Genomic DNA, 55,520 nt, shown 5'->3' with positions numbered 1-55,520 from the left:
GGCAAGACCGGAGAGCTTCAGCGGATCGTCGAAAAGGTCGGCAGCGTGGCTCTCTTCCAGCTCCAGCGCATAATTGCCGAGCTGCTCCGCCAACCGCGCCCGCCAGACCGCGCGCACCGCGTTTCCCGGTTGCAGCATGCCCTTGTGCCGCGTCGAGGCCCCGCCGCGCATCAATCCAGCATGGCGGCCGTGCGCCTCGGTCATCAACGTGACGATGGCCGCGCTTTCGCCGTGCGGGCGTACCGACAGAACGATGCCCTCGTCAGTCCATTCCACCCTGATGCCTTTCAGCGTCCGGACCTGCGGCCGCATCGTCGTGCCCCCGATGCGCCTTTCGTTCCTGATATGCAGTCGACAGCGCGGAAGCGAGGATGCCGGCCGGCATGGCCACCAGTCCGATGCCCGAAAGCGCCACCAGCCCCGCCAGGAACTTGCCGAGAGTCGTGGCCGGGTAAACATCGCCATAGCCGACCGTAGTCAGCGTTGCGATGGCCCACCACATGGCGCGCGGGATGCTGCCGAACGCGTCCGGCTGGGCGTCCCGTTCCGCAACATAAAGCAGGGTCGCCGCCACGATCATCATGGCGAGTGCAACCAGGCTGCTGAAGGCCAGCTCATACCGCCGGTCGACGATGCCGTGCCAGACTTCCCGCGCCGCCGTGGTAAACGGCCCCGTCCGGGCCAGGGTAAGCACCCTGAAAAGCCGCATCAGCCGCAGGACGTAGAAACCTGCCCCGCCGGCGGACGCAATAAACGGCGCCAGGATGAAGGGGGTGATGGCCAGCAAGTCGATCAGCGCCACCGGGGTCACGATATACTTCAGCCGGCCGATCATGCCGGAATATTCCCGCCGTTCGCCGGCGGACCAGACACGTGCCAGATATTCAATGATGAACAGCCATCCGAAGAATTGTTCCAGGCTGATGAACAGCACCGGCGCCACCGACTGGATGACCGGTTCGGTCTCCAGCACCACGACGGCGACGGAGGCCAGGATCGCGACGACCAGAGCCTTGTTCGCGAAGGACATCTTGTGTCCCGGCCGGGCTTCGATGTCGAGTTGCCGCCAGACGTAATGCCGCAGGTTATCCATGGGGTTCACCTAAGCGCATTGAGAAACAATATTCCCTGAAAATGCCTCCACACACCTGCCCGGCAGGATACAAATCAGGCGTTCGGATCGAGGCCCCAGTCACGATAGCGTTCCGGATCGTCGATCCAGTTCTCGCGCACTTTCACGAACAAGAAGAGGTGAATGCGCTTGTCGAATATTTCCTGCATCTGCCGGCGCGCGGCGGCACCGATGGTTTTGATCATCGACCCGCTCTTGCCGAGCACGATCTTCTTCTGACCGTCGCGCTGCACGAAGATCACCTGGTTGACGACCGCACTGCCATCGTCCTTCTCGACCCATGTTTCGGTTTCCACCGTGGCCGAATAGGGCAGTTCCTGATGCAGCCGGTTGAATACTTCCTCACGGGTGATCTCTGCTGCAAGCAAACGCAACGGCAGGTCTGTCACTTCATCCGGCGGGTAGAGATAGGGGCCAAGCGGCATGCGGCCGGCGAGATAATTCAGCAGATCTTCGCAGCCATCGCCATTTTCGGCCGAGATCATGAAGGTCTCTTCGGCAATGCCGCTTTCGGCAAGGTCCGCGGCGAACGGCAGCAGGGTTTCCCGGACCGTTTCGTCAATCTTGTTAAGCACAAGGATGACCTTGCGTCCCGACTTCTTAAGCCCCTCGATAATGCGCCGGGTATCCTCGTCGACCTTCTTGCGCGAGGCATCCACCATGAGCACGACAAGATCCGCATCGCCGGCGCCTTCCCAGGCGGCATGCACCATGGCCCGGTCGAGCCGGTGCTTCGGCTCGAAAATCCCCGGCGTATCGACAAACACGATCTGGGTCTCGCCATGCATGCAGACGCCCCGGATGCGGGTCCGCGTGGTCTGCACCTTCCGGGTCACAATGGAGACCTTGAAACCGACGAGACGATTGACCAGGGTCGATTTTCCGGCATTGGGCGCACCGACCACGGCGACAAAGCCCGCCCGTGTCCCGATACCGGTGCCGTCTGCCTGTGTATCAGCCATTCAATTTCGCCATCATCTTGCCTGCGGCATCCTGTTCAGCGATGCGCTTTGATTTCCCCACACCCGTCGCCGAGCCATAGCCCTGCACGGTAACCGTGATTGTGAATTCCGGCGCATGGGCCGGGCCGTCCCGGCTGACCGTATCATAGGCCGGGAGCGGGATCTTGCGTGCCTGCACCCATTCCTGCAGCGTTGTCTTGGCATCCTGCGGCGGACGCAGCTCCGCTTCAACCAGCGGGCTCCAGCCTTTCAGAATGAACCGCCGGGCCGCCTCCAGCCCACCATCGAGATAGAGCGCCCCGATCACGGCTTCCATAGCATCGGAAAGAATAGTCTCACTCTCACGGACGCCGGCTTCGGTTTCGCCGCGGGAGACAATCAGAAAGCGGCCGAGGCCTATCTGCTTGGCAATCTCCGACAAGGCCTCACGCCTGACGAGCCCGACATGGCGCTTGGCGATCGCCCCTTCCCGCTCGTGCGGGAAGCGGTCCAGCAGATGTTCGGCCATGACCAGTGCCAGCACCCGGTCCCCGAGAAACTCAAGCCGCTCATAGGCATTCCAGGCCCGGGGCTCCGCGCTCGCATGCGTGACGGCACGGCGCAGAACGTCGATATGCCCAAAACTGTAACCGAGAACTTCCTCAAGTTCCGCCAGATCGCTTTCCATATCGGGATTACTCAATGACTTTGAACAATCTGCTGAATCTCGTCGCAAACGGCCAGTTCCAGACCTCGTACCACCGGGCGCTTCCGTCTGTCGAAAAGAACAGGATTTCCGCACGTCCGACAAAATTATCAACCGGAACAAATCCAACCGAACTGTCCCGGCTATCAAGCGAGTTGTCCCGATTGTCGCCCATCATGAAATAATTATCTTCAGGGATCAGGAATTCTTCCGTGTTGTCGAGCTGAGCCCGGTTGCCCATCGCTTCCAGGATCCGGTGCTCGACTCCATTCGGCAGGGTCTCGATGAATTGCGGAATGGATGCCGCCCGGCCATAGTGGTCCGTCATCACGTAATCTTCGATGCGCCGACGCTCGATCATCTCGCCATTGATATGAAGCCGGCCCTGTTTCATCTGCACCCGGTCACCCGGCATGCCGATCACACGCTTGATGTAGTCGGTCGCCTCATCGGTCGGCTTCTTGAAGACGGCGACGTCACCGCGCTCCGGGGGTGTGAACAGGATACGGCCCTGAAACAACGGTGGAGAAAATGGCAGGGAATGCCGGCTGAAGCCGTAGGACGGCTTGGAAACAAACAGATAATCGCCAACCAGTAATGTCGGGAACATTGATCCCGACGGTATATTGAACGGCTCGTAAGCGATGGTTCGGAAGCCAACTGCAATCAGGATTGCGTAGACAAGCGTCTTAATGAATTCCCGCATGATACTCCCGGGGCGCGGTGGCGATTTCTCAGAACAGGTCCGGACGACGGCGTACCATCGTCAGCTGTCCGCGAATGCGGGCGGCAAGGCGCCATGTATGCCGGATTCCCAAGGCTACGGCAAGCTGGACACCTATCTTCCCTGCGTCTCTCTCAATCCCGGCACTTCTGCGGAAATCACGACGAAAGCCTGCGCCATGGGCGGCTCGTCCGTCAGCGACAGGTCGACGCGTGCAACCAGACCATCGGGTGTGATCTGGAGCAAGCGGGCGGCGGCGATACCGCTGAGTTCGAAAGACGGTTTGCCGGACGCATCATTGACGACCTCGAGTTCACGCCACTGGATGCCCGGCCGGTCTTGCTCGCCAAGCGCTTTCCAGATCGCTTCCTTGGCCGCGAACCGCTTCGCATAGACCGCCGCACGATTGACTTTCGTATCGGCCCGGGCGCGCTCCCGGTCAGTAAAGATGCGGGCGAGAAACCTGTCCCCAAAACGGTCTATCGACCGTTCGATCCGGGTGATGTCCACAAGATCGCTACCAATGCCGAGGATCATGTCGGGACCTTAGGCCCCGATCCGGCCGGTTGCGCCGGCCCTGGCATTGTCCATCAGCGACCGCATGCGCCGGATGGCGCTGTCGAGGCCGCTGAAGATTGCCTCACCGATGAGAAAATGCCCGATATTGAGTTCGTGAAACTCGGGCATCGCGGCAACCGGAGCCACCGTATCGAAGGAGAGTCCGTGGCCCGCATGCATCTCCAGACCGCGCCCGGCACCATAGCGGGCGGCATCCCGAAGACGTTCCAGCTGCATCGTCCGATCCATCTCGGTTTCCGCGTCGCAATAGGCGCCGGTATGCAGCTCGACGACCGGCGCACCGAGCGCCACAGCCGCATCGATCTGCCGCTTGTCCGCTTCGATGAAAAGCGAGACCCGGATACCCGCATCCTTGAGGGCATCACAGTAATGGCTCAGCTGATTGTGCAGACCGGCCGCATCCAGGCCGCCTTCGGTCGTCACTTCCTCACGTTTCTCGGGAACAATACAGGCGGCGTGCGGGCGATGCCGCAGGGCGATGTCCAGCATCTCGTCCGTTGCCGCCATCTCGAAATTCAGCGGCAGATCGATCTCGCGCGTCAGGCGCTCGATATCGGCATCGGAAATATGCCGCCGATCCTCCCGCAGATGCGCCGTAATACCGTCCGCACCGGCCTCTGCCGCGAGACGGGCAGCGCGTACCGGGTCCGGGTGGATGCCGCCGCGTGCATTCCGGATCGTCGCCACGTGATCGATATTGACGCCAAGCCGCAAGTAACTCATTGGCTCCCCGCTCCCTGCTCAGAAACCCTGCCATCGACAGGCATGCTCTCGCCGGCAGCCATCTTCCTGGCCACCGCATCGATCCGGCGTTCCGTCCGCCGTCTCCGATACCCCCCGATCAACCCTAGCAACGGCAGATAGGTGAGAAACCAGATGGCGATCACAGTCGGCACGCTGCCGACAAACATGGTGATCAGCAGGTCGACGCTTTGCCCTATCGATTCTCCGGAAATGATCCCAAGGAAAAAGTCCCAGGTCAATTTCGGAGGCTCCGCGCCTTCGGGAGTACCGACGATCCAGCTCCCGACCTTGAAAATCCAAAGCCAGATAAAGGGGAAGGTCCAAGGGTTGCCGATAACGGTGCCGATCGCAGAGGCCAAGATATTGGCCCGGATGCTCCAGGCGACGACTCCCGCCAGAATGAAATGCAGACCGATCAGCGGCGTGAACGAGGCCGCGGCACCACAGGCGAACCCCGCGGCAATGCTGTAGGGCGTCCCCGGCATGCGCGCAAGCCGGTGGCCCGTATAGCGCCACAACCGGCCGAAGCCCATCCTCGGCCAGATAAAATCCCGTATTCTGGAGGCAGTACCGACTGCCTGCCGGCGTTTAAACATGTACGCCGAACCTTTCCTCTGCTCACGCTCATTGTGCCGTTTGTAATCCCGTGCCACCGGGATATCGGCTCTTTTCATTTATGTGGTTCAGCCACGAGCCCGATCCACCGAATTTATTACCGGTGTCGCGCGCAACGCGGCGATTATTTCCGTCAGGTGCCGGACGTCACCGACCTCGACATCGATATAGAGTTCGAAGAAGTCCGTCGAGCGGTTGACGATCTTAAGATTGATGATGTTGCCCCGGCTCTTGCCGATCACGGTCGAAAGACTGCCGAGACTGCCCGGCTCGTTCGAGAGGACGATGTCCAGCCGACCGACATGCATGCCGGACTCGCTGTCCAGATCCCAGGAAACGTCCAGCCAGCGCTCTGGTGTGGCATGGAAGTTTTCCAGCGTATCACAGTCGATGGTGTGAATCGTGACCCCCTTGCCCGTGGTCACGATTCCGACGATGCGCTCACCGGGAAGCGGATGGCAGCAGCGCGCGTAATGCACCGCCATGCCAGGGATCAGGCCTTTCAGCGGGACCGCATCCACGCTGCCCTTCCGGGCCTTTGTCCGGGCCCGGGTGATCGGCACGACATTCTGCTTGTCCGGCGCCGGCAGAGTTTCCGGAACGGCCGCATGCAGCACTTCCCGGTCGCTCAGCACACCCTCGCCAACACCGGCCAGAAGATCCTCGACAGTTTCCACATGGAATTTGCCGACAACGCCCTCCAACACCTTTTCGGAGTATTTCTGGGCTTCCTGACGAAAGACTTTCTGCATGATGGCGCGGCCAAGATCGGCGAATTGCTGGCGCCGCTGCAGACGCACGAAGCGCCGGATCCGTGCCTTCGCCTTGCCGGTAACGACAAACTGTTCCCATGTCGGCGACGGCGTCGACGTCTTCGATGTCGAAACCGCGACCTGATCGCCATTCTTCAGCGCCGTGGTCAGCGGCATCAGCCGGTCATTGATCCGCGCGCCGACGCAGCGGTCACCAACCTCGGAATGCACTGCATATGCGAAGTCGACCGGCGTGGCCCCGCGTGGCAGCGAGATCAGATCGCCTTTCGGGGTAAAGCAGAAGACCTGATCCTGGTACATCTCGAGTTTGGTATGCTCGAGGAACTCCTCCGGCCCGGACGCATGTTCCAGAATTTCCAGAAGCTCGCGTATCCAGCGGTATTTCCGGCCCTCGCGGGAATGCTCCGGCCCTTCCTTGTAGACCCAGTGCGCGGCCACGCCGAGCTCGGCGACTTCGTGCATCTCCTGGGTCCGGATCTGGATCTCGATACGCTTTTTCAGCGGGCCGATGATACCGGTATGAAGCGACTGATAACCGTTCGGCTTCGGAGTGCTGATGTAATCCTTGAAGCGGCCCGGGATCACCGGATACTTGCCGTGCAGTGCCCCAAGCAGCTGGTAACATTCGCCAACATTCCTGACCACGAGACGGAAGGCCATGATGTCGGAGAGCTGCTCGAATCCGACATCCTTGCGCTGCATCTTCAGCCAGACCGAATAGGGCGATTTCCGGCGTCCTGAAATCTCCGGCTCGGTACCGCCGGTTGCCGCGGTCTCACGCAACTCGTCCATGACCCGTTCAACAGTGTCGCTGCCCTCGGCATAGAGAAAATCGAGGCGGGTCAGGATCGAAGTCCGGGCATCCGGATTAAGCTCGGCAAAGGCCAGGTCTTCCAGCTCGTCCCGCATCGCCTGGATACCGATGCGCTCGGCCAGCGGCGCATAGATATCCATGGTCTCGGCGGCAATCCGCCGGCGCTTGTCCGGGGACTCGATGAAATGCAGGGTCCGCATGTTGTGGACCCGGTCCGCCAGCTTCACCAGCAGGACCCGGATGTCCTCGCTCATGGCCAGGACCAGTTTGCGGAAATTCTCTGCCTGCTTGGTCCGGTCGGACTGCAGTTCGATCCGGGTCAGCTTGGTGACACCGTCGACCAAACGCAGAATATCCTCGCCGAAAAGGCGCTTGATGTCCTCCGGCGTCGCGTCCGTATCCTCGATGGTGTCGTGCAGCAGCGCGGTGATGATCGTGCTGTTATCGAGCCGCATGTCGGTCAGGATGCCGGCGACTTCGAGGGGATGGGAAAAGTAGGGGTCGCCCGATGCCCGCTTCTGGGAGCCGTGCATCTTCATGGCATAGACATAGGCGCGGTTCAGCGCATCCTCGTCCATGCCGGGATCGTAATTCTTGATCCGTTCGACCAGCTCATATTGCCGGATCATGACTGCCCCCGCACGAAAAGCACGGCCGCGGTCAAAGCGTCGTCACTCAGGAAGAAAGGTCCGGGTCCGGACCGTCCGTGCTGGAAAGCGGGAAGCCTTTTCGGCTCACCCCTCGCGACCGAGGACCTCTTCATCAATGTCCTCGAAACCGGCGCCAGCGCCTTCTTCCTTTGCGGATTGGATCTGCATGCCCAACGCGTCGGCAGCTTCCTCGATAGCGACGCCGCCATCGGCCGCGAGCGCGCTCATGTCGTCCTCTTCCGGACCGTCATCTTCGACAACCCTCTGCAGGCCGCGGACAAGCGCTTCCTGGAGGCTGCCGAGATCAACGGTCTTTTCCGCGATTTCACGCAGAGAGACCACCGGGTTCTTGTCATTGTCACGATCGATGGTCAGCTGTCCGCCAGCGGAGATGTCCCGCGCGCGCTGACCGGCGATCATAACAAGATCGAACCGGTTCGGAATTTCCAAAATACAGTCTTCAACCGTGACCCGTGCCATGGGTGTGCGTCCCGTTCCAAAAGATACCGGAAAGAAGAATATATATGGGCTTGCCCTTCCGGGAGCAAGTCAAATAGGTCAGGAAACGCACCCTTGTCCGGCAGAACCGAGCAACCGGACAGTCTGATCCGGGTCAAGTGACGCAATCAGACTGTCGATCGCGGCGCCGCTGGCCGGATGCCGCCAGTCCGGCGCGACATCGCGCAGAGGGAAAAGCACGAAGGCGCGCTCGTGCATGCGCGGGTGCGGCAGGACCGGCCCCGCGGCACCGTCGCGGATCTCCCCGCGGAAATCGAGAAGGTCGAGATCGATGATGCGCGCGGCGTTGACCGCCCCGCGGACCCGGCCGTAATCGGCCTCCACGGCATGCAGGTTTGCCAGCAATGTCGCGGCATCCTGCCCGGTCGAGACCCGACAGACTGCATTGACATACCAGGGCTGGTCCGAAGCCGGGACCGGCGCGCTCTCGTACCAGCGGGACACGGAAACCGGCACGATCCCCCGCCGGTCAAGGTCCGTCATGGCCGCTTCCAGAGTCTCCCGCGGCGTCGAAAAACGCGGACTGGGCAAATTGGCCCCAACCCCCAAATAAATCATGGACACCATTCCATTGATGCTTTAACGACCCTTGGATTAATATCGTTTTGCACTTTCAATGTACCTGACTAGATTTGAAAAAAACCTACAATTATCCGACAATCAAAGATTCAAATCCACAACCGTACATTACTTGCACAATCGCCGCGCCGTTGGTCTATTGACCGCGCCGGGATATAGAAAAAACAAGGGATTTATTTGATGCATTTCTATCCACAAGAAAAAACCGGACTATTCATTGATGGCGCCAACCTGTATTCGGCCGCACGCGGCCTGGGTTTTGACATCGATTACAGAAAACTGCTGACCGTTTTTGCTGATGAATGTCGACTTGTCCGCGCGTTCTACTACACAGCGCTGATCGAGGATCAGGAATATTCGCCGATCCGTCCTCTCGTCGACTGGCTCGACTACAACGGCTACACCATGGTCACGAAGCCGACCAAGGAATTTACCGATGCGTCCGGGCGCCGGAAAATCAAGGGCAACATGGATATCGAGCTCGCCATCGATGTGCTCGAAATGGCGGAGCATCTCGACCATGTCGTGCTGTTCTCCGGCGACGGCGATTTCCGCCGGCTGGTCGAGGCCGTGCAGCGCCGCGGCGTGCGGGTCACTGTTGTCTCTACAGTGAAGTCCCAGCCGCCGATGATCGCGGATGAACTCCGCCGTCAGGCCGACCATTTCCTCGAGCTGAAGGATTTCCAGGAAAAGATCGCACGCGCCCATCAGGGTCCTCGCCCGGTGCGCCCGCAGCAGGATGAATACGCAAACGGTGCCGAGGACGATCTCGACGACGATGACTACGAGGACGATCTCGACGAAGCGGAAGTGACGCCGCGCCGCCCGAGTTACTGAGCCGCGCCGGATCAGCCGGATGACTGCTCAGATGTCAAACTTGGCGGAGCCGGGCCGGGATTGCCCGCTCTGCCCACGGCTCGTGGAGTTCCGCCACGGCAACCGGGAGAAGTTTCCGGACTGGCACAACGGACCCGTGGTCTCTTTTGGACCGAAGGACGCGTCTTTGCTGATCGTCGGATTGGCGCCGGGCCTGCGCGGCGCGAACCGCACGGCACGGCCCTTTACCGGCGATTATGCGGGGGACCTGCTCTATCAGACGCTGGAACGGTTCGGTTTTTCCGAGGGCACGTATGACAGCGAAGGCACCGACAATCTGAAACTCGCCGATTGCCGGATCACCAATGCCGTGCGCTGCGTGCCGCCGGAAAACAAACCCGTCGGGGCCGAAGTCAGGGCCTGCGCGCCGTTTCTGCAGTTGGAACTCGCCGGCCCCCGGCGCGTCGTCCTCGCGCTCGGCGGTCTCGCGCACGGGGCGGTGCTGTCTGGGCTCGGCATTCCGAAGAGCCGCTTCAAGTTCGGCCATAATGTCGTGCACGACCCGGGCGCAGGTTTCGCCCTGGTGAATTCCTACCATTGCTCGCGCTACAACACGAACACCGGCAAGCTGACGGAAAAGATGTTCGAGGATGTCTTCGGGACAATCCGGGGATTGCTGGACGCCGGCTGATGGCTCAGCTCTTCTCGCGCATCAGGCGCGCCTTGTCGCGCTGCCAGTCCCGTTTCTTCTCGGTCTCGCGCTTGTCCATCTTCTTCTTGCCCCGGGCAATCCCGATCGCCACCTTGGCGATGCCGCGATCATTGAAATAGAGCCGCAACGGGACGAGCGTTGCCCCTTCCCGCTGTATCAGGCCGAGCAAACGGTCCCGTTCCTTGCGATGCACAAGCAGACGGCGCGGCCGGCGCGGTTCGTGGTTGAACGGTGCGGCTGCCGGGTATTCCGGGATATGCGCATTGAAAAGCGTCAACTCGCCGCGGTCCTGGCCAGCATAGGACTCTCCTATGCTGGCCTTGCCGTCGCGCAGACTCTTCACTTCGGAGCCGACAAGAATGATGCCGGCTTCGACCGTGTCTTCAATGAAATAGTCGTGCCGTGCACGACGGTTCTGGGCGATCAATCCGTCGCCCTGATTCTTGCCCGCCATGGGAGATTTCCTTCAACCGCCGGGCAGGCCCGGCCCGCCGATCAGTTCAGCAGACCTGCATGCCGCAGGGCGGATTCCACTTTTTGTTTGCTGCTGTCCGCAATCTCGCAAATCGGCAGACGCGCGGTCGGCTCGCAGATCCCGAGCAGGCTCGCCGCATATTTGACCGGACCCGGGCTGCTTTCGCAGAACAAGGCCTGATGCAACGGGGACAGCCGGTCGTTGATGGTCATGACCGTATCGAGATCGCCCTTCCCCCACGCCCGGTGCAGTTCCGACAGCGGTCCCGGCGCGACATTTGCCGTCACCGAGATGCAGCCGTGGCCGCCCTGGGAGAGAAACGGCACAACAGTCCCGTCCTCGCCCGTCAGCTGGGAGAAGTCCGGTCCGATTGCAAGCCGGGTTTCCATCGGACGCGTGCCATTGGCCGTAGCATCCTTCACGCCGACGATGTTCGGCAGTTCGGCGAGCCGCTTCATGGTCTCGACACTCATGTCGACGATGCTGCGCCCCGGGATGTTGTAGATCACGATCGGCAAATCAACCGCGTCGGCGATTGCCTTGAAATGCCGGTAAAGGCCTTCCTGGGTCGGCTTGTTGTAGTAGGGCGTGACGATCAGCGCCGCATCGGCGCCGGCTTCCTTCGCGTGCAGGGTCAGCTCGATGGCTTCCTCGGTCGAGTTCGAGCCTGTACCGGCAATCACCGGGATCCGGCCAGCCACCTGATCAATACAGATTTCGACAACCTGCTTGTGCTCGGCATGGCTGAGAGTCGGGGACTCGCCCGTGGTTCCCGTCGGGATCACACCGTCCGTGCCTTGGGCAATCTGCCAGTCGACAAGTTTTCGGAACGCGGCCTCGTCGACCGCGCCGTTTTTGAACGGCGTGATCAATGCTACCAAGGATCCCTTGAACATTGGATTTCCAGCATTGTAGGCCACGTCTCGTCTCCTGCCATTTTGGCTGTTGCTTCAAAAGACGGGGACCATACGCCTACCTTCGCAGGGGAACAAGAATTTGCGTCACGTGCATGGCCAATGACGCCGGTCTTGCTGATTCGATAGAGCTCCATCAGGCTCATAGCGAGCTGCGACTTAGCGTTGCGCCTATTTGCTGCTACTATATCGACCGGCACGCAGGCTTCGCGACGGGGCAACCCGATGAGCCAAGGCGCGTGCAACGCACGTCGCCCGGGGAGTAGACACTGCGAATGTTTTTCCGCCACGGATCAATGCCATGCGCCGTTCTCGCAGCCGCAGGCATGGTGCTTGTCGGCATCTGTGCCGCTGCGGGCACCCCGAGCCAGGCTGCCGCGCCCATTCCCGAGATCCGACCGGATGTGACCGGTCAACCGGCGCCCGTCCCGCCGATACCACGCATCCGACCCCGGGATATTCTGGTTCCGAAGAACAGTTCGGCAGCCTATCGGCGTGTATTCACGCTGGCCGCTCAGGGAAAATGGGACGCGGTCGCGGAGATACCCCGCAATCCGGCACGGCCCGCACTTGAAAAGGTCCTGCGCTGGCTCCGCCTCCGCGATCCGGCCAGCGGTTCCGGGTTCGCGGAAATTGCGGAATTCCTGAAAGAGAACCCGAGCTGGCCCGACCGCTGGAACATGATCGCCCGCGCCGAACAGCTGATGCCGGATGACCTGCCCGTTTCAGCGCAGAAAATCTGGTTCGCGGACATCACGCCCCGGACGTCCGCCGGACGCCTGAAATATCTGCGCGCACTGGAAAGTGACACGGACCGCACGAGCCTGACCGAAACGGCGCGCGCCTATTGGCATGAAACCCCCTTCGGGTTGTCTGACCATCGCGCCTTCCTGAAACGCTACAGATCCCTGCTCAGCGCCGAGGATCACTGGATTCGCCTGGACCGCATGCTGTGGCGCGGTTTCATTTCATCTGCCCGCCGGGTGTTGCCGCTGGTGGGAAAGGACCAGAGAAACCTGGCCCTCGCCCGGATCCATCTGCGCACCCAATCCCCCGGTGTCGACGGGGCGATCAACCGGGTATCCGACAGCCTGCAGGCCGATCCGGGACTGCAATATGAACGGCTTCTGTGGCGCCACCGCAAGGGCCGCAAGGAAGACGCCCTGGAGTTGCTCTGGTCCGTCCCCGTCGAACAGCAGTTTCCGGCCCTCTGGTGGCAGGAGCGCGCACGTCAGATACGCTATGCCCTGGACGAGAACCGCAAGGAGGACGCCTATCTGCTCTCCGCGGCCCACATTCAGAACCGCGGCCTGAGCTTCGCCGAGGCCGAGTGGCATGCGGGCTGGATCGCCCTCCGTTTCGCGGCCAAGCCGGCCGAGGCACTGGACGCCTTCGAGAAGCTCTATAACGGCGTCAGCACCTCCATCAGCCTGGCACGCGCCGCCTATTGGGCAGGCAGGGCGGCAGAAACGCTTGAACAGAAGAAGCAGGCGCGTCTCTGGTATGGCCGTGCTGCGGAAAATCCCGCCACATTCTACGGCCAGCTTGCCCAGGCGCGCCTCGACGATGGAAATTTCCGGCTTCCTGGCGAGCCTCAACCGACACCGGATGAGCGCACGACCTTCCGCCAGACAGACCTGACGCAGGCAGCGATCGCGCTTGGGCGGATTGGCGAGGACGAGCTGGCACGTGACTTCGTCAGCCATATCATTCGTCTTTCCGACGACGGAGCGCAATCCGTCCTCGTGGCCCAGCTTGCACGCGAGCTTGGCTATCTCGATATCGCGGTGCAGGCGGCTCGCAATGCCGCACGCAAGGGAATCGTCCTGGCCGAAACCGGCTATCCGGTCCGCTACGCCACAGAACACGGGCCGCTGGAGCCGGCCCTGATGCTCTCCATCATCCGGCAGGAAAGCAGCTTCGATGTGAAAGCGCAGAGCCGGGCCGGCGCGCGCGGCCTGATGCAATTGATGCCGGCGACCGCAAGGCAAGTCTCCAGGAGCGTGAAGCAGCGCTACTCGCAAAACCGGCTGACGGCCGATCCGTATTTCAACATCCGGCTCGGCAGTACCTATCTCGCCGGCCTGATCGACCGGTTCGACGGCAATTATGTGCTGGCGATCGCCGCCTATAATGCCGGACCTGGCAACGTTAACCGGTGGCTGCGGGAGCGCGGCGATCCGCGTGGCGAAACGGTCGACGTCATCGACTGGATCGAACGGATTCCGTTCGGGGAAACCCGGAATTATGTCCAGCGCGTGCTCGAGGGACTTGTGGTGTATCGGGCCCGCCTCGGACGTCACAGTCCCGTGATTTCCTGGGATAAGGTCTCCCCGCGCGATGTGTGGTGCGTTACGGCTTGCGGTGTCCTGCTGGATGCCCATCAGGCGTCTTTACCCACGAGGGAGTAACGCTCAATGTCGGGAAACCCGTCATTCGAAGGCATCAAAGCCTGTGTATTCGATGCCTATGGCACCCTGTTTGATGTGCATTCCGCGGTTGCACAATGCCGCGGGCTGTTTCCCGATCCAGACAGTCAAGCCGACAAGACATCGGAAATCTGGCGGACACGACAGCTGCAATATTCCTGGCTCCGGGCGCTACAGAACCGCCATGTCGATTTCTGGCAGGTGACCGGTGACGCGCTCGATTTCGCCTTGGAGTCCGTGCTTGGCAATCAGGGACCGGCGGGTCTGCGCGATGCGCTGATGGGCAGCTACCTGACCCTGGACGCCTATCCGGAAGTATTGCCGGTTCTGACGACCCTGCGGGAGCGCGGCATGAAGACCGCCATATTGTCGAACGGTTCACCGGAAATGCTGGAAAGGGTGTGCGAAAAATCCGGGGTCGGTGCCCTGATGGACGCCGTGCTCTCAGTCGAGGAAGTCGGTATTTTCAAACCGCACCCGTCCGTCTACCAGCTCGCCGCCGACCGGCTGGGCGTGCATGCCGGTGAAATCGCGTTCCAGAGTTCAAACGCCTGGGATGCGACAGCCGCGTCCGCCTTCGGTTTCAAGGTTGCCTGGGTGAACCGCTTCTCCCAGGCACCGGAACGCCTGCCTGGTCAACCGGATGCTGAGCTCCGGACACTGGATGAATTGCCGCCCCTGTTCGGCTGATTGAAACGGTGACAATCACAACGTTGCACCTGCGGCTGTGCACTTCTATCGTCAGGGCAAACCGGCCTGCACCGGAATAACGCGCCGCGGGCCAGTCCCCGAGACAGGAGAGTAACCTGATGAACGAGCTTGCTTCACCGCACCTCGCAGCCCCCGTTTTTGCCGATATTGAAGCTGCCGCCGCGCGCCTGAAAGGCGAAGCGGTGCGGACGCCCCTGCTGGAAGCCCCCTTGCTGAACGCGCAACTCGGCGGCCGCCTGCTGGTCAAGCCCGAGTGCCTGCAGCGCACCGGCTCCTTCAAATATCGCGGCGCCTTCAACCGGCTATCCCTGATTCCCGAGGCCGACCGCGCCCGCGGCGTGCTGGCCTATTCCTCCGGTAACCACGCGCAGGGTGTCGCCCATGCGGCGAGCAGGCTCGGCATCAAGGCCAGCATCATCATGCCGGAAGACGCGCCGGCCATGAAAATCCAGAACACCAAGGACTACGGTGCGGAAGTCATTCTCTATGACCGTTACAATGAAAGTCGCGAGGAGATCGGGCAGCGGATCGCTGCCGAGACCGGCGCGACCCTGGTCCGCCCCTATGACGATCCGGGCGTGATTGCCGGTCAGGGCACCATCGGACTGGAGATCGCGGAGCAGGCGGCTGAAGCCGGCGCCACGCTGGATGCTGTTATTGTCTGCTGCGGCGGTGGCGGTCTCGTCTCCGGCACGGCGCTCGCGATCCGCACGGCCGCGCCAGGCGTTGCGGTCTATTCGGCCGAACCGGAGAATTTCGACGACATGGCGCGGTCGCTCAGAAGCGGCAAGCATGAGAGCAACGATCCCGCCGCCCGGTCCATCTGCGACGCCATCGTAACGCCGACACCGGGAGACATCACTTTCGGCCTGTGCAAGCAGTTGCTGGCCGGCGGCCTTGCGGTCAGCGACGACGAAGCACTCGACGCCATGGCGGCGGCATTCCGTTATCTGAAGATCGTTGTGGAACCCGGCGGGGCGGTGGCGCTTGCCGCGGCCCTCAGCGGCAAGCTCGACATGAAGGGCAAGACCGTCGCGGTGGTCTGTTCAGGCGGTAATTGCGACTCGGAAATGTTTGCCCGGGCGCTGGCCCGCTAAAAACTAGCCGAACAATCGGGAAAGGGGCGACGACAGCGCCGCCCCTGCTCTCACGCCCCGGATCTCATGCCAGTGCGTGGGACTCTTTGTCCTTCGTTTCCGGCGATGCCGACGGCTTGAGACCGCTGACAGCGGCCGGAGATGCCAGTTCGGGTTTCGCTCCGATCCGCTCGATCGCTCTTTTTTCGGTCGGTTTCTGATCCGGGAAATGCCGGCAGTTACCTTCAAAAAACGCACCCGGCTCGATCGTCAGGCGTTCCTGGACAACGTCGGCGATCACGCGCGCGGTCTTGTTCAGCGTCACATGGCGGGCTTTGACCTGGCCGGTTACCGCGCCGGCAATCACAATGGCCTCGGCCTCGATCGACCCGCGGACGACAGCCGTCGCACTGATCGTCAGCTTCTTGCTCGTGATGTCGCCTTCGACCGTACCGTCGACCTGCATGTCACCCTCGCTCACGAGGTTGCCATTCACGACAAGGTCGGCGCTCAGAATAGAAGGTGCAGCCTGCTTCTGCGGCACCTGCTGCGGACCTCGGCTATTCTTTTTTGAAAACATATCGTCCCGCCTTGAGAAAGTTACGCGGATTCATCGGTTTATTCTTGAAGCGGACCTCATAATGCAGATGCGGGGCCGTGCTCCGGCCCGAATTGCCCATGCGACCGACAACTTCGCCAAGGCCAACCTGCTGGCCCGCCTTCACTGCGATACTACTCAGATGAGCGTATCGGGTCGTGATATTATTTCCGTGGTCGATTTCGACGATACGGCCATAGAAAGCTTCGCGATGCGCCCGGATGACTTTCCCCGGGGCCGCCGCCATGACTTCCTGTTTGCGTGGGCCGGACATGTCCATACCGGCATGCAGGGCCCAGCGTTTGTTGATCGGGTCTTTCCGGCGGCCGAAGCCGCTGGTGAAGTAAAAATCCTTCATCGGCGCGATCAACGGCACCGACAGATAGACATCCCGAAGCTGCTCCCAGCGGGAAAGCCGCAGCTCAAGTTGCGTCTCCGGCGTGTCGGCATCCGAACGCTCCGACTGGAGTTCCGGATGGTAGGGAATGAACGGACCGCCCTGCCCCATGATCATGCCTTCCGGCATCGGCGCGATGCGTTCGAGATCGAGTCCCGTCCGCCGCAGCACCGCCTCAACAGCATGGATGTTGCTGAGGGCCCGGTCCGAGATCGCCTCAAGCCTCTGCCTGTGTTCGTCATCAACGTCGGAAAGCCGTGCCTCGAGCGAGGAAATCCGGGACCGCAGCGAGTCGTTCTCGGAAGTCACGGAACTCCGCTCAAGCATCACGGTCCTAAGGTCGGAGCGGATATGGGAGATGGTCTCGGCGAGCTGGTCCCGCTGCGCCACCGACTCGGCAAGCTCGTTGTTCAGGCGCCAGAGCCGGCCATCAAGCTTTTCACGCTCCGCGGCAATCTCGTTCTTCTCGGCTTCGAGCGTTTCGAGATGAGTCCGCAGATTGCTGATGTGAGTCTCGAGGCCGTTATTCTTCCCCGTCATGCGGCGCAATTCGCGGCCGAGAAGGCTGAACTGGTCGTTCAGCGCCTTGCGCCCTGCATTGATGCGATCACGCTCCACCTGGGTGTAACGCAACCGCGACTCGGCCGAGGTGAGATTGCTGCGCAGGCCTTCATTCTGGTCAAAGAGGCGCTGCAGCTGGCCCTGTGTCTCCTTCAGGTCCCGGGTGATGGCGACCACGGAAAGCTGGTAATCGGATACCTGGTCCAGCAGTTGTCGGTAGGAGTCCTGACTGCGCTGGATCGCGACGTCTTTGCCCCGCAGCAGATCGTCCTGCATGTAGACGCCGACGGACGCGAAGCCCACCCAGCCGGCCGCCAGGACCCAGACAAGGGCAATGAAGATCTGCAGACGTGAACTGAGCGAGAAATACCGGATCCGTGAATCGGATCTCAGAATTACCTCGCGTTCGCGAAAAATGTGATGGATCCAGGCTGTTATGCTGCTTGCAAGCGAAGAGCTTGGCGTTTCCATGCGCTTGTAGCCTTGAAGATTGCGTCCGACGTCCTTGGCGAAGGATACCTGTCAGAATGCCTCAAAGCAAGACGGGCAACACGTCGCGACGCTGACATCGGCGCGCTGTCGGACCGAAAGTACATTAACCCTAAGTAGTTTGCGAATTAATGCCGACAGCGACCGGGATCGGGGTAAAATAATCTGCATGGATCGGGCGCAATGGGAAGCAGATCAGATACGCGGAGTCGCACTCGCACTGCGACACTGGTTCGACGTTGCCGATACGGAATCCCGCATGCGGGAGCTCGGCATTCGTCCCCGTGCCGAACGCAAGACCTCAAAGGCCCCGGACAAGCGCCTGCAGGCTTTTGCACTGACGGCTCTGCCGCCGCAAATTGTCCGCCTGAATCCGGATGCGCCGGTCTCAACCCTGCACTTTCTGCAGACCGTCTATGATGACGGGGAAATGCGGGCCGATCCTTGGCGCTGGTGGTTTGCCTGGATCAGCATTGAAATGATTTCCCGTCTGGGCCCGGACCCGAGCGGCCGCCAGGTGAAGAATTTCATCCGCACCGACGACAGCCTGCAATCCGTCCGGCACACCGCTGCCCGCTGGCTCGCCAGCAGTGAAATCCGGGTCGAATACGTGAACCGGGAGTTCAAGGCACTGCTCCGGCAGGCACTGGAAGATCAGGATGTTTCAGCCGACCGGGACTCCCTGATAGACCGACTCGGCCAACCACTGGTGGTTTTCATCGAAGCCATGGCAAGCGAGGCCGGCCGGATCTCGGCCGGCATCACCGCGCAGCTGGCCGAACGCGTCGAACGCATGTAGCGCTGCGCCTATATGGCGCAAATGCGCGACAGCAGGTCGCAATCTGACTTTTCGTTTTGCCCTGGCCGGTGCTAGGCATAACCGGTCATTTCCTAACGATCCGGCAGGCAATCCGCTCATGGCCGAGTATTCCGTCTTCAGTCTGATCCAGAACGCCCTCACCGGGCACAAGAACTGGCAGCGCGCCTGGCGCGATCCGGAGCCGAAGCCAAGCTACGATGTGGTTATCGTTGGCGGTGGCGGGCACGGGCTGGCAACCGCGTTCTACCTTGCGAAAGTTCACGGCATCCGCAACGTCGCCGTGCTGGAGAAAGGCTGGCTCGGCGGCGGCAATACCGGGCGCAACACCACCATTGTCCGCTCCAACTACATGCTCGACGACAATGCGCTGTTCTATGAGAAATCGCTGAAGCTGTGGGAGAAGCTGAGCCACGAGCTGAATTTCAACGTCATGTTCAGCCAGCGCGGCGTGCTCAACCTCGCCCATTCCGACGGGCAGATGGACCGCTTCGCCCGGCGCGGCAATTCCATGCGGCTGAACGGCATCGACGCGGAGCTGCTGGACCGGAATGAGGTCAAGCGCATGATCCCGTATCTCAACTACTCCGACGAGGCGCGCTTTCCGATCTATGGCGGCTTGCTGCAGCCGCGTGGCGGGACGGCACGGCATGACGCCGTTGCCTGGGGCCTCGCCCGCGGGGCCGACCGGCTCGGCGTCGATATCATCCAGAATTGCGAGGTCACCGGCTTCAAGCGCACCGGCAACCGGATCGAGGCCGTCGAGACATCGCGCGGCACCATCGGCTGCGGCAAGATCGGCTTCGCCGTTGCCGGAAACACCGGCTATCTCGCGTCCAAGCTCGGCATGAAACTGCCCATCGAGAGCCACGTGCTGCAGGCCTTCGTCTCCGAGCCGCTGAAACCGCTGATCGACCATGTGGTGACCTATGGCGCCGGGCACTTCTATCTCAGCCAGTCCGACAAGGGCGGCCTGGTCTTCGGCGGCGATCTCGACATGTACAATTCCTACGCCCAGCGCGGCAACATGGAGACCATCGACCATGTCATGCGCGGCGGCATCGCCATGGTGCCGTCGCTCTCCCGGCTCCGGCTGTTGCGGCACTGGGGCGGTATCATGGACATGTCGATGGATGGCAGCCCGATCATCGGCAAGTCGCCGATCGACAATCTCTATTTGAATTGCGGCTGGTGCTATGGCGGATTCAAGGCCACGCCGGGCTCCGGCTGGGTGTTCGCCCACACCATCGCCGAGGACGCGCCGCATCCGCTGAATGCCGGCCTCAGGCTCGACCGTTTCGAGCGCGGTCATATTCTCGACGAAGAAGCGACCGGCCCCGTGCCGGGGCACCATTAGGAGGCGCCGGACATGCTTTATATCGACTGCCCCTATTGCGGCAAACGCGCCCACGAGGAATTCAGCTATATCGGCGACGCCACCAAGAAACGTCCGGATGGCGCCGAGAAGAACGACCCGGCCTGGGTCGATTATGTCTATGTCCGCGACAACCCGCGCGGCCCGCATCTGGAGCTCTGGCACCACAGCCTTGGCTGTCGGGAAGTGGTGAAGGTGCTGCGAAATATCCTGACGCACGAGATCCTCGGGGCCGGACGGCCGGCGGACGATATTCCCCTGCCGGAGACGGAGACCAAGCCATGATTCGCGGCAAGGAACAGCAGCCCTTCCGGAACTCCGAAGGCGGCGAGATCGAACGTACCCGGCCTCTTTCCTTCAGCTTCGACGGCAAGACCTATACCGGCTATGAAGGCGACACGCTGGCCTCGGCCCTGCTCGCCAACGGCGTCAATCTGGTCGGCCGCAGCTTCAAATACCACCGCCCGCGCGGCATCTATTCGGCCGGACCGGAAGAGCCCAACGCGCTGGTGAACTTGCGCTCCGGCGGACGGCAGGAGCCGAACACAAGGGCCACCCAGATCGAGCTGTTCGCCGGGCTGGAAGCCAAAAGCCAGAACCGCTGGCCGTCGCTCGCCCTCGACGTCATGGGCGTGAACGATCTGGCAGCGCGTTTTCTGGTTGCCGGGTTCTACTACAAGACCTTCATGGGACTGCCGGGCTGGCATTTCTACGAGCACTTCATCCGCAAGGCCGCCGGCATGGGCGAGGCCAAGCATGTCAGCGATCCGGACATCTACGACAAGATGCATGGCCATGCGGACATCGTCGTGGTCGGTGCCGGCCCCGCCGGACTCGCCGCAGCACTGACGGCAGGGCAGAGCGGCGCCCGTGTCTTCCTGATCGACGAGAACGACAAGCCGGGAGGCCGGTTGCGCAGCGAGCGCGAGACCATCGACGGCAAGCCCGCCATGGACTGGGCCGCGCAAACCCTTGCCGAGCTTGAGGAGATGGAGAACGTCACCCTCCTCCGGCGCGCGACGGCCTTCGGCTATTACGACGGCGACACGATCGCCGCGCTGGAGCGGATCTCCGACCATCTGCCCGTCCCCGCACCCTTCCAGGTGCGCCAGCGCCGCTGGCTGATTCACGCCAGAAAGGTGTTGCTGGCCACCGGGTCAACCGAGCGGCCACTGGTATTCGACGGTAATGACCGCCCCGGCGTGATGCTGGCCGGAGCCGCCCGCACATATGCCAACCGTTTCGCCGTGCGGCCCGGTAAGCACGCCGTGGTATTTGCCAACAACGATGACGGATACCGCACCGCTCTCGACCTTGCGGAAGCGGGCATCGAAGTGCGCGGCGTGATCGATCCGCGCACCGGCGGACAAGGCCCGCTGAAGGAAGATGTCATCGCCCAGGGCATTGATGTCGTCAGCGGGGCCGTCGTGGTCCGCACCCATGGCTATCTCGGCCTTGCCGGTGTCGATATCGCCGATCTCGGCACACTGCAATCCGGCACCACCCCGGAGACCCGCTACATTCCGTGCGACCTTCTGGCGACCGGCGGCGGCTGGAGTCCGAACGTTCATCTCTACAGCCACCAGAGCGGCAAGCCGGTCTACGATCCGGCCATCGCCGCCTTCGTGCCGGGTACATCCCGCATGAACGACCACTCCATCGGCGCCGCGCGGGGCCGGTTCAGCCTCGGGGACTGCCTTGCCGACGGGTATGCGGCAGGTCAGGAGACTGCCGAGGCGCTTGGTTTCACTACCGGAGCCGTGGCGGATATCCCGTCTACCGACGAGCCGGCAACCGGCCCGCTCAAGATCCTCTGGCAGGTTCCGGCATTGCCTGGCCGCAAGGGCCGCCGCTTCGTCGATCTGCAGGACGATGTCACGGCGGATGACGTCAAGCTGGCCCAGAGCGAGGGCTATGTCTCGGTCGAGCATCTGAAGCGCTACACCACGCTCGGCATGGGCACGGACCAGGGCAAGACCTCGAACATCAACGGCCACGGTGTGCTGGCCGAGGCGCGCGGTCTCGACGTGTCCGAAGTCGGCACCACGACGTTCCGCCCGCCTTACACCCCGGTCGCAATCGGCGCCTTTGCCGGGCGGGAGATCGGCCGTCACCAGAACCCGGTCCGGCGCACGCCGATGCACGACTGGCATCTCGCGCACGGCGCACAGATGGTGGAAGCCGGGCTCTGGATGCGGCCGCAATATTATCTCGGCAAAGAGGAGCCCAAGTCCCGCGAGGCGATGTTCAAGGCCATCGAACTGGAAACTCTGGCGGTGCGCAATGCCGCCGGGATCTCGGACGTCTCCACCCTCGGCAAGATCGATATCCAGGGGCCGGACGCGGCCGAACTGCTGAACCGGGTCTATATCAACGGCTGGAAAACCCTGGCTGTCGGCAAGGCGCGCTACGGCGTCATGCTGCGCGAGGACGGTGTCGCCCTTGATGACGGCACCACCTCGCGCATTGGCGAGAACCACTATTACATGACCACGACCACGGCCGAGGCCGGGCCGGTGATGGAACATCTGGAGCTGCATCTGCAGGTTCACTGGCCCGACCTCGACGTGAAGGTCGCCTCCGTCTCCGACGAATGGGCCGCCATGGCCATCGCCGGCCCGAACAGCCGCGCCATCCTGCAGGACCTGTTCCCGCAATTGGATCTCTCCAACGACGGCTTCCCCTTCATGGGCGTGCGCGAATCGAAGCTTGGCGCGATGCCCGCCCGGATCTTCCGCATCAGCTTCTCCGGCGAGCTGGCCTACGAGATCGCGGTGCCCGCCGGGTATGGCGAAGCCGCGTGGGAACGCTGCCTTGCCGTTGGCGAGTCCCACGGCCTTGTGCCCTACGGTCTTGAAGCGCTGAATATCCTGCGCATCGAGAAAGGCCATGTGACCGTGGCCGAGATCGACGGACGCGTCTCCGCAGCCGATCTTGGCTTCGGCCAGATGATGAGCTCGAAGAAGCGCTTTATCGGCGATGCCCTTGCAACCCGTGAATGCATGAACGATCCGGGCCGCCCGACGCTGGTCGGCCTGACACCCGTCGACGGCAAGACCAGGATCCGCGCCGGATCGATCCTGGTGGAGGACCCGAAAACGCCGCCACCGGTGCCGAAGCTCGGCCATGTTTCCTCCACCGCCCCGATCAGCCCGAATGTCGGACACCCAATTTCGCTCGGCTTGCTGAAAGACGGCCCCAACCGGATCGGCGACACGGTCTGGGCCGTGTTCCCGCTGAAGGGCGAAGCAGTCCAGGTGAAAGTGACCAGACCAAATGTCTATGACGTGGAAGGAGCACGCCTCCATGGCTGACACTGTGATTCTCGCCCGCCGCTCGGCCCTCGCCGGAAGCCTGCAACCGGGTGACCATGGCGCCAATCGGTTCGACGGTCCCGGTATTCACCTGACCGAACGCACCCCGTTCTCCGTGGTGCAACTCGAAGCCCGAGCCGATGCGATCCCGGCGCTGTCCGAAGCACTGGAAGCGGCCACCGGCACTGCGCCGTCCCTCACTCCGAACCAGAGCGCCGGAACAGGACGGCCACGTATCCTCGCAACCGGGACCGGCAGATGGCTTGTCGTGGAGCCGGAACATCGCGACCTTGCCGCGCATCTTCGTGGCACGCTGCCGGACACTGTTGCCGTCACCGATCTCGGCCATGCACGCACGGTACTTCGGCTGTCCGGACGGGATGCCCGGACGCTGTTGGCGAAAGGCTGTTCCATCGATATGCATCCGTCAGCGTTCCTGACCGATACAAGCCGGATGACCGGGCTGTTCCATGCGGCATGCCTGATCGATTGCCGCAGTGCGGAGCCCGTGTTCGACATCTATGTGCACCGCTCCTATGCCGTACACCTGTTTGAGGCGTTGCTCGACGGGGCGCTTGAATATGGCTGCCGCGTCTCCTGAGGAAGCGAATTTCACATCAAGCTGTGCATCATGCTTGTCCGATCTGACTGGGAAGGATAGTTTGAGACTGTTGGTTCCGCCGCTGTAAACATGGCGACGGATTAAAAGGGAACACGGCGAGGCGTACCCATCAGGGACCGAATCCGTGGCTGCCCCCGCAACTGTGAGCGACGAGCGACATCCGGACTGTGCCACTGGCCCCGCATGAGCGGACTGGGAAGGCAGGATGAAGCAATGACCCGCGAGCCAGGAGACCTGCCGACACCGATGCCGGCGCCCGTGCGGCGGCATCAACGACAACGTCGGGGTGAGCGTCTTGCCATTTCGTCGGCCCAGGCCGCCGCATGGTTCTCTCGCCTCTGAACAAACCCGGAAACCGGCCCGATGGGTGCTGTCCGGATCGTTTTTGATCGGAGGAACACATGACTTCTGCAGTTCAGCAATCCACATCCCTCAGCGCCAGCCAATCGGCAAAGATGATCGCCGTCTTTGCGCTTCTGGCCGGCCTCGGCATCGTCTATCTGACCGGCTTTGCCAATGCCACAGCCCTGCATAATGCAGCGCATGACACCCGTCACAGCATGGCCTTCCCCTGCCACTAACGCCCCTGGCACGAAGGAACTGCGATGCTTATGAAGTTCATAAAGTCGGCGCTCGCCGCCGGCTTTGTCGCTGGGATTCTGGTCGCGGCACTTCAGGCCGTGACCACAACCCCGCTGATTCTTGAAGCCGAACGCTACGAAGGCCAGACAGCAAGTGCCGGCGAAATCCTCGTCGCGCATTTCGCCAGGAGCCAAGCGGACGCTTTCGTGCATCTCGCGCATGGAACCGAACCGCACGGCGCCGGGGAAACCTGGGCTCCGGAAGACGGCCTGGAGCGGACGATCTCGACCTCGCTTGCCACGATTGGAACCACCTTCGGGTTTGCCATGATCCTGCTGGCCGCGATGGTGCTCAGCAATGCAAAGATCACGGCCCGGACAGGGCTGATCTGGGGCACTGCCGCCTTTGCCGCCACCGGCCTTGCACCGGCCCTCGGCCTCAGCCCGGAACTTCCGGGGTCGGCCGCTGCCGTCCTGGAAGACCGGCAGGTCTGGTGGATCGGCACGGCCCTTGCGACCGCCGCCGGCCTGTTCCTGGCACTGCGCGTCTCCACGCCGCTTGCGATCGTCGCCGGTCTGGCCCTGATCGCCATCCCCCATGTGATCGGCGCTCCGCACGCGGACGGCTATATCAGCGGTGTGCCGTCGGAGCTTTCCGGACACTTCGCCGCCGCCTCGCTGGTGGTGCACGCCGTAACCTGGGCGGCAACCGGCTGCATCGCCGGCTTTGTCTGGGAACGCTCCGGCACCCACGACGCAGCAGCCGCGTGAGCGATACATCAATAGCGGACGACGATCCTCGTCGTCCGCTGCATCCCGTCACCATCGACATCTGCACTGCGTGCCGCCGTTCGGACGATCCGGAAGGCGACGGACGCGTTCTGCTTGAGCAGGTTGAAGCACTTTGCGCCGGGGAGGATGGCATCACCGTCCGCCCGATCGAATGCATGGCCGTATGCGACCGCCAGGTCACCGTCGCGCTCAGGGGACCCGGCCTCTGGAGTTATGTGCTGGGCGACGTCAATGCCATGCGCGACGGCGCGGAACTGGTCGCCGCGGCCCGCGCCGTCGCCGCCTCGCCCCACGGGGTTCCCAAACTGCGCAACAGACCGCCGGTTTTCCGCAAAGGCGTGATCTGCCGGCTTTTGCCATCGCCGCCGGATCAGGACGCAATCAAGACACAAGACAGCAGCACCCCGGACCAGGGTCCGGCGCTAAACCAGTTGAGTTAAGAGGATCGAATGACCGGAATTCTGCTGCTCGGCTTCCTGATCGGAATGCAGCACGCCTTTGAGGCGGACCATGTCGCGGCCGTTTCCAGCATGGTCACCTCGGGGACTTCGGTCCGCCGTGCCGTCAATCACGGCCTGGCCTGGGGCTTGGGTCACTCGCTGATCCTCGGCGCCGTGACCGGGCTGATGATTGGGTTCGGACTCAGCGTCGATGAGAAGTGGAGTTCGGTCTTCGAATTCGGCGTTGGCATCTTGCTTGTGGTCCTCGGTGCCCGTGTCCTGCTCCGGCTCTGGCGCGAAGGCGGCGCCTGGCGTGTCCACAGACACTCCGACGGCAAAGCCCACATCCACTTCGTCACCGGCGAAAGCGAGCGAACGGAACATGGCCCGGCGGAGCACGCGCACCGCCGCGGCCTGCCGCTCGGCACAATCTCCATCGGCATGGTCCATGGCCTGGCTGGTTCCGGCGCGATCCTGATGATGACAGCGGTCGGTCTCGACACCCCGTCCAATGCCATCCTCTACGTCATGCTGTTCGGCATCGGCAGCATGATCGGCATGGGCCTTCTCTCCGCCGTCATCGCCGTGCCCTTGCACTGGACGCACAAGAGCCTGAAAGCCGGTAATCTTGCCATCCAGGGCGTCATCGGACTGATCGCCCTCGTGATCGGGATCACCCTGGCGGCGGAGAATGCCAGCGCGCTGATGTAAATCCCGGAAGCGGTTGAACCAGCGTCGCACTATTTCCGGATTTGCGGCTGGATCAGGCTGTACCGGCGCGGCTAGTCTCTTCCTTCAACATGGGAGATAGCGCCGTGATCGACCAGATACTCGTCATTCTCGGTATCACGCTGCTTGTCATGATCAGTCCCGGTCCGGACATGGTGATCGTGATGCGCAACACATTTGTCGGCGGACGCGCCGGAGGATTGCAGTCCTCGCTCGGCGTGCTGGCCGGGAACATGGTCCACATCACCTATTGCGCCATCGGGATCGGCTGGCTGATCTCCGAAAGCATCCTGGCCTTCAACATCCTGAAATATGCCGGCGCCGCCTACCTCATCTATATCGGCATCATGAGCTTCCGCGCCAGGGACATGGCGCTCTCGGCGGAGACAAAGGCCGGGCTGCAAAAGAACGCCGGCAAGAGCTGGTTCCTGCAGGGCTTCCTGAACAACATCCTCAACCCCAAGGGCACACTGTTCTATCTCGGTGTCTTCACCATGGTCATCACCCCGGAAACCTCGACGGCGACCACTTCGCTGCTGGTCCTGATCATGATGTCGGTGAGCGCGCTGTTCTGGCTGTTCTTCGTCCATACGCTCGACAGCAGCATGGTGCGGAATCTGCTTGAACGCGGGCAGACACTCGTCAACCGGGTGTTCGGCGGCCTGCTGATCTTCCTCGGCATCCGTGTCGCCTTCATGGAGCGCTAGAGCAAATGCGCACGGATCTGGGCCAGTATGGCACTCTGTCGGACTACGCCGTCACGGACGCCCTCAAAGAGCGGTTCCACATCTCGGACGACTGGCATTTCGCCATCCCGAGACTGGTCGAATGGCGCGACTGCGATGCCTTCGCCCATGTGAACCACACAACCTACCTGAGCTGGTACGAGAGTCTCCGGAACCTCTATTTCGAAGTTCTCGGCCATCCCCGTCACGCGATGAACGTCCCAGGCCCGGTGATGAAACATCTTGAGACCGACTATCTGCGCGGCCTCTCCTATCATACGCCGGTCTGCGTGACCGGCCGCGTGGTCTCCATGCGCAATACCAGTCTGGTGATGACCTATGCCACCTGGGATGCCGACGGCTGCTGCAACAGCTCGACCCAGCTCTTCGTCATGGTGGTGAACGAGACCGGCGAGAAAGCGCCTATTCCCGCCGATCTGCGGGCCGCGATCATCGCACTCGATGATCCGGAAACGGCGTGATTCGGACCATGGCGTCAAAAACCGTATCCTACGATTTCACCGGACGGACCCTGTTCCTGACCGGCGCCGCAGGCGGCATACCCGGCGCCATCGCCAAACTTTTCGCCGCCTCCGGCGCCAATCTGTTCCTGACCGATCTGCACCCGGAAAGCCTCGCCGCACTTGCCGGTGAAATCGGCAACGGGGTTCCTCTTGCAACCCATCCACTGGATGTTTCCGATCCGGACGCTGTCAGCCGTGCCGCCGCAGCATGCCGGGACCGGTTCGGGCAGATCGACTTTGTCGTTACCGGCGCCGGGCTCTACGAGGACGGCACCGTGGAGGGCATGGCGGACGACGTCTGGCAGCGGGGCATTTCAGTCAATCTCGACGGTGTGTTTCATGCCGTGCGGGCCTGCCTGCCGCACATGCCGGATGGCGGCGCGGTGGTGAACATCGCTTCGATGGCGGGCCACCGGGGCAGCTTCGGCCACGCGCCGTATGCGGCCGCGAAGGGTGCCGTCCTCGCCCTCACCCGATCACTCGCGCAGGAGGTGGCAAGCCGGGGCATTCGCTGCAATGCCATTTCGCCGGGCCTGATCGACACCCCGATGGTGCGCGGACTGATGCAGGAACGCGGCGGGGACATGCTGAAGATGACACCGCTCGGTCGTCTCGGGACGCCCGAGGACGTGGCCGGAGTCGCGGCGTTCCTGTGCAGCGAGAGCGCCGCGTTTCTCACCGCCGAGAGCATTCATGTGAATGGCGGCCTCTACATCGCCTCCTGAGGCCGTTCCGACCCGGATTTGATGCATCGCACTGAACAAGTGTTTGAGATCGCCGTCGCCAGCGTCTAGGCTGCCCGACACCGATCCTTTCGGATCGTGAAAAGAAACCAATAAAAACGCAACTTCATGAGGCTTCACATGAACGCACTGGCAAAGAGCTTCGCGGTCGCGGCACTGGCCGCTTCCGTGGCGCTGCCCGCAACGTTCGAGCAGTCATTCGCGGCAACGCCCGCAGACACGCTCGTCGTCGCCAACCGGATCGACGACATCGTTTCCCTCGATCCGGCAGAAATCTTCGAGTTCGCCGGCGGCGACCTCGCCAATAACGTCTATGACACGCTGGTCAATTTCAACCCGGCGGATCTGACCAGCGGCTACAAGCCCGGCCTGGCGGAAAGCTGGACGGTGAGCGCGGACGGCAAGACCTATACCTTCAAGATGCGCGCCGGGGTCAAGTTCCACTCCGGCAATCCGGTGACGGCCAATGACGCGGCCTTCTCGCTGCAGCGTGCCGTCATCCTGAACAAGACGCCGTCCTTCATCCTGACCCAGTTCGGCTTCACCGCCGACAACGTCAAGGACAAGATCAAGGCCACCGACGACATGACCCTGGTCATGGAAACGGACAAGAAATACGCGACATCCTTCGTCCTGAACTGCCTCAGCGCCACCATCGGCAGCATTGTCGACATGAAACTGGCGATGGAGCATGAGACAGACGGCGACATGGGCTACGAGTGGCTGAAAACCCACTCCGCCGGCTCCGGTGCTTATTCCCTGCGCGGCTGGAAGCCGAACGAGAACTATGTCCTGGAGGCAAACGGCGATTACTGGCAGGGCGCCCCGGCGATGAAGCGCGTTTTCATGCGCCATATTCCGGAATCCGCCACCCAGCGTCTGCTGCTCGAAAAAGGCGACATTGACGCTGCCCGCAACCTGTCCCCGGACGATATCGCCGGCATCGCCGGCAGTGACGGCGTCAAGGTTGAAGAGGATCTCCGCGGCCGCATCATGTACTTCTCCCTGAACCAGGACGTGCCCGTTCTGGCCAAGCCGAAAGTGCAGGAAGCATTCAAGTATCTGGTCGACTACGAAGGCATGGCCAATACCTTCCTGCGCGGCCAGTACACCGTGCACCAGGCCTTTCTGCCGCTGACCTATCTCGGTGAGCTGAAAGACAAGCCGTACAAGCTCGACGTCGAAAAGGCGAAAGCCCTGCTGGCGGAAGCGGGTGAAGCGGACGGCTTCGAGGTCAAGATCTTCGTGCGCAACGCCCAGGAACGGCTGGAGATCGCCCAGTCCCTGCAGAACATCTTCGCCAAGGTCGGCATCAAGGCGACCCTTGAAGTCGGTACCGGCAAGCAGATCCTCGGCGCCTATCGTGCCCGCAAGCACGAGATCTATCTCGGCGCCTGGGGCCCGGACTATCCGGATCCGCATACCAACGCCGACACCTTCGCGCACAACCCGGACAACGCCTTCGAGGCGAAGAACACTGGCAAGCTGGCCTGGCGGAACGCCTGGGACATCCCGGCGATGACCAAGGAAACCGAAGCCGCCGTTCAGGAAAGCGACCGCGGCACCCGGGCCGAGATGTACCGCAAGATTCAGGCGGAACATCAGAAAACCAGCCCGTTCGTCATCATGCTGCAGAAAATCGAGCAGACGGGCTTGCGCAAGAACGTCACCGGTTTCTATACCGGCAGCGCCGTGTCCAACGTCTATTACTGGACAGTGAAGAAGTAACCTTCCGGGATAAAGCTGCCGTATGGCACTGAACACATCACTGACGACGGGGAGAGGAGCGCTGCTCCTCTCCCCGCGTATCTTCCGGTCCATTTTCCGGACGGCGGCAACCGTCGCCGTCACGTTCCTTGGCCTGTTGTTCATCACCTTCGTCATCGGCCGGGTCATGCCGATCGATCCGGCGCTTTCCGTCGTCGGCGACAAGGCAAGCGAGGAGATCTATCAGGCCGCCCGCAAGGCGATGGGACTGGATCAACCGCTCTATATCCAGTTCTTCTATTACATCCGCGACGTCCTGCAGGGCGATCTCGGCACCTCCCTGCTGACCGCACGACCGGTCGCGGAGGATATCATCCGGGTGTTCCCGGCGACCCTGGAGCTGGCGACCATCGCCACCTTCTTCGGCATCATTTTCGGCGTCCCGATGGGTGTCGTCGCCGCCGTCAACAAGGGCCGCTGGCCGGATCAGGTCGTCCGCCTGCTGGGCCTCTTCGGCTATTCCATGCCGGTCTTCTGGCTCGGCCTGATCGGCCTGCTGGTTTTCTACGGCGTGCTTGGCTGGGTCGGCGGGCCGGGCCGTCTCGACATCTTCTTCGAGGATGTGGTGCCGAACGTCACGGGCGTGATCCTGATCGACAGCCTGCTGGCCGGCGATTTCGAGATCTTCGGCAATGCGCTCTCGCATATCATCCTGCCGGCGGCCGTGCTCGGCTATTACTCCGTCGCCTATATCAGCCGGATGACCCGCAGCTTCATGCTGGAGCAGCTGAGCCAGGAATACATCACCACCGCCCGGGTGAAGGGCATCTCCGAGTTTCAGGTGATCTGGCGCCACGCCCTCGGCAATGTCATGGTGCCGCTGATCACAGTCATCGCCCTGTCCTATGCCCAGCTGCTTGAAGGATCGGTGCTGACGGAAACGGTCTTCGCCTGGCCCGGTCTCGGTTTTTACATTACCGCCGGCCTGCTTTCCGCCGACATGAACGCCGTGCTTGGCGGGACCCTTGTCGTCGGCGGGGTCTTTGTCGGCCTCAACCTGCTTTCCGACCTGCTGTACCGGCTCGTCGATCCACGCGCCCGATAGCCGGACCCAGACATCATGACAGCAAACACACTCATTCCCGCAAAGCCCGGCCTCCGCGCCTGGCTGACCACCGACACGCCGGCATCGCGCGGCCATGCCCGGATGGTACAGGCCTATCTCGGCTGGCTCTCGCTGACCCGGAACCCGCTCGCTTTGCTCGGCCTTGCCATCCTGGTGATGCTGATCGCGGTTTCCGCTCTTGCTCCCTGGATCGCTCCGCACGATCCCCTGGCGCAGGAGCTGACAAACCGCCTGCAGCCGCCCGGCTCGCCCGGCCATCTGCTCGGCACGGACGAACTCGGCCGCGATATCCTGAGCCGGATCATCCACGGCGCCAGCATCACGCTCTATATCGTCACGCTGGTGGCCGCCACCGCGCCGATCGTCGGGCTGGTCGTCGGCACCCTGGCCGGGTATGTCGGCGGCTGGACGGACACCGTATTGATGCGGCTGACAGACATCTTCCTCGCCTTCCCCCGTCTCGTGCTGGCGCTGGCTTTCGTTGCCGCCCTCGGCCCCGGGATCGAGAACGCGGTACTGGCCATCGCCATCACCTCCTGGCCGCCCTATGCGCGGCTCGCAAGGGCGGAAACCCTGACGGTGCGCCATCAGGACTACATCAGCGCCATCAGGCTGCAGGGTGCGTCGCCCGTCCGCATCATCGCCGGGCATGTGATGCCGCTCTGCCTGTCTTCGGTGATCGTCCGGGTCACCCTCGACATGGCCGGCATCATCCTGACCGCCGCCGGCCTCGGCTTCCTCGGCCTCGGCGCGCAGCCGCCGATCCCGGAATGGGGCGCGATGATCTCCGCCGGCCGCAAATTCCTGCTGGATCAGTGGTGGGTCGCCACCATGCCGGGCCTCGCCATCTTCATCGTCAGCCTGGGCTTCAACCTTCTTGGTGACGGGCTGCGCGATATTCTCGATCCCCGGAGCAGCCAATGAGCGGCGCAACCGGCGCCAAGGACGGCGCCCTCTTGACCGTTGAGGATCTCTCGGTCCGCTTCCACACCCGCACAGGCATTGTCGACGCCGTGCGCAATATCAGCTTCTCCGTCGGCCGGGAAAAAGTCGGCATCGTCGGCGAGTCCGGCTCAGGCAAGACCATGACCGGACGTTCCGTTCTGCGGCTGATCCGGCCGCCGGGAGAGATCACCGCAAAGCGCATGGAGTTCGACGGGCACGACCTGCTGACGCTTACCGAGAAGCAGATGCGGGATATCCGGGGCGACCGGGTTTCCATGGTCATGCAGGACCCGAAATATTCCCTGAACCCGGTGATGACCATCGGCGAGCAGATCGCCGAGGCCTACCGGGTGCATACCGGTGCCTCGTTCCGCGACGCCAAGGTGCGGGCGGCCGAGATGCTGGCAGCGGTCAAAATCCGCGATCCGGAGCGCGTGCTGTCGCTCTACCCGCACGAGGTCTCCGGCGGCATGGGCCAGCGTATCATGATCGCCATGATGCTGATCCCCGACCCTGACCTGATGATTGCGGACGAGCCGACCTCGGCGCTCGACGTCACCGTGCAGATGCAGGTGCTGGCGATCATCGACGACCTCGTCACCCAGCGCGGCATGGGGCTGATGTTCATCTCCCACGACCTCAATCTCGTCGCCTCCTTCTGCGACCGGGTGATCATCATGTATGCGGGCCAGATCGTGGAAACCTGCAAGGCGAACGAGCTGGACCAGGCGCAGCATCCCTATACCCGCGGGCTACTCAATTCATTGCCACGGCTTGATCGCAAACCCGGCCCGCTGCCGGTGCTCGAGCGTCAGGAAAGCTGGAAAACGGAGCCCGGTGTCGATGCCTATTTCAAGTGAGGCCGGCACAATGCCGCTGATTTCCGTGACAGATCTCGATGTCCGCTTCGGCGCAGATGACGAGATCGTGCATGCCGTGCGCGGCGTCTCCTTCGACGTCGCCGAGGGAGAGACATTCGGCCTGGTCGGCGAGTCCGGCTCCGGCAAGTCAACGGTCCTGCGCGCCATGAGCGGCCTGAATGCGGACTGGACCGGCAGCATCGAGATTGGCGGCACCCGCCTCGGACGGGTACGCGGAAAACCGTTCTACAAGCGCGTCCAGATGGTGTTCCAGGATCCCTACGGCTCGCTGCATCCCCGCCATACCGTCGACCGCATCCTGAGCGAGCCCTGCCAGATACACGGCATGAGCGATATCGACACCCGGGTGAGCGACGTTCTGGTCGCCGTCGGCCTCGGCCCCACCTTCCGGTTCCGCTATCCGCATCAACTGTCGGGCGGCCAGCGCCAACGCGTCGCCATCGCTCGCGCGCTTATCCTTGAGCCCGAGATCCTGCTGCTGGACGAGCCGACATCGGCGCTCGACGTCTCGGTGCAGGCCGAGATCCTGAACCTGCTGCAACGCCTGAAGCAGGAACGCGGGCTGACCTTTGTGCTGGTCAGTCACGATCTTTCCGTGATCGCCCATATGTGCGACCGGCTCGCGGTCATGAATGCAGGGCGGATCGTTGAGGAACTGACCGTCGCCCAGCTGCGCGCGGCGGAGCCGGCCGAGGCCTACACCCGCCAATTACTGCGGGCCAGCCTAGGCTATGATCGCTCGGCGGCAGCCGACATGGAATCGTTCGATTGAGCGTTCCGTTCATCCCCTGTTCATATTTCACCGGATAGCATCGCGCGATGGAACAATATGGCGCCACGAAAATCCCGGTTCCGGGAACGACAGGAACGCTCATCCTCGGCCCGATGCCCAAGGATGAGGAGACGGTCGGCAGGATCGCACAGTCTGGGATCGATGCCGTTCTGACTCTGGCCACCGGGGAGGAACTCTCCGAACATGGCGTGCCGCACATGCACGATGTGTTTCTGAAACATGCCGTAAGCTGGACGCATTTTCCGATCCGTGATTTCGACATCCCGTCGGACGTCGATACAAGAGCCTGGTCCGCCCTTGAGACGATTTTGGCCGCGCGACTGAAAAACGGCGGCAGCGTCCTGATCCACTGCCGGGCTGGTTTCGGCCGCAGCGGCATGATGGCTGCCAGATTGCTCATGGCATGCGGGTCGACGCCGGATGACGCGGTCGAGACGGTGCGCAATGCCCGTCCGGGGACGATCGAAACGCCGGCGCAGCTGGACTGGGCCAGAAACGCCGGCGACTCGTACTAGATCCGCAAATCAGAGCGCGGCGATCGCCATGATCTCGACGGTATATTTCGGGCTGGCCAGCTTCGGCGACTCGACGCAGGCCCGGCACGGCGTAGATCCGGCCACCACCCAGCCGTCCCAAACAGCATTCATCTCGGCGAAATCGTCCATTGAGTTCAGCCAGATCGTGGCAGTCAGCAGTTTGGACTTGTCGGTCCCGGCCTCGGCCAGCAATGCATCCAGGTTCGCCAGGATATCCTTGGTCTGATCGGCGACACTGGCGCCCGGCGCGTTCTGGGCCACCTGGCCCGCCGTATAGACCGTGTTGCCGTGGACCACGACCTGACTCATCCGCTCGCCCGTGCGATAGCGCTTGATATCCATATCCCGTTCGCTCCAATAGCTTTGAAAGAGGTCGCAGCATAAGCGGGGGCGGCAGCTTCCGCATAGCGTCTTCCGCCGATCTCACCCGTGCCAAAGCGGGAATGCCCCTATTGCGCCGGTCCAGCAATCGGGCATTGCAAAGCAGGTCCCCACTCGGCTTAATCGGCAGCTAAAAAAGGGGCCGGAACGCCCGAGTGACGTTGGGGTGACGCTTGAGTATGGATACGGGAATGCAGGGCGCCGTAGCTGAGTGGCTGCGCGCACAAACAGGGGCCGAAAAGCTCGACATTACCGGAGCGAAACTGCTCTCCGGCGGCGCCATCCAGGAGAACTGGCGGCTGGATCTGGATGTCCGGGGCGGGCATCTGGACGGGCTGGAGCAGGTCGTGCTTCGCACCGACGCTGCCTCCGGGGTGGATGAAAGCCATGGCCGGGTGGAAGAGTTCCGCCTGCTCTCCGCCGGGTTCGAGGCCGGAATGACCGTGCCCGAGCCACTTGCGCTCGAGCCGACAGGCTCGGTCATCGGCAAACCTTACTATGTCATGCGCAAGGCGGCCGGCACGGCCAACCCCCGCCTGCTCACCCGCGATACAGTCCTTGACCCGCACCGCACGGACCTTGCCCGGCAAATCGGCCGGGAAATGGCCCGCCTGCATCGCATCCGGCCGCCCTGCCCGGATCTGGATTTCCTCGGCGACGCTCCGGCCAATCCAGCTGCCCGGCGAATCTCCGAGCTCTACGGCTTTCTCGACAGCCTGCCCAATGCCTATCCGGCACTGGAATGGGGGCTGCGTTGGCTGGAGTTGAACCGTCCCCTACCAAGCCCGGCCGTGCTCTGTCACCGGGATTTCCGGACCGGGAACTACATGGTGTCCGATGGAGCACTGACCGGCGTGCTGGACTGGGAATTCGCCGGGTGGAGCGATCCGCTGGAAGATATCGGCTGGTTTTGCGCGCGCTGCTGGCGCTTCGGTTCGGACGAGCGCGAGGCAGGTGGCATTGGCAGCCGGAGCGATCTCTATGCCGGATACGAGGAAGAGGCCGGATCGCCACTCGACTGGTCTCTGGTGCCGTATTGGGAAGTGCTTGCCACCGTGCGCTGGGGCGCCATCGCCCTGCTTCAGGGCGAGCGGCACAATTCCGGCGCCGAACGTTCGATTGAGCTCGCGCTCACAGGGCGGAAAGCAGCAGAAATGGAGCTCGATATTCTGCAGCAGATCGCCGGCATCGAAAGGACCCGCGCCAATGTTTGAAGCGCCCGGCAGAAAAGCCCTGGTCGAAACAGCCCTGGCTGCCTTCCAGGAAGACATCCTGCCCGCCCTCGACGGGGACAGGAAATATCTTGGCCTGATGATCGCCAGCGCGCTTTCAACCGCGGTCCGTGAACTGGAAGCCGACGCCGACCGCGACGGCATCCAGCGCGTGCTCGATGGATTTGCCGGACTCTATGGCGAGGACAATGTGGAACGGGCCGGACACGACGCCGAAGCCAAGCTCGACATATTGTCGCGCGACCTGACCCGCGAGCTGCGCGAAGGTCTCTACGACAACTCCCTCACCGGACCGGTCCACACATTGCTGACCGTTCTCGCCGAGGAGAAACTGAAACTCTCCAACCCAAAATTTCTGGCCGCGCGCGAATACTCCCAGCCGACGCCGAACTGATGCAGAAACTCCAGACAATCCCGGATAAATCACTGCATCAATAAAAAGACCTACTATTCTGTTTTGGCTGACGGTTCCCCGAGTCACGACAGATTTTAAGCGCATTTCATCGAATGAAACTGATGCAACGCAGACACACCAAAACGGAACCGAAAGTCGAATCCGTGCCGAAATGGCACAGCCATCCCCGTCAGGGAAGCACCCGCTTGAGGTAGCCTTCATTGTCCGGCGTGGCAGCTTCGTACACAGTGTCGAACAACGGGCTGCCGAGCACGAAATCGGCGCTCGCCTGATTGCAGGCAAGCACGACATTGTAGAGCGTGCAAAGCCTCAGCAGCGCCTTCACGTCCACATCATGCGGCATGGATGTCATCGGGTCGGTGAAGAAGATCAGGATGTCGAGCCCGCCTTCCGCGATCAATGCCCCCATCTGCTGATCGCCGCCGAGAGGGCCGCTTTTCAGGCAATGAATGGCAAGACCAGTATCCTCGGAAATCACCTGTCCGGTTGTCCCGGTTGCGTAGAGATCGTGCCTGGCGAACCGGCCCTTGTGAGTGTGCACGAAACTCCTGAGAGCCGGTTTGCGGGCATCATGGGCGATCAGCCCGATGCGCTTGCGTTCCTTCATGAGATACGGTCCCCGGTTTAAGACGATAGTTTCCAAAAGGGCGCTACACTGTCTGGTAGGCCATGACTAAGCTGCAAGAAAACACTCAAGCAATAGCAACTTATATGGGACGGGAGGACATGTCCGAAATCACCTTAGCCGATCTGCGCAAGCTGACGGAGTGGGATACACCCACGATCTGCAACGGCCTTGAGGTCGTCACACCTGAGCGCCGGACCATCGGCTTCACCACCATGCCGCTGGTCGCGCTCGATCCGTCCCTGCCCCCGATCTGCGGCTATGCCCGCACCGCCACGATGCGCGCCGTGACGCCGCCACAAGGCGATGCCAGGGCCACCCGCGCCGCCTATTACACCTATGTCGCGGAGGGCGCGCTGCCCCGCATCGTGGTGTTGCAGGATCTCGACCCGGAGCCCGGTTTCGGTGCTTTCTGGGGTGAGGTGAACACCAACGTCCACAAGGGTCTCGGCTGTCTCGGCTGCGTCACCAACGGATCTTTCCGCGATGTCGATGCCTCGGCACCCGGCTTCCAGATCCTCGGCGGCAAGGTCGGCCCGAGCCATGGCTGGGTTCATCCCGTCGATTTCGGCGTGCCGGTGAATGTCGGCGGCATGGCGGTCAATCACGACGACATCATTCATGCGGACCGGCACGGCGCCGTGGTGGTGCCCGCCGACGCAGTGAAGAAGCTGCCGGACGCCATCGCCCTGCTGGAGCGGAAAGAGAAGGTCATTCTCGATGCCGCCAAATCACCGGATTTCGACATCGACAAGCTGAAGGCCGCCATGGCGGGCTCCGCCGAAATCCACTGATTCACCTGCCTGAGAGAATGACAATGAAGAACAAGTTTCATGTGCTTGTGGTCGACACGCTTCACGATGTCGGCCAGTCGCAGTTCGATGCCCGCGACGATATCGAGACCACCGTCCTTGAGCTGCCGAGCGAAGAGGTATTGCTTGCCCATGTCGGCGCCGCCGATGCGATCGCGGTCCGGACAACGAAGATCCCGCGCAAAGTGATCGAGGCCGCGCCGAACCTGAAAGTCGTGTCGCGTCATGGTGTCGGCTACGATTCCGTGGATGTCGCCTGCCTGACCGAGCGCGGCATTCCGCTGTGTGTCGCGGCCACCTCCAATGCGGTTTCGGTCGCCGAACATGCCATGTTCATGATCCTGGCCCTGGCCAAGCAAAGCGTTGCCTTCGACCATGCGACCCGGTCCGGCAATTTCTGGATCAAGCTCGGAATGGGCGCGCAGGACATCGCCGATAAATCGCTGCTGATCGCCGGTTTCGGCCGGATTGGCAGCCGAACCGCGAAACGGGCGCTGGCCTTTGACATGAAGGTCTCCGTGTATGACCCGTATGTCGATGACGACGTCATAAAGGCAGCCGGCTGCACGCCGGTGGCGAATTTCGATGCGACTCTGCCGGCGATGGATTTCGTCACCCTGCACTGTCCGAAAAGTGCGGACACTGTGAACATGATCGGCAAGGCACAGCTCGCGGCCATGAAGCCCTCCGCCGTGCTGGTCAATACCGCGCGCGGTGGTCTGGTCGACGAGGACGCTCTTTATGACGCACTGACCTCCGGTGCCATCGCCGCAGCCGGTCTCGACGTCTTTGCAGTCGAACCCCCAAAGCCGGAGCATCCTCTGTTTCAGCTCGACAACATCATCGTCAGCCCGCACAGCGCCGGGGTGACGGAACAATCGATCCTGCGGATGGCCAGCCAGACGGCCAAGAATGTTCTCGACGTGCTCGACGGCAAGCCGAACCCGGACGTCATCATCAACAAAGAAGTGCTCTAGGGAGGGCCCGGCCATGAAAACACGCTTGAATGACTGCCTGAAGGACGGTCGGGGGGCGATCAACGCCTGGCTTTCCATCCCGAATACCTTCACAGCGGAAATCACCGCCACGCAGGATTTCGACTCCGTCACCATCGATCTGCAGCACGGCCTCGTCGACTATCAGGCCGCGCTGACCATGCTGCAGGCCATGAGCGGCTCCAATGCCACCCCGATGGCCCGGGTTCCCTGGCTGGAGCCCGGCATTATCATGAAGCTCCTGGATGCAGGAGCTCTCGGCATCATCTGCCCGATGGTCAACAATCGGGCGGACGCGGAGGCCTTCGTCGGAGCCTGCAAATATGTGCCGGACGGATACCGTTCATCCGGCCCGACCCGCGCCGGCATGATCTATGGCAGCAACTATCACGACCAGGCGAACAAGACCGTCGTCACCCTCGCGATGATCGAAACCGAGGAAGCTCTGACGAATGTCGACGAGATCGCGGCGACGCCGGGGCTGACGGGCCTCTATATCGGCCCGAGCGATCTTGCCATATCGCTTGGCCACAAGCCCGGTCTCGACCGCGCCGAGCCGGAAATGCATGAAGCCATCGACAAGATCCTCGCCGCCGCCAAGGGAGCCGGGATCAAGGCCGGTATCCACTGCCTCAATAACGCCTACGCCAAGAACATGCTGGCAAAAGGCTTCAATTTGGTGACGCTGGCCAATGACGTTCGGCTCTATTCCGCGGCAGTCAGCGCTGCCGTGAGCGGCATGCGTGCCTGATGGGGAGACAAAACGAGGTCCGGGTCGCCCCCGATGTCATGATCCGGCTAGTGCGCGCGATGTTCGAGCGCGCCGGCTGCTCCGAAACGGAGGCCGCCTGCATCGCAGAGCGGCTGACCGGAGCCAATCTCCGGGGACATGACAGCCACGGCGTGATCCGGGTGCCACGCTATCTCGAATGGGCCGAGAGCGGACGGCAGAAAATCGGCCAGAGTGTCGAGATCGTCATGGAAAACGACGTGATGGCGATCCTCGACGGCAATTACGGCTTCGGTCAGACCATCGGCGAGCAGACCGTCGATCTTGGTCTGAAGAAGGTGAAGAAACACGGCCTCGCCCTGACCGCGTTACGCAATTCGGGCCATCTCGGCCGGATCGGCGACTGGGCGGAACGGGCGGCGGCGGCAGGTGTCGCCTCCCTGCACATGGTCAATGTCCGCGGCTCCCTGCTCGTCGCCCCGTTCGGCGCCCGGGAGCGGCGCATGGGAACGTCCCCTTTCTGCATCGGCATCCCCGTCGCGGGACAGGACCCGGTGGTGCATGATTTCGCCACCTCCACAGTCGCCGAGGGCAAGGCCCTGGTCGCTCTCAGGGGCGGCAAGAAACTGCCAGAAGGCTCCCTGATCGACGCGGAGGGCGCGCTGACAAGCGATCCCTGGCCGCTCTATGGCGATGTACCCGAAGGCAAGGCACCGATGCCCTATGAAGGGCCCGGAGCGCTCACCGCTTTCGGCGGCCACAAGGGCTCCGGCCTCAACTTTATGATGGAGATGATGGCCGGTGCCCTCACCGGCTCCGGCTGCGCCGGCGGCCCGGACGAACCCGAGCGGCGGCGGTTCTGCAACGGCATGCTGTCGATCTATATCGATACCGAGAAGTTCGACGGCCAGGACAGCATGGCGGAGGAGATCAAGTCCTATATCGCCTTCGTGAAAAGCGCCCGCACGGCCGATGGCCACAGTGAAGTGCTGGTGCCCGGCGAGAATGAACGGCGCGTGATGGCGGAACGCCAGGCCGCAGGTCTGCCGCTGGCGGACGCCGCCTGGTCGGACATCCTCGGCGCCGCCCGGAAGCTGGGGTTCGCGGAGGATGAGTTGAACGCACTCATTGCTGCCTGAGCCCATCTAAAACCGTCATTCCTGCGCACGCAGGGACCCAGGGATGGCGGGGATAGTTCTATGATCACCTGGGTCCCGGCTCTCCGGCCGGGATGACGATTTTGATAAACTTTCCCGCTATCCCCTGGGGAGTTCCCGCTCATGACCGAACAAGCCCGCATCCCCGCCTTCTGTACCCAGTGCCGCTCACGGTGCGGCTGCCTGGCCACTGTCGAGGACGGAAAGCTGCTCGGCATCGATCCGCTGCCGGACCATCCGAGCGGCGCCAAGCTCTGTCCCAAGGGCAAGGCCGCGCCCGAGCTGGTCTATCACCCGGACCGGCTGACCCGGCCGCTGCGGCGGACCTCCCCCAAGGACGCGAAGGTGCCGACATGGGAGCCGATCTCCTGGGACGATGCGCTGGACGAGATCGCCGGCCATATGAGCCGTATCCGGGACGCGCATGGCCCCGAGCAGGTGGCCTTCTCCGTCACCACGCCGAGCGGCACGCATATTTCCGACAGCATCTCCTGGATCGAGCGCTTCATCCGCGCCTATGGCAGCCCCAACACGATCTACGGCACGGAGATCTGCAACTGGCACAAGGACGTGGCCTCCCGCTTCACCTACGGCACCGATATCGGCACGCCGGACTTCGCCCATACGGACTGCGTGCTGCTCTGGGGCCACAATCCGGCCGCGACCTGGCTGGCCCGCTCGACAGAGATCCAGAAAGCCATCCGCAAGGGCGCGAAACTGGTCGTCATCGATCCGCGCCCGACGCTCTTTGCCCGCCGCGCCGATTGCTGGCTGCGCGTCCGCCCCGGAACGGACCAGGCCGTGGCGCTGGGATTGATCCAGCTGATACTGGAAAGCGGCCGGTTCGATCAGGCTTTTGCCCGCGCATGGACCAACGCCGCCTTTCTGGTGCATCCCGAAACGGGCCGCCTCCTGCGGGAAAGCGATCTGACGCCGGAGGGAAACCCGGATATCCTGCTCGCAGCCTCTTCGGCGGGCGGCGCCCCACTGCGTTACGATACGCAACAGGGGTGCTGGCTGGATGCACCGGAAGGTGCAGAGCTGTTCGGCTCACACACCATAGAGGCCAGCACTGGCACCCTGCTCTGCCGAACCGCACTGCAGGCCCTCGCGGACGCCGCCGCGGACTATCCACCCGAACGGGTCGCGGAAATTGCCGGTATCAGCGCAGACGATCTGCACAAGGCCGCCGGCATCCTCTTCGAAAGCCCGTCTCTGGCCTATTACGCCTGGAACGGCGTAGGGCAAAGCCTGACCGCGACCCAGACGGACCGGGCGATCTCCACGCTCTACGGGCTGACCGGTAACTACGGCAGGAAGGGCGGCAATGTTCCGGGCGCCGCCGCCAAATTCAACGACATCGCCGGGCATGATCTGCTGAGCGACAGCCAGAAGGCGAAGGCGCTTGGCCTCACCGAACGCCCCCTCGGCCCCGGCCGGCAGGGCTGGGCCACCGCGCGGGACGTCTACCGCGCCATCACTGACGGCACGCCCTATCCCGTCCGCATGCTGTTCTCCTTCGGCGGCAACCCGCTCGCCTCCCAGCCGGACACGGCCCGTGCCAGGGAGGCCTTCGGCAAGCTCGACTTCCACGTCCATACGGACTTCTTCCTGAACGAGAGCGCCAAGCATGCGGATATCGTGCTGCCGGTCGCAACGTCATGGGAGCGTGAAGGGCTGCGCAACGGCTTCGATGCAAGCCTGGAAGGCATGCGCAAGGTCCAGCTCCGCCCGGCCGTGATCGCGCCTGTCGGCGAGACGAAGAGCGATACCGATATCGTGCTGGAACTGTCCCGCCGGCTCGGTCTCTCGGACGTCATGTTCGATTGCGACGCGGACAAGGGGCATGCCCACATCCTGGCCCCCTCTGGGATTGGCCTCAACGCCCTCAGGGCCGCGCCGGAGGGTGTCACGCTGGATGGAACGGTCGCGCTGGAGGCACATCTCGCAAGCGGCTTCCCGACCCCGTCCGGGCGGCTGGAAATCTATTCCGAGCAGATGCTGGAACATGGCTATGCCCCGGTGCCGAGCCTCGATGGGGCAGAGCTTCCGAAACAGGAGGACAACGCCTTCCCGCTCCGCCTCGGATCGGCCAAGACCGTTGTCTATTGCCACAGCCAGCACCGCAACATCCCGTCGCTCAGACGGCTGCAACCGGATCCGATCCTGGAGATGGCCCCCGCCACGGCGGAAGCACGCGGGATCGCCGATCATGACTGGGTGGAGATCAGCACGAAGGCCGGGACGTTCATCGCCCGCGCGAAACTCGGCAAGGAGCTCGCCCCCGGCGCCGTTTTCGCCCAGCATGGCTGGGCCGTCAGCGACAGCACGGATACGCCGAATACAGGCGGCGACGCCCTTGCGGCCAACATGAACGCCGCCATCCCGACCGAAAGATGCGACCCGGTCAGCGGCTCGATCCCGCTACGCTGTTCCTGGTGCGAGGTGCGGAAGGTTTGAGTCAGTCGCTCCGATAGCGCTCTTCCAGCCCGTAATACCAGTCGAACCCCACCGTCTCGTATAGCTCGTCGAAACTCAGCAGCCGGTCCGGGCCCGGATGATTGCCGTGCGCCATCAGGGCGAGCGCGTCCCGCATGGCCCGGATCGAGACATTCAGAAGGGTGACTCCGAACAGCAGACACTGATAGCCGATCGCCTCCGCCTCTTTCGGACTGAGCAGCGGGCGGCCTTCACGCTCGAGCTGGGCCAGCAGCTTCGGCGCCTGCACGCGGCTGCACAGCGCTTCCATCTCGCGGCGGTTCTGCGGGCCTTCAAAATAGACGATATCGGCGCCCCGGTCGGCAAAGGCCTCGCAGCGCCAGAGCGCTTCCTCCAGCCCCTCCGCGACGCGGCTGTCCGTGCGGGCGAGGATCAGCACATCGCCGCCGCTGGCCCGGATCTCGTCCCGCATGTCGAGCGCGGCCTGCAGCCGGGTCAGGGCCTCGCCGCGCGGCACCACTTCGACGCCCTTGGCGAATCCGCAGCGCTTCGGGAAAACCTGATCTTCCAGCATGATGCAGGCGATTCCGGCATCGGCGAAGCCTTTCACTGTGCGCCGGACATTGACCGGGTTGCCGAATCCGGTATCCGCGTCGCCGATCAGCGGGATGGAGACGGCACCCGCGATATCCCGGGCCTGATCGAGCATTTCCCTGTAGGAAAGCAGCCCCGCGTCCGGCAGGCCAATCTGCGTCGCGCTGACCGCGTAGCCGCTGACATAGGCAGCATCGAAACCGGCCTGCTCCACCAGCTTCGCACTCATCGCGTCGTAGCAGCCCGGAATCGTCAGGATTCGCCCTGTTGCCAGACGCGCCCTCAGCGCCGCCGCATTTCCCGCCATTTTTTCGCCTCCCCCAACGCTTCCTGAGTATTGGGGAAACGATAGCCCTGACGCCAAAATGGAAAAAGGCCCCATTCGGGGCCTTTTCACGTCACATATGCATGCCGGTTCTAGAAGGCGTCTTTGACCTTCAGGACCTGGCGGCCGCGATACATGCCGGTCTTCAGATCGATATGGTGCGGGCGGTGCAGCTCACCGGTATCCGCGCTTTCCACATACGTATCAGACTTTACCCGATCATGGGCACGACGCATGCCGCGCTTTGACGGGGTCGTTTTCCTCTTGGGAACTGCCATGTCACTTATCCTCAGTTCGTCGGTACCGATTGCACCGACGGTGCTATCTCAGGGGCGCTGTATTAGTGGGTTTCCGGAGCAGTTGCAAGGGAAAAACCCTGCAAAATCCCTCCGGCAGGCATGCAATTATTCGAACTCGATGATCTGCTGATCGACGGTGAGACTGGCCCCGGCAGCGGCATGGATTTTCGCCACCGTGCCATCCTTCTCCGCGCGCAGCACATTCTCCATCTTCATGGCCTCGACCACCGCCAACTCTTGCCCGGCCTTGACCGCATCGCCCTCGGCAACGGCAAGAGAGACCAGCAGGCCCGGCATCGGCGACAGCAGGAACTTGCTCAAATCAGCCGCCTCTTTCTTTGGCATCCGGTCCAGCAGGTCGGACGCCCGCCGGCTGATCACCGTGAAGCGGCGCTGGGCACCCGCGATGGACGCCAGATAATCGATCCCCTTGCGCTCGAACTGCACCGGGAACGGCGCGCCGTTGACCGTGCCGCCGAAGACAGCCTCGCCGGCCCGGAGCGCCCCGCGGACGGCGTAGGTGGTACCACCGATGGTCACGTCGAACCCGCCATCGACCAATACCGCGTCCGCGTCTTGCGCCTCATCGTCATGGCGGACCTTCCAGGCCCGCTGCGGCGGGATGCGGTCGGCGACGGGGGTCTGGCCGGAAATCATCCGGTTGCGCTCCGCATAGGCGCATTCCGCCGCCACCGCGACGGCGCGCATGGCGTTCTCGATCTCTTCACTCACCGGCGCGCCATGGAAGCCGTCCGGATATTCCTCGGCAATGAAACCGGTCGACAGGCGCCCCTCGCGGAACCGCTCATGCGCCATCACGGCGGAGAGGAAATCGACATTGTGCCCGATGCCGCGCACCAGGAACCGGTCGAGCGCCTCCGCCATCCGGTCCACCGCCTCGATCCGTGTGTCACCGAAGGTGCAGAGCTTGGCCACCATCGGGTCGTAGAACATGGAAATCTCGGCGCCTTCATAGACGCCGGTATCGACCCGCACCGTTTCGCTCTCCTGCGGCGGCTGATAGCGCACCAGACGGCCCGTGGAGGGCAGGAAGCCGCGATAGGGGTCCTCGGCATAGATCCGGGACTCGACGGCCCAGCCGGTCATCTTGATGTCGTCCTGGGTGAAGGGCAGCTTCTCGCCCGCCGCCGAGCGGATCATGATCTCGACCAGATCGAGGCCGGTGACCAGTTCCGTCACCGGATGCTCCACCTGCAGGCGGGTGTTCATCTCCAGGAAATAGAAATTCCGGTCCGCATCGACGATGAACTCGACGGTACCGGCGGAGGAATAATCCACTGCCTGCGCGAGGGCCACGGCTTCGGCGCCCATCGCGGCCCGGGTCTTCTCGTCCAGGAACGGGCTCGGCGCCTCTTCGATGACCTTCTGGTGGCGGCGCTGGATGGAGCATTCCCGCTCCCCCAGATGCACGACATTGCCATGCTTGTCCGCGATCACCTGAATCTCGATATGGCGCGGCTCCTCGATGAATTTCTCGATGAAGACACGCTCGTCGCCAAAACTGGAGCGGGCCTCGTTCACCGCCGAGCGGAAACCGGACACCACCTCCTCGTCGTTATAGGCGACCCGCATCCCCTTACCGCCGCCGCCGGCAGAGGCCTTGATCATCACCGGATAGCCGATCTCCCGGGCGACCTTGGCCGCTTCTGTGTCGTCGGCCATGATGCCGAGATAGCCCGGCACCGTGCTGACCTTCGCCGCATGCGCCAGCTTCTTCGATTCGATCTTGTCGCCCATCGCCCCGATGGCCTTGATGCCGGGGCCGATGAAGGCGACGCCCTCCTTTTCGAGCGCTTCGGCGAAACCCGCGTTCTCGGACAGGAAACCGTAGCCCGGATGCACCGCCTCGGCGCCGGTCTGCCGGATCGCGTCCATGATCTTGTCGATCACCAGATAGGATTCGGAAGAGGCCGCGGGGCCGATATGCACCGCCTCGTCGGCCGTCCGGACATGCAGGGCGTCGGCATCCGCGTCGGAATAAACGGCGACGGTCTTGATGCCCATGCGCTTTGCGGTCCGCATCACGCGACAGGCGATTTCACCACGGTTGGCGATCAGGATTTTCTTGAACATGGTTGGAAGTTAGCCGAGCCCCTTGAGGGCGGCAATAGGACAACGTGCCCTTATTCCTTCAACCTGTGTTCGCGATAGATTTCACCGATGCGCGCCCTGCGCCGCCAGAGCCGTGCCTTGTTCACCGGAATGTCCCATTTCGGGTTCGTAGGATCGATCTCACCAAGCACCAGGCCTGATGCGGCGCACCCGCATGAGGCCAGAATCTCTCCGTCGGGGCCTATGAAACAGGACGGTTGCTTATCGCTAGCATTTTGGGGAACGGAATAACTCAGCCAGAAGCAATTGCTGGCCGCGTAGCCCTGACATTGAATCCGGAACGTTTTCAAGCCAGGACCGGACGAAAGACAGAGGCAATCCACGCCAAGACGCTCATATTCCATGAACAGTTCCGGGAACTGAACCTCGATACAGATCAGGAAGCCTAGCCGAATCCCCCTGATATCGACCGTGATCGGCTTGTTGCCCGCCGCGTACCAGTCCGTGATCTCCGCATTGGAACAGTACTGCTTGTCGTACCGCGCGACGGCATGGCCATGCCCGTCAATGATGTGCAGGCTGTTCAGGGGGCGCGACAGGTCCGGGTGACGATGGTTACAGCCGACAAACGCCCAGATACCGGTCTCGGCACAGCATGCCCGAACCTCGTTCAGAGAAGCCTCCAGCGCTTCCCAGTCGACGTCTGACCAGCTTTTGATCTCGGATTTCACATAGCCAGACAGAGCCGCTTCGGGGAAATGTGCGCAATCGGCGCCGACCGCCGCCGCTTCCCGAATTAGATCGCATATTCTGGCGGCATTTTTTTTCAGATCAGATGAGATCGAAGGCTGAGCCGTCGCGAGCTTGAGCATGCGCTCTCCCCGCCCCGAGATCCGGCGTCAGATCAGGAAATTGATATAGGAGCCCGCCGGAGCATCCTGATCTATATTGTCATTGGCGAGAAGCGCCATCAGCCGTTTGATCTGCCGCTCAATATCAGCATCCGAGGTAGCTGTGCGCAGCCGGAAACCCGGAGTCGGCGCACTGCTCGGGATCTGCAACGGCTGCTGCTGGGCGACGCGGGCAGGCGTGGCAGCATCAGGACGTCGAACGACCGGGCGCCGGACACGGGCGTTCGGCGCGCCTACGCCGCCGTTTCTCGGTCCACTCGGTGTCAATGCCATATGCGATGCCCTCGGCTCGATGCCAACAATGACGACTATAGCGGAGCGGGAATCGGGCGCAAAGCCTTATGCTTTCGGCCCGCCCAGCATGCCTTCCAGAGCATCCATCGCCGCCGTTAGCCGTTCCGGCGCGGAGGCATAGCAAAGCCGCAGATAGCCTTCGCCTGACGGCCCGAAGGCGCTGCCAGGGGCGAGGCCGACATTGCACGTGTCGATGATCTGCTTGCAGGCGTCGACCGAGTCATCCATGCCGTCGACCGTGAAGAAGGCATAGAAGGCCGCTTTCGGCCGGGCGGAGCTGATCCGGGGCCAGGCGTCGAGCCGGTCGAACACGATGTCCCGGCCCTTCAGGCAGCGGGCGCGCAGGTCAGCGATGACCTGATCGCCGTCGCGCATCGCCGCAATGGCACCGCGATGCAGGAATTGCGGCACGCCGGAGGTGACGATCTGCACCAGCTTGGCGACGGTCGGGCCGAGGGCTGCCGGGTGGGTCAGCCAGCCGAGCCGCCAGCCGGTCATCATCCAGGACTTGGAGAAGCTGTTGATGACGAACAGCCTGTCGTCATCCTCGGCGATCTGCAGGAAGGACGGCGCCACGTCCCGGTCGAAGACGAGCTGGTGATAGACCTCGTCGGCGATGATCCAGATGCCGCGCTCCCGGGCGAAATCAAGGATCTGCTGCTGCTGTTCCTGCTCGATCATCCAGCCCGTCGGGTTCCCCGGCGAGTTGACGAAGATCGCCTTGGTCTTGTCGGTAACGGCGGCGAACAGCGCGTCCATGTCGAGATGCCAGTCATCGTCCCGCAGGCTGAGCGAGACATGGGTGCTGACGCCGCCATTGATCTCCACCGTGGAATAGATGTTCGGCCAGATCGGGCCAACCACCAGCACCTCGTTGCCCGGCGCCAGGATCATCTGCATGGCCATGGCGAGGGAGGACATGCCGCCGGTGGTCAGGCTGACCCGGTCCGTGTCGAGCGCAATGTCGAAGGTCCGGTTCATATAGGCGGCGATCTCCTTGCGAAGATCGAGAATGCCGCGCTGGTCGGTATAGAAGGTCTCACCCCGGCGCATCGCATCGGCGGCCGCCTCGGTGATGAAAGAAGGCGTCGGCAGGTCGCCCTCGCCGAACCAGAGCGGGATCAGCCCCTGCCGGTCCCAGCCATGCTGGGCGACCTCGACAATACCCGTCTCTTTCAGGCTTTCCACGAGTGGGTTCATCGAACCGAAATCGGGCGCGGCGGACATCAGCATCATCTTCATCCTGCAAATGGAAGCGGGCCGCACCCAGGCACGACCAGATGAAAACTTTAGCTCTTTGCCCCACGCTCACAACCCCATAAAACCGATGGCACGGGTTAGCCCCGGTTAACCGAACGAGACTGAACAGAGAGCGCGAGGACGAACATGGGCAGGATCTTCCTGATCCGGCATGGGGAGACGGTCTGGAACCGGCAGGGGCGGCTGCAGGGCCAGCTCGATTCCCCCCTCACGCTGACCGGCGTCCGGCAGGCCGAAGCCCATGGTCGCAAGCTCGGCGAAATGCTCGGGGCAACCGCCCTGCCCGTGCTCGCCAGCCCTCTCGGTCGCACCCGGCAGACCGCCGCCATCATCTGCGACACGGCGGGCCTGCCGTACGAGGCGGTACGGTTCGACGAGCGGTTGATGGAAATCACCCTCGGCGAGCATGACGGCTATCACGGCTGGGGCGCGCTGGACGAGGATTTCCCGGAGCACGCCATCGCCCGGCGGGCCGATCCCTGGCATTACCGGCATCCCGGTGGCGAAAGCACGGAGATGGTCCGCGACCGGCTGATTCCGGTCATGAACGAGCTGCGTGCCGCCGAGATGCCGCACATCGTCATCGCCCATGGCGTGGTGAACAAGATCATGCGCGGGATCTATCTCGGGCTGAGCGAGGAAGACTGCTTCGCCCTTGACCGCCCGCAGCACGGCTTTCACGTGCTGGAGGACGGAGCGGAGCGTTTCATTCCATCTCTGGAATAGACGGCAGCCGGCGGATGGTCCGGATCGGGATATCCATGTCCCGGGTCCGGTGCATGAAATCCGCCAGCCCCTCATAGGCCACGGCCATGTGATGACCGTTGGCGTGCAGCAGCATGCCCGGCTCGGCCAGGAACATGACATGGCCCGCCGTGAACAGCAGGTCTCCCGGCTGGGCTGCATCCAGCCCACCCTCGACGATCTCGCCGATCGCCGCTTCCTGCATGTCGCTGTCCCTCGGCGCCGTGATCCCGGCCCGGGCCAGTGCCAGCTGCACCAGAGCCGAGCAATCCAGCCCGAAGCTGGAGCGCCCACCCCAGCCATAGGGCGCGCCCATGAACAGCTCAGCCGTGGAGAGATAGTCTGGCTCTACCTCGGTCACGTCGCAAAGATGGGGCGTATAGATCCAGCCGCCCGTCTCGCTGAAATCCACTCTGGAATAGTTACCGTCGGTATCCGAAACCCGGACACGGGTGGAGAGATGCAGCATGTCGAGCGGGATGCTCTTCAGGTCCGGCTCCGGGAACACGTAGCTCCGGAGCGCCTGCACTTCGTGACTGTAGGTCGCCTCGGTATCGGGCCCGAGCCCGTCCTCGCGGACATAGCCGACATAACCGTCGCTCTGGTTCTGGCCCCAGGCCCAGCCGTCCTTGCGCTCATAGGCGATGAAGCGCTCGTTAAAGAGCAGTTCGGTCGACTGCCGCGCAGCTGGGTCCGGCGCCTCGCGGACGGACAATGTGCCGGACAGCACCCGGCAGGCCTCGCCCGACACATAGTGCGGCGCGTCGATATCGGCTTCGAGGAAATCGGCCGCGATATCCGCGCGGGCCGGGGTCAGGCGATGGTCGAACGGGTCAATCTTCACGCCATCAGGTCCTTCGTTGCCCGGTCGAGACCGTCCAGGGTGAGCGGGAACATGCGGTCCTCCATCAGGTCGCGGATCATGCTGATCGACTGGGTATAGTGCCAGTATTTCTCGGGCGTCGGGTTGAGCCAGGCCGTGCGCCGGAAATGGCCGGTCAGACGCTGCATCCAGGCGGCGCCCGCCTCCTGGTTCATATGCTCCACACTGCCGCCGGGCATGGCGATCTCGTAGGGGCTCATGGAGGCATCGCCGACGAAGATCGCCTTATATTCCGGCCCGTAGGTATGCAGCACGTCCCAGGTCGATGTCGACGCTGTATGCCGGCGCCAGTTGTCCTTCCACACCTTCTCGTAGGGGCAGTTGTGGAAGTAGAAATATTCCAGATGCTTGAACTCGGACCGGGCAGCAGAGAACAGCTCCTCCGTCACCTTGATAAAGGGGTCCATGGAGCCGCCGACATCGAGGAACAGCAGCACGTTCACGTTGTTATGCCGTTCCGGCACCATCTTCAGATCGAGGTACCCACCATTGCGCGCGGTGGAACGGATGGTGTCGCTCATATCCAGCTCGGTCGGTGTGCCGGAACGGGCGAAACGGCGCAGCTTGCGGAGCGCCATCTTGATGTTCCTGGTGCCGATCTCGACAGAATCGTCGAGATTGCGGAACTCCCGCTTGTCCCAGACCTTCACCGCCCTGTTGTGCCGGTTGCCGTCCTGGCCGATGCGGACGCCTTCGGGATTGTAGCCATAGGCGCCGAACGGGCTGCGGCCGGCCGTGCCGATCCATTTGTTGCCGCCCTGATGGCGCTTTTCCTGCTCTTCCATACGCTGCTTCAGGGTTTCCATGAGCTTTTCCCAGCCACCCATGGCCTCGATCTCGGCCTTCTCCTCCTCGGTCAGATTCAGCTCCGCCATCTTGCGTAGCCATTCCTCCGGGATATCGTCGCCGAACAGATCGGTGAGGTACTCCAGCCCCTTGAAGACATGGCCGAAGACCTGGTCGAACCGGTCCAGATGCCGCTCGTCCTTCACCAGCGTCGCGCGGGAGAGGTAATAGAAATCCGTGACCGCGTAATTCGCGAGCCCGGCCTGCACGGCCTCCAGCAGCAGCAGGTACTCCTTCACGGAGACCGGCACTTCGGCGCGTTTCAGCTCGTAGAAGAAATTTGAAAACATGGGGATTTGTCACAGGAGCAGAGAGGCCGGTCAAGTCCGGATGGAAAGCGCGGCACCCTCTTCACAGATTGCCTCTCCGGACCGTCATTCACATAGCTCCACGCCACATAGCACCGAGATGACCGACGACGCTCCGACCGCCCGCCTCGCCCCCGTCCAACCGGGACCTGCGGATGCTTTCCCGCTGCGGGAGCTGGAGATCGGCACGCCCGACAAGCGCGGCAGAACAGTGATCGACATCCTCTGGGCGGTGCAGGATTTCAAGATCTACAAGACCGACAAGGGCATCAGCCCGCAATTCTCCGACGATCCGCAGCAGGCCCGCCAGCAGCGTCAGGACTATATGGCGCTCGGTCCCGAGCTGGCCGACCTGAACCAGCAGATCAACCTGCTGAACACCGGCTGGGGCCGGATGCTCGCCTGGATCACCCGCAAATTCGGCGCGTCCGACGATCCGCGGCTTGCCTATTATGAACGGGAGACAGCGCGCGGCATCGCACAGGCGCTGAGCGGCCAGCCTGACGAGGGGCGCGCCACACTGGCCGACCTGAATACCCGGATATCAAAACGGCTGAGCAACATCCTGCGCGTGCTCTATTTCAGCATCTGCGTGGTGGCAACGCTGGAAATCGCCGTCGGGCTTGCGATCTACACAAAGACCATGACGGCCCCCGAAACAGAGACGCTGCTCGGCCTCAACGTCTTTGAACTCTGCGTCGCCGCCGTGATGGGTTGTCTCGGCGCCCTGCTCTCGACCGCCATCGGACTGCGCAGACTCGCCATCGATCCCGCCGCCACCCTGACTATCAATATCACCTACGCGATTCAGCGCATGCTGGTCGGCGTGCTCGGCGCCGTGGTCCTGCATATCTCGCTGAAATCGGGGATCGTCAGCAACCTGCTCGGCACGACGGCATCCGCACCGGCTGAGGCGGGAACGATCTATAAGCTGGCCTTCGTCAGCCTGCTTGCCGGATTCAGTGAACGGTTGGTGCCGAACCTGCTCGACCGGGCCGCGGAGACTTACGGCAAGGAAAACACAACCGCGCCGCCCTCTGGCGGCGCCACTCCCACGTCCTGAGTCCGGAGCATGCTGCGCTATTGCAGCGCTGCCTGCAGGGCCTTCTGGCTTTCCAGAAGATCTGTCGCCAGCGCCCGGCCGCCATCTTCTGTGCAATGGTGATTGCCGATCTCTGCGGTGTCGCGGGCTTTCTCCAGCGCCGTCTCGATAATCGACCATTCCACCGGACCGGCGCCGGCTTTCTCGGCGAGCTCCTTCGCCTGCTTCAGGAAATAGGCGAGTTCCTCGTCCGGCCCGCCGCAGAACGGAACCGACGCCGCAATTTTCCCGGCGGCGCTGCCATAGTCGGCTAACGCTGCCTTCGAGTCCTTGCCCGCGTTAATATTGGAGGGCAAAGGATTCTTCGCTTCCTTGTTGGCGCTCTCACTGGAGGGAGAAGCCTTCTTCGTTGCCTCGTCGGCGCCGCCAAAGAAAAAGGCAAGAACAGCCACCACCAATATGGCGCCAAGTATGAAAGCCGCCCGCTTCATGATCCCCGTCCCTCACGGCGGGCCATGAAGGCGAGCCGTTCAAACATATGCACATCCTGCTCGTTCTTCAGCAGAGCGCCATAAAGCGGCGGAATGATGTCCTTCTTGTCCCCGGAGCGCAGCGTCTCCGGCGGGATGTCCTCGACCACCAGCAGCTTGATCCAGTCCAGCAGCTCCGAGGTAGAGGGCTTCTTCTTCAGCCCCGGCACCTCGCGCACCTCATAGAAAGAGGCCAGCGCCTCGCGCAGCAGGTTCTGTTTCAGTTTCGGGAAGTGCACCTCGACGATTTCCGCCATCACCTCCGGCTCGGGGAAGCGGATGTAATGGAAGAAACAGCGGCGCAGAAAGGCGTCCGGCAGTTCCTTCTCGTTGTTCGAGGTGATGATCACGACCGGGCGCTGGGCCGCCTTCACGGTCTGCTGGGTCTCGTAGACGAAGAATTCCATCCGGTCGAGCTCGAGAAGCAGGTCGTTCGGGAACTCGATATCCGCCTTGTCGATCTCGTCGATCAGCAGGATGGACTGCTGCTCCGCCTCAAAGGCGTCCCAGAGCTTGCCGCGCACGATATAGTTCGAAATGTCGTGCACCTTCGCGTCGCCGAGCTGGCTGTCGCGCAGCCGGGAGACCGCGTCATACTCATAGAGGCCCTGCTGCGCCTTGGTGGTGGACTTGATATGCCACTCGATCAGCGGCATGCCGAGCGCCCGGGCCACCTCGTGGGCAAGGACTGTCTTGCCAGTACCAGGCTCCCCCTTGATCAGGAGCGGCCGCTGCAGGGTGATGGCCGCATTCACGGCGACCTTCAGATCCTCCGTCGCGATATATCCGTCGGTTCCGGAAAAGCGTGACGTCTCGGTCATGGAAACTCCCTCGGGCGCGTGATGTAGCCAGGCGGAACCTGATTGCGGGCGGCATGGAAAAGGCGCCCCCGGCGGGCGCCTCCCCGATAAAGTACGGCGATCCGTGACCGCCTGTCGATGACAAAGCCACGCCTAAACAATGGCAAAGCCATGGCCGGTCAGGAGAGCTTTTCCGCCAGCGCCGCTTCGATCGCCGCGATCGCCGCCGGACCGGCCGCCGCATCGGGACCGCCGGCCTGGGCCATGTCCGGCCGGCCGCCGCCGCCCTTGCCGCCGAGCGCCTCGGAGCCGACACGCACCAGGTCGACGGCACTGACCCTGTCCGTCAGATCCGCCGTGACACCGACCACCAGGGAGGCCTTGCCCTCGTCGGAAGAGACCACGGCGACGACACCGCTGCCGATCTGCTGCTTCAGCCCGTCCGCGACGCCCTTCAGCTCGCGCGCGGGCACGCCGTCCAGGGCGCGGCCGGCGAACGTGACGCCTGCCACATCCCTGGACTGGGCTTCGCCCGCCCCGCCGCCTTCAGCCAGCTTGCGGCGCAGATCCTGCACTTCGCGCTCCAGCTTGCGGCGGTCCTCGATCAGTGTGCCGATGCGGTCCGGAAGCTGATCGACGGACACCTTGGCGACAGCCGCCGCCGCGGTGAGCAATCCCTCCCGGCCATCGAGATATTCCAGCGCGCCGGCGCCGGTCACAGCCTCGATCCGCCGCACGCCGGAGGCGACCGCACCTTCGGAGATGATGTGCAGCATGCCGATATCGCCGGTCCGGTTCACATGGATGCCGCCGCACAGCTCAGTCGAATAATGCTGCTTGCCGGGATCGTCCGTCGCCCCGCCCATGCTGACGACCCGGACCTCGTCTCCGTATTTCTCGCCGAACAGCGCCATGGCCCCTGCCTTGATGGCGCTTTCCGGGTCCATCAGGGTCGTGGTCACCCCGCTATTGCCGCGGATGCGCTCGTTCACTTCCGTCTCGACCGCCGTCAGCTCCATGTGGGACATGGCTTTCGGGTGGGCGAAATCGAATCGCAGGCGCCCCGGCGCGACGAGCGAGCCCTTCTGGGTGACATGCTTGCCGAGATGACGGCGCAACGCCTCGTGCAGCAGGTGAGTGGCGGAGTGGTTGGCCCGCGTGCGCCCCCGGCGGGCAGTGTCGACCGCCAGCTCGACGGCATCGCCGACCTCGACGACACCC

Annotated in this window: 60 protein-coding genes and 1 riboswitch (2 of these 61 only partly in view); of the genes, 32 read left to right on the top strand and 28 right to left on the bottom strand. The window is 62.8% G+C overall.

The features are described from left to right. The 11 genes from recO to folK form a co-directional block, all read right to left on the bottom strand. Nucleotides 1-312, bottom strand: the beginning of a protein-coding gene (gene recO / locus RH950_RS07390) for a DNA repair protein RecO (protein ID WP_350055229.1). 474 nt of this gene lie to the left of the window's left edge; the window shows 312 of its 786 coding nt (coding positions 1-312); the start codon lies at nt 310-312; the stop codon falls past the left edge of the window. After that, complete coding sequence (locus RH950_RS07385) at nt 263-1,093, bottom strand: ion transporter (RefSeq protein ID WP_350055227.1); 831 nt, start codon at nt 1,091-1,093, stop codon at nt 263-265. The genes recO and RH950_RS07385 overlap by 50 nt, the downstream gene beginning before the upstream one ends. A gap of 74 nt (nt 1,094-1,167) precedes the next feature. Further along, nucleotides 1,168-2,094, bottom strand: a complete 927-nt coding sequence (gene era / locus RH950_RS07380) for a GTPase Era (protein ID WP_350055225.1) — start codon at nt 2,092-2,094, stop codon at nt 1,168-1,170. Then, on the bottom strand, nt 2,087-2,761 hold the full coding sequence (gene rnc / locus RH950_RS07375) for a ribonuclease III (RefSeq protein WP_350055223.1): 675 nt from the start codon (nt 2,759-2,761) through the stop codon (nt 2,087-2,089). Before rnc ends, era begins: the two co-directional genes overlap by 8 nt. Nucleotides 2,762-2,768: 7 nt before the next feature. After that, on the bottom strand, nt 2,769-3,485 hold the full coding sequence (gene lepB, locus RH950_RS07370; protein WP_350055221.1) for a signal peptidase I: 717 nt from the start codon (nt 3,483-3,485) through the stop codon (nt 2,769-2,771). A gap of 132 nt (nt 3,486-3,617) precedes the next feature. Then, complete coding sequence (acpS, locus tag RH950_RS07365; RefSeq protein ID WP_350055219.1) at nt 3,618-4,040, bottom strand: holo-ACP synthase; 423 nt, start codon at nt 4,038-4,040, stop codon at nt 3,618-3,620. A gap of 9 nt (nt 4,041-4,049) precedes the next feature. Further along, complete coding sequence (locus RH950_RS07360) at nt 4,050-4,805, bottom strand: pyridoxine 5'-phosphate synthase (RefSeq protein WP_350055217.1); 756 nt, start codon at nt 4,803-4,805, stop codon at nt 4,050-4,052. After that, nucleotides 4,802-5,500, bottom strand: a complete 699-nt coding sequence (locus tag RH950_RS07355; RefSeq protein WP_350055215.1) for a DUF2062 domain-containing protein — start codon at nt 5,498-5,500, stop codon at nt 4,802-4,804. Before RH950_RS07355 ends, RH950_RS07360 begins: the two co-directional genes overlap by 4 nt. A 9-nt stretch (nt 5,501-5,509) precedes the next feature. Next, nucleotides 5,510-7,657, bottom strand: a complete 2,148-nt coding sequence (locus RH950_RS07350; protein WP_350055213.1) for a RelA/SpoT family protein — start codon at nt 7,655-7,657, stop codon at nt 5,510-5,512. Nucleotides 7,658-7,762: 105 nt separating this feature from the next. Beyond that, complete coding sequence (gene rpoZ / locus RH950_RS07345) at nt 7,763-8,158, bottom strand: DNA-directed RNA polymerase subunit omega (RefSeq protein ID WP_350055211.1); 396 nt, start codon at nt 8,156-8,158, stop codon at nt 7,763-7,765. 78 nt (nt 8,159-8,236) lie between these two features. Next, entirely contained in the window at nt 8,237-8,755 is a 519-nt protein-coding gene (folK, locus tag RH950_RS07340) for a 2-amino-4-hydroxy-6-hydroxymethyldihydropteridine diphosphokinase (protein WP_350055209.1), read from the bottom strand. Nucleotides 8,756-8,956: 201 nt separating this feature from the next. Here folK and RH950_RS07335 point away from each other — a divergent pair, with 201 nt between their 5' ends. Together RH950_RS07335 and RH950_RS07330 are read left to right on the top strand one after the other, a co-directional pair. Beyond that, the gene (locus RH950_RS07335; RefSeq protein ID WP_350055207.1) at nt 8,957-9,613 is read left to right on the top strand and encodes a LabA-like NYN domain-containing protein; all 657 of its coding nucleotides are present in this window, start codon (nt 8,957-8,959) and stop codon (nt 9,611-9,613) included. A 31-nt stretch (nt 9,614-9,644) separates the two neighbouring features. Next, nucleotides 9,645-10,283, top strand: coding sequence for a uracil-DNA glycosylase (locus RH950_RS07330; protein ID WP_350055205.1), 639 nt, complete (start codon nt 9,645-9,647; stop codon nt 10,281-10,283). Nucleotides 10,284-10,287: 4 nt separating this feature from the next. On the opposite strand, the gene smpB is transcribed toward RH950_RS07330, so the two are convergent. Beyond that, on the bottom strand, nt 10,288-10,758 hold the full coding sequence (gene smpB / locus RH950_RS07325; protein WP_350055203.1) for an SsrA-binding protein SmpB: 471 nt from the start codon (nt 10,756-10,758) through the stop codon (nt 10,288-10,290). 41 nt (nt 10,759-10,799) lie between these two features. After that, entirely contained in the window at nt 10,800-11,675 is an 876-nt protein-coding gene (gene dapA, locus RH950_RS07320; protein ID WP_350055201.1) for a 4-hydroxy-tetrahydrodipicolinate synthase, read from the bottom strand. A gap of 344 nt (nt 11,676-12,019) precedes the next feature. Here dapA and RH950_RS07315 point away from each other — a divergent pair, with 344 nt between their 5' ends. From RH950_RS07315 to RH950_RS07305, 3 genes are all read left to right on the top strand, one after another. Next, the gene (locus RH950_RS07315; RefSeq protein ID WP_350055199.1) at nt 12,020-14,104 is read left to right on the top strand and encodes a lytic transglycosylase domain-containing protein; all 2,085 of its coding nucleotides are present in this window, start codon (nt 12,020-12,022) and stop codon (nt 14,102-14,104) included. Between the two features lie 6 nt (nt 14,105-14,110). Then, a complete protein-coding gene (locus RH950_RS07310; RefSeq protein WP_350055197.1) occupies nt 14,111-14,812 on the top strand; it encodes a haloacid dehalogenase type II in 702 nt (233 codons plus the stop codon). 119 nt (nt 14,813-14,931) lie between these two features. Next, nucleotides 14,932-15,930, top strand: coding sequence for a threonine ammonia-lyase (locus RH950_RS07305; protein ID WP_350055195.1), 999 nt, complete (start codon nt 14,932-14,934; stop codon nt 15,928-15,930). A 64-nt stretch (nt 15,931-15,994) separates the two neighbouring features. On the opposite strand, the gene RH950_RS07300 is transcribed toward RH950_RS07305, so the two are convergent. Further along, a complete protein-coding gene (locus RH950_RS07300) occupies nt 15,995-16,489 on the bottom strand; it encodes a bactofilin family protein (RefSeq protein ID WP_350055193.1) in 495 nt (164 codons plus the stop codon). After that, nucleotides 16,470-17,936: a peptidoglycan DD-metalloendopeptidase family protein gene (locus RH950_RS07295; RefSeq protein ID WP_350055191.1), complete on the bottom strand. Its 1,467-nt coding sequence runs from the start codon at nt 17,934-17,936 to the stop codon at nt 16,470-16,472. The genes RH950_RS07300 and RH950_RS07295 overlap by 20 nt, the downstream gene beginning before the upstream one ends. Before the next feature lie 187 nt (nt 17,937-18,123). Here RH950_RS07295 and RH950_RS07290 point away from each other — a divergent pair, with 187 nt between their 5' ends. From RH950_RS07290 to RH950_RS07205, 18 genes are all read left to right on the top strand, one after another. Then, a complete protein-coding gene (locus RH950_RS07290) occupies nt 18,124-18,753 on the top strand; it encodes a hypothetical protein (protein ID WP_350055189.1) in 630 nt (209 codons plus the stop codon). Between the two features lie 118 nt (nt 18,754-18,871). Next, on the top strand, nt 18,872-20,128 hold the full coding sequence (locus RH950_RS07285; protein ID WP_350055187.1) for a sarcosine oxidase subunit beta family protein: 1,257 nt from the start codon (nt 18,872-18,874) through the stop codon (nt 20,126-20,128). A 12-nt stretch (nt 20,129-20,140) separates the two neighbouring features. After that, nucleotides 20,141-20,431, top strand: coding sequence for a sarcosine oxidase subunit delta (locus RH950_RS07280; protein ID WP_350055185.1), 291 nt, complete (start codon nt 20,141-20,143; stop codon nt 20,429-20,431). Next, nucleotides 20,428-23,460: a sarcosine oxidase subunit alpha family protein gene (locus RH950_RS07275; protein ID WP_350055183.1), complete on the top strand. Its 3,033-nt coding sequence runs from the start codon at nt 20,428-20,430 to the stop codon at nt 23,458-23,460. The genes RH950_RS07280 and RH950_RS07275 overlap by 4 nt, the downstream gene beginning before the upstream one ends. Next, on the top strand, nt 23,453-24,061 hold the full coding sequence (locus tag RH950_RS07270) for a sarcosine oxidase subunit gamma (RefSeq protein ID WP_350055181.1): 609 nt from the start codon (nt 23,453-23,455) through the stop codon (nt 24,059-24,061). The genes RH950_RS07275 and RH950_RS07270 overlap by 8 nt, the downstream gene beginning before the upstream one ends. Nucleotides 24,062-24,115: 54 nt before the next feature. Continuing rightward, nucleotides 24,116-24,338: riboswitch (cobalamin riboswitch) on the top strand. 145 nt (nt 24,339-24,483) lie between these two features. Further along, a complete protein-coding gene (locus tag RH950_RS07265) occupies nt 24,484-24,663 on the top strand; it encodes a CbtB domain-containing protein (protein ID WP_350055179.1) in 180 nt (59 codons plus the stop codon). Nucleotides 24,664-24,693: 30 nt separating this feature from the next. Further along, nucleotides 24,694-25,434 (top strand): CbtA family protein, encoded by a 741-nt coding sequence (locus RH950_RS07260; protein WP_350055177.1) that lies wholly within the window; start codon nt 24,694-24,696, stop codon nt 25,432-25,434. Continuing rightward, on the top strand, nt 25,431-25,895 hold the full coding sequence (locus RH950_RS07255; protein WP_350055175.1) for a DUF1636 family protein: 465 nt from the start codon (nt 25,431-25,433) through the stop codon (nt 25,893-25,895). Before RH950_RS07260 ends, RH950_RS07255 begins: the two co-directional genes overlap by 4 nt. Nucleotides 25,896-25,904: 9 nt before the next feature. After that, nucleotides 25,905-26,606, top strand: coding sequence for a HoxN/HupN/NixA family nickel/cobalt transporter (locus RH950_RS07250; protein WP_350055173.1), 702 nt, complete (start codon nt 25,905-25,907; stop codon nt 26,604-26,606). A 104-nt stretch (nt 26,607-26,710) separates the two neighbouring features. After that, nucleotides 26,711-27,331 (top strand): LysE family translocator, encoded by a 621-nt coding sequence (locus RH950_RS07245; RefSeq protein WP_350055171.1) that lies wholly within the window; start codon nt 26,711-26,713, stop codon nt 27,329-27,331. Between the two features lie 5 nt (nt 27,332-27,336). Further along, the gene (locus RH950_RS07240; protein ID WP_350055169.1) at nt 27,337-27,831 is read left to right on the top strand and encodes an acyl-CoA thioesterase; all 495 of its coding nucleotides are present in this window, start codon (nt 27,337-27,339) and stop codon (nt 27,829-27,831) included. An 8-nt stretch (nt 27,832-27,839) separates the two neighbouring features. Then, entirely contained in the window at nt 27,840-28,598 is a 759-nt protein-coding gene (locus RH950_RS07235; RefSeq protein WP_350055167.1) for an SDR family NAD(P)-dependent oxidoreductase, read from the top strand. A gap of 138 nt (nt 28,599-28,736) precedes the next feature. Beyond that, on the top strand, nt 28,737-30,344 hold the full coding sequence (locus RH950_RS07230) for an ABC transporter substrate-binding protein (protein WP_350055165.1): 1,608 nt from the start codon (nt 28,737-28,739) through the stop codon (nt 30,342-30,344). A gap of 22 nt (nt 30,345-30,366) precedes the next feature. Then, nucleotides 30,367-31,428 carry an ABC transporter permease gene (locus RH950_RS07225; RefSeq protein WP_350055163.1) on the top strand — a complete coding sequence of 354 codons (1,062 nt, stop codon included), beginning with the start codon at nt 30,367-30,369 and terminating at the stop codon, nt 31,426-31,428. Between the two features lie 15 nt (nt 31,429-31,443). Then, a complete protein-coding gene (gene nikC, locus RH950_RS07220; RefSeq protein WP_350055161.1) occupies nt 31,444-32,373 on the top strand; it encodes a nickel transporter permease in 930 nt (309 codons plus the stop codon). Beyond that, on the top strand, nt 32,370-33,254 hold the full coding sequence (locus RH950_RS07215; protein WP_350055159.1) for an ABC transporter ATP-binding protein: 885 nt from the start codon (nt 32,370-32,372) through the stop codon (nt 33,252-33,254). The genes nikC and RH950_RS07215 overlap by 4 nt, the downstream gene beginning before the upstream one ends. Next, nucleotides 33,238-34,047 carry an ABC transporter ATP-binding protein gene (locus RH950_RS07210; protein WP_350055157.1) on the top strand — a complete coding sequence of 270 codons (810 nt, stop codon included), beginning with the start codon at nt 33,238-33,240 and terminating at the stop codon, nt 34,045-34,047. Before RH950_RS07215 ends, RH950_RS07210 begins: the two co-directional genes overlap by 17 nt. A gap of 47 nt (nt 34,048-34,094) precedes the next feature. Next, nucleotides 34,095-34,583 carry a phosphatase domain-containing protein gene (locus RH950_RS07205; RefSeq protein ID WP_350055155.1) on the top strand — a complete coding sequence of 163 codons (489 nt, stop codon included), beginning with the start codon at nt 34,095-34,097 and terminating at the stop codon, nt 34,581-34,583. A gap of 9 nt (nt 34,584-34,592) precedes the next feature. On the opposite strand, the gene RH950_RS07200 is transcribed toward RH950_RS07205, so the two are convergent. After that, on the bottom strand, nt 34,593-34,946 hold the full coding sequence (locus RH950_RS07200; RefSeq protein ID WP_323795905.1) for a RidA family protein: 354 nt from the start codon (nt 34,944-34,946) through the stop codon (nt 34,593-34,595). Between the two features lie 230 nt (nt 34,947-35,176). On the opposite strand from RH950_RS07200, the gene RH950_RS07195 reads away from it, so the two are divergent. Then, a complete protein-coding gene (locus tag RH950_RS07195; RefSeq protein WP_350055153.1) occupies nt 35,177-36,199 on the top strand; it encodes a phosphotransferase family protein in 1,023 nt (340 codons plus the stop codon). Further along, complete coding sequence (locus RH950_RS07190) at nt 36,192-36,611, top strand: DUF6285 domain-containing protein (protein WP_350055151.1); 420 nt, start codon at nt 36,192-36,194, stop codon at nt 36,609-36,611. Before RH950_RS07195 ends, RH950_RS07190 begins: the two co-directional genes overlap by 8 nt. A gap of 190 nt (nt 36,612-36,801) precedes the next feature. Here the strand turns inward: RH950_RS07190 and RH950_RS07185 are convergent, their stop codons facing one another. Then, nucleotides 36,802-37,239 carry a methylglyoxal synthase gene (locus RH950_RS07185; protein ID WP_350055149.1) on the bottom strand — a complete coding sequence of 146 codons (438 nt, stop codon included), beginning with the start codon at nt 37,237-37,239 and terminating at the stop codon, nt 36,802-36,804. 119 nt (nt 37,240-37,358) lie between these two features. On the opposite strand from RH950_RS07185, the gene RH950_RS07180 reads away from it, so the two are divergent. From RH950_RS07180 to RH950_RS07160, 5 genes are all read left to right on the top strand, one after another. Beyond that, nucleotides 37,359-38,051: an RraA family protein gene (locus RH950_RS07180; protein ID WP_350055147.1), complete on the top strand. Its 693-nt coding sequence runs from the start codon at nt 37,359-37,361 to the stop codon at nt 38,049-38,051. 23 nt (nt 38,052-38,074) lie between these two features. Further along, nucleotides 38,075-39,046 (top strand): hydroxyacid dehydrogenase, encoded by a 972-nt coding sequence (locus RH950_RS07175; RefSeq protein ID WP_350055145.1) that lies wholly within the window; start codon nt 38,075-38,077, stop codon nt 39,044-39,046. 13 nt (nt 39,047-39,059) lie between these two features. Then, nucleotides 39,060-39,815 (top strand): HpcH/HpaI aldolase family protein, encoded by a 756-nt coding sequence (locus RH950_RS07170; protein WP_350055143.1) that lies wholly within the window; start codon nt 39,060-39,062, stop codon nt 39,813-39,815. After that, nucleotides 39,815-40,933 carry a malate/lactate/ureidoglycolate dehydrogenase gene (locus RH950_RS07165; protein ID WP_350055141.1) on the top strand — a complete coding sequence of 373 codons (1,119 nt, stop codon included), beginning with the start codon at nt 39,815-39,817 and terminating at the stop codon, nt 40,931-40,933. Before RH950_RS07170 ends, RH950_RS07165 begins: the two co-directional genes overlap by 1 nt. Nucleotides 40,934-41,074: 141 nt before the next feature. Next, nucleotides 41,075-43,411, top strand: a complete 2,337-nt coding sequence (locus RH950_RS07160; RefSeq protein ID WP_350055139.1) for a molybdopterin-containing oxidoreductase family protein — start codon at nt 41,075-41,077, stop codon at nt 43,409-43,411. A 1-nt stretch (nt 43,412) separates the two neighbouring features. Here RH950_RS07160 and RH950_RS07155 read toward each other — a convergent pair whose 3' ends face one another. The 6 genes from RH950_RS07155 to RH950_RS07130 all read right to left on the bottom strand — a co-directional run bounded on the left by RH950_RS07155 (nt 43,413) and on the right by RH950_RS07130 (nt 49,122). Further along, nucleotides 43,413-44,291, bottom strand: a complete 879-nt coding sequence (locus tag RH950_RS07155) for an isocitrate lyase/PEP mutase family protein (RefSeq protein ID WP_350055137.1) — start codon at nt 44,289-44,291, stop codon at nt 43,413-43,415. Between the two features lie 110 nt (nt 44,292-44,401). Beyond that, the gene (gene rpmF, locus RH950_RS07150) at nt 44,402-44,587 is read right to left on the bottom strand and encodes a 50S ribosomal protein L32 (protein WP_350055135.1); all 186 of its coding nucleotides are present in this window, start codon (nt 44,585-44,587) and stop codon (nt 44,402-44,404) included. Nucleotides 44,588-44,713: 126 nt separating this feature from the next. Continuing rightward, nucleotides 44,714-46,702 (bottom strand): acetyl-CoA carboxylase biotin carboxylase subunit, encoded by a 1,989-nt coding sequence (locus RH950_RS07145; RefSeq protein ID WP_350055133.1) that lies wholly within the window; start codon nt 46,700-46,702, stop codon nt 44,714-44,716. Between the two features lie 50 nt (nt 46,703-46,752). Beyond that, a complete protein-coding gene (locus tag RH950_RS07140; RefSeq protein ID WP_350055131.1) occupies nt 46,753-47,553 on the bottom strand; it encodes a carbon-nitrogen hydrolase family protein in 801 nt (266 codons plus the stop codon). A 27-nt stretch (nt 47,554-47,580) separates the two neighbouring features. Then, nucleotides 47,581-47,865 (bottom strand): hypothetical protein, encoded by a 285-nt coding sequence (locus RH950_RS07135; RefSeq protein ID WP_350055129.1) that lies wholly within the window; start codon nt 47,863-47,865, stop codon nt 47,581-47,583. Between the two features lie 66 nt (nt 47,866-47,931). Next, nucleotides 47,932-49,122 (bottom strand): pyridoxal phosphate-dependent aminotransferase, encoded by a 1,191-nt coding sequence (locus tag RH950_RS07130; RefSeq protein WP_350055127.1) that lies wholly within the window; start codon nt 49,120-49,122, stop codon nt 47,932-47,934. A gap of 150 nt (nt 49,123-49,272) precedes the next feature. Here RH950_RS07130 and RH950_RS07125 point away from each other — a divergent pair, with 150 nt between their 5' ends. Further along, nucleotides 49,273-49,872, top strand: a complete 600-nt coding sequence (locus RH950_RS07125; protein WP_350055125.1) for a histidine phosphatase family protein — start codon at nt 49,273-49,275, stop codon at nt 49,870-49,872. On the opposite strand, the gene RH950_RS07120 is transcribed toward RH950_RS07125, so the two are convergent. Beyond that, nucleotides 49,853-50,734, bottom strand: coding sequence for a C40 family peptidase (locus RH950_RS07120; protein WP_350055123.1), 882 nt, complete (start codon nt 50,732-50,734; stop codon nt 49,853-49,855). The two genes, RH950_RS07125 and RH950_RS07120, sit on opposite strands and share 20 nt — an antisense overlap. Further along, nucleotides 50,731-51,909, bottom strand: coding sequence for a vWA domain-containing protein (locus RH950_RS07115; RefSeq protein WP_350055121.1), 1,179 nt, complete (start codon nt 51,907-51,909; stop codon nt 50,731-50,733). Before RH950_RS07115 ends, RH950_RS07120 begins: the two co-directional genes overlap by 4 nt. Before the next feature lie 118 nt (nt 51,910-52,027). Between RH950_RS07115 and RH950_RS07110 the strand changes: the two genes are divergently transcribed. Further along, complete coding sequence (locus RH950_RS07110; protein ID WP_350055119.1) at nt 52,028-52,990, top strand: hypothetical protein; 963 nt, start codon at nt 52,028-52,030, stop codon at nt 52,988-52,990. 17 nt (nt 52,991-53,007) lie between these two features. Here the strand turns inward: RH950_RS07110 and RH950_RS07105 are convergent, their stop codons facing one another. The 3 genes from RH950_RS07105 to alaS form a co-directional block, all read right to left on the bottom strand. Next, entirely contained in the window at nt 53,008-53,460 is a 453-nt protein-coding gene (locus RH950_RS07105) for a hypothetical protein (RefSeq protein ID WP_350055117.1), read from the bottom strand. Beyond that, nucleotides 53,457-54,320, bottom strand: coding sequence for an AAA family ATPase (locus RH950_RS07100; protein ID WP_350055115.1), 864 nt, complete (start codon nt 54,318-54,320; stop codon nt 53,457-53,459). The genes RH950_RS07105 and RH950_RS07100 overlap by 4 nt, the downstream gene beginning before the upstream one ends. Nucleotides 54,321-54,478: 158 nt before the next feature. Beyond that, nucleotides 54,479-55,520: the 3' end of an alanine--tRNA ligase gene (gene alaS, locus RH950_RS07095; protein WP_350055113.1), read on the bottom strand. 1,619 nt of this gene lie beyond the right edge of the window; 1,042 of the gene's 2,661 nt are visible here — the last part of the coding sequence; its start codon lies off the right edge, out of view; the stop codon is at nt 54,479-54,481.

This window comes from Nisaea sp., from assembly GCF_040217065.1.
Classification (GTDB): Bacteria; Pseudomonadota; Alphaproteobacteria; order Thalassobaculales; family Thalassobaculaceae; genus Nisaea.
This window is presented reverse-complemented; position numbering and strand designations above follow the sequence as displayed.

Excerpts from the sequence above, each read along its gene's own strand:
- RH950_RS07105 (WP_350055117.1), bottom strand. The coding sequence starts at position 53,460 with ATGAAGCGGGCGGCTTTCATACTTGGCGCCATATTGGTGGTGGCTGTT.
- RH950_RS07165 (WP_350055141.1), top strand. The coding sequence starts at position 39,815 with ATGGGGAGACAAAACGAGGTCCGGGTCGCCCCCGATGTCATGATCCGG.
- RH950_RS07240 (WP_350055169.1), top strand. The coding sequence starts at position 27,337 with ATGCGCACGGATCTGGGCCAGTATGGCACTCTGTCGGACTACGCCGTC.
- RH950_RS07235 (WP_350055167.1), top strand. The coding sequence starts at position 27,840 with ATGGCGTCAAAAACCGTATCCTACGATTTCACCGGACGGACCCTGTTC.
- RH950_RS07300 (WP_350055193.1), bottom strand. The coding sequence starts at position 16,489 with ATGTTTTCAAAAAAGAATAGCCGAGGTCCGCAGCAGGTGCCGCAGAAG.
- RH950_RS07200 (WP_323795905.1), bottom strand. The coding sequence starts at position 34,946 with ATGGATATCAAGCGCTATCGCACGGGCGAGCGGATGAGTCAGGTCGTG.
- RH950_RS07230 (WP_350055165.1), top strand. The coding sequence starts at position 28,737 with ATGAACGCACTGGCAAAGAGCTTCGCGGTCGCGGCACTGGCCGCTTCC.
- RH950_RS07215 (WP_350055159.1), top strand. The coding sequence starts at position 32,370 with ATGAGCGGCGCAACCGGCGCCAAGGACGGCGCCCTCTTGACCGTTGAG.
- RH950_RS07250 (WP_350055173.1), top strand. The coding sequence starts at position 25,905 with ATGACCGGAATTCTGCTGCTCGGCTTCCTGATCGGAATGCAGCACGCC.
- rnc (WP_350055223.1), bottom strand. The coding sequence starts at position 2,761 with ATGGAAAGCGATCTGGCGGAACTTGAGGAAGTTCTCGGTTACAGTTTT.
- RH950_RS07315 (WP_350055199.1), top strand. The coding sequence starts at position 12,020 with ATGGTGCTTGTCGGCATCTGTGCCGCTGCGGGCACCCCGAGCCAGGCT.
- RH950_RS07295 (WP_350055191.1), bottom strand. The coding sequence starts at position 17,936 with ATGGAAACGCCAAGCTCTTCGCTTGCAAGCAGCATAACAGCCTGGATC.
- RH950_RS07305 (WP_350055195.1), top strand. The coding sequence starts at position 14,932 with ATGAACGAGCTTGCTTCACCGCACCTCGCAGCCCCCGTTTTTGCCGAT.
- RH950_RS07330 (WP_350055205.1), top strand. The coding sequence starts at position 9,645 with ATGTCAAACTTGGCGGAGCCGGGCCGGGATTGCCCGCTCTGCCCACGG.
- RH950_RS07290 (WP_350055189.1), top strand. The coding sequence starts at position 18,124 with ATGGATCGGGCGCAATGGGAAGCAGATCAGATACGCGGAGTCGCACTC.
- smpB (WP_350055203.1), bottom strand. The coding sequence starts at position 10,758 with ATGGCGGGCAAGAATCAGGGCGACGGATTGATCGCCCAGAACCGTCGT.
- RH950_RS07355 (WP_350055215.1), bottom strand. The coding sequence starts at position 5,500 with ATGAAAAGAGCCGATATCCCGGTGGCACGGGATTACAAACGGCACAAT.
- RH950_RS07175 (WP_350055145.1), top strand. The coding sequence starts at position 38,075 with ATGAAGAACAAGTTTCATGTGCTTGTGGTCGACACGCTTCACGATGTC.
- RH950_RS07210 (WP_350055157.1), top strand. The coding sequence starts at position 33,238 with ATGCCTATTTCAAGTGAGGCCGGCACAATGCCGCTGATTTCCGTGACA.
- RH950_RS07115 (WP_350055121.1), bottom strand. The coding sequence starts at position 51,909 with ATGTTTTCAAATTTCTTCTACGAGCTGAAACGCGCCGAAGTGCCGGTC.
- RH950_RS07270 (WP_350055181.1), top strand. The coding sequence starts at position 23,453 with ATGGCTGACACTGTGATTCTCGCCCGCCGCTCGGCCCTCGCCGGAAGC.
- RH950_RS07180 (WP_350055147.1), top strand. The coding sequence starts at position 37,359 with ATGTCCGAAATCACCTTAGCCGATCTGCGCAAGCTGACGGAGTGGGAT.
- era (WP_350055225.1), bottom strand. The coding sequence starts at position 2,094 with ATGGCTGATACACAGGCAGACGGCACCGGTATCGGGACACGGGCGGGC.
- RH950_RS07275 (WP_350055183.1), top strand. The coding sequence starts at position 20,428 with ATGATTCGCGGCAAGGAACAGCAGCCCTTCCGGAACTCCGAAGGCGGC.
- lepB (WP_350055221.1), bottom strand. The coding sequence starts at position 3,485 with ATGCGGGAATTCATTAAGACGCTTGTCTACGCAATCCTGATTGCAGTT.
- rpmF (WP_350055135.1), bottom strand. The coding sequence starts at position 44,587 with ATGGCAGTTCCCAAGAGGAAAACGACCCCGTCAAAGCGCGGCATGCGT.
- RH950_RS07350 (WP_350055213.1), bottom strand. The coding sequence starts at position 7,657 with ATGATCCGGCAATATGAGCTGGTCGAACGGATCAAGAATTACGATCCC.
- RH950_RS07100 (WP_350055115.1), bottom strand. The coding sequence starts at position 54,320 with ATGACCGAGACGTCACGCTTTTCCGGAACCGACGGATATATCGCGACG.
- RH950_RS07135 (WP_350055129.1), bottom strand. The coding sequence starts at position 47,865 with ATGGCATTGACACCGAGTGGACCGAGAAACGGCGGCGTAGGCGCGCCG.
- RH950_RS07110 (WP_350055119.1), top strand. The coding sequence starts at position 52,028 with ATGACCGACGACGCTCCGACCGCCCGCCTCGCCCCCGTCCAACCGGGA.
- folK (WP_350055209.1), bottom strand. The coding sequence starts at position 8,755 with ATGATTTATTTGGGGGTTGGGGCCAATTTGCCCAGTCCGCGTTTTTCG.
- RH950_RS07260 (WP_350055177.1), top strand. The coding sequence starts at position 24,694 with ATGAAGTTCATAAAGTCGGCGCTCGCCGCCGGCTTTGTCGCTGGGATT.
- RH950_RS07145 (WP_350055133.1), bottom strand. The coding sequence starts at position 46,702 with ATGTTCAAGAAAATCCTGATCGCCAACCGTGGTGAAATCGCCTGTCGC.
- RH950_RS07310 (WP_350055197.1), top strand. The coding sequence starts at position 14,111 with ATGTCGGGAAACCCGTCATTCGAAGGCATCAAAGCCTGTGTATTCGAT.
- RH950_RS07285 (WP_350055187.1), top strand. The coding sequence starts at position 18,872 with ATGGCCGAGTATTCCGTCTTCAGTCTGATCCAGAACGCCCTCACCGGG.
- rpoZ (WP_350055211.1), bottom strand. The coding sequence starts at position 8,158 with ATGGCACGGGTCACGGTTGAAGACTGTATTTTGGAAATTCCGAACCGG.
- RH950_RS07155 (WP_350055137.1), bottom strand. The coding sequence starts at position 44,291 with ATGGCGGGAAATGCGGCGGCGCTGAGGGCGCGTCTGGCAACAGGGCGA.
- RH950_RS07335 (WP_350055207.1), top strand. The coding sequence starts at position 8,957 with ATGCATTTCTATCCACAAGAAAAAACCGGACTATTCATTGATGGCGCC.
- RH950_RS07225 (WP_350055163.1), top strand. The coding sequence starts at position 30,367 with ATGGCACTGAACACATCACTGACGACGGGGAGAGGAGCGCTGCTCCTC.
- RH950_RS07140 (WP_350055131.1), bottom strand. The coding sequence starts at position 47,553 with ATGCTCAAGCTCGCGACGGCTCAGCCTTCGATCTCATCTGATCTGAAA.
- RH950_RS07280 (WP_350055185.1), top strand. The coding sequence starts at position 20,141 with ATGCTTTATATCGACTGCCCCTATTGCGGCAAACGCGCCCACGAGGAA.
- dapA (WP_350055201.1), bottom strand. The coding sequence starts at position 11,675 with ATGTTCAAGGGATCCTTGGTAGCATTGATCACGCCGTTCAAAAACGGC.
- RH950_RS07385 (WP_350055227.1), bottom strand. The coding sequence starts at position 1,093 with ATGGATAACCTGCGGCATTACGTCTGGCGGCAACTCGACATCGAAGCC.
- RH950_RS07360 (WP_350055217.1), bottom strand. The coding sequence starts at position 4,805 with ATGAGTTACTTGCGGCTTGGCGTCAATATCGATCACGTGGCGACGATC.
- RH950_RS07170 (WP_350055143.1), top strand. The coding sequence starts at position 39,060 with ATGAAAACACGCTTGAATGACTGCCTGAAGGACGGTCGGGGGGCGATC.
- RH950_RS07205 (WP_350055155.1), top strand. The coding sequence starts at position 34,095 with ATGGAACAATATGGCGCCACGAAAATCCCGGTTCCGGGAACGACAGGA.
- RH950_RS07160 (WP_350055139.1), top strand. The coding sequence starts at position 41,075 with ATGACCGAACAAGCCCGCATCCCCGCCTTCTGTACCCAGTGCCGCTCA.
- RH950_RS07130 (WP_350055127.1), bottom strand. The coding sequence starts at position 49,122 with ATGATGCTGATGTCCGCCGCGCCCGATTTCGGTTCGATGAACCCACTC.
- RH950_RS07185 (WP_350055149.1), bottom strand. The coding sequence starts at position 37,239 with ATGAAGGAACGCAAGCGCATCGGGCTGATCGCCCATGATGCCCGCAAA.
- RH950_RS07125 (WP_350055125.1), top strand. The coding sequence starts at position 49,273 with ATGGGCAGGATCTTCCTGATCCGGCATGGGGAGACGGTCTGGAACCGG.
- RH950_RS07190 (WP_350055151.1), top strand. The coding sequence starts at position 36,192 with ATGTTTGAAGCGCCCGGCAGAAAAGCCCTGGTCGAAACAGCCCTGGCT.
- RH950_RS07195 (WP_350055153.1), top strand. The coding sequence starts at position 35,177 with ATGCAGGGCGCCGTAGCTGAGTGGCTGCGCGCACAAACAGGGGCCGAA.
- RH950_RS07265 (WP_350055179.1), top strand. The coding sequence starts at position 24,484 with ATGACTTCTGCAGTTCAGCAATCCACATCCCTCAGCGCCAGCCAATCG.
- nikC (WP_350055161.1), top strand. The coding sequence starts at position 31,444 with ATGACAGCAAACACACTCATTCCCGCAAAGCCCGGCCTCCGCGCCTGG.
- acpS (WP_350055219.1), bottom strand. The coding sequence starts at position 4,040 with ATGATCCTCGGCATTGGTAGCGATCTTGTGGACATCACCCGGATCGAA.